Origin of the sequence: Microbacterium sp. MYb62, from assembly GCF_002979475.1 — a bacterium.
Classification (GTDB): domain Bacteria; phylum Actinomycetota; class Actinomycetes; order Actinomycetales; family Microbacteriaceae; genus Microbacterium.
This window is the reverse complement of the sequence record NZ_PCOY01000010.1, coordinates 1-55,748: the sequence shown is the minus strand read 5'-3', so window position 1 is coordinate 55,748 and position 55,748 is coordinate 1. Positions and strand designations below refer to the sequence as shown.

General features: G+C 68.7%; 56 protein-coding genes (1 of these 56 running past the window's edge). 35 read left to right on the top strand and 21 right to left on the bottom strand.

Annotated features, from left to right (window positions below; genetic code table 11):
* Both CQ042_RS11810 and CQ042_RS11805 read right to left on the bottom strand, forming a co-directional pair.
* On the bottom strand, positions 1–2,527 hold the 5' portion of the coding sequence (locus CQ042_RS11810) for a right-handed parallel beta-helix repeat-containing protein (protein WP_105670674.1). It extends 632 nt beyond the left edge of the window; the window shows 2,527 of its 3,159 coding nt (coding positions 1–2,527); the start codon lies at positions 2,525–2,527; the stop codon falls past the left edge of the window.
* 112 nt (positions 2,528–2,639) lie between these two features.
* Positions 2,640–2,891 carry a hypothetical protein gene (locus tag CQ042_RS11805; RefSeq protein WP_105670673.1) on the bottom strand — a complete coding sequence of 84 codons (252 nt, stop codon included), beginning with the start codon at positions 2,889–2,891 and terminating at the stop codon, positions 2,640–2,642.
* 92 nt (positions 2,892–2,983) lie between these two features.
* Here CQ042_RS11805 and CQ042_RS20485 point away from each other — a divergent pair, with 92 nt between their 5' ends.
* From CQ042_RS20485 to CQ042_RS11785, 4 genes are all read left to right on the top strand, one after another.
* The gene (locus CQ042_RS20485) at positions 2,984–3,577 is read left to right on the top strand and encodes a TetR/AcrR family transcriptional regulator (protein WP_181157549.1); all 594 of its coding nucleotides are present in this window, start codon (positions 2,984–2,986) and stop codon (positions 3,575–3,577) included.
* Positions 3,578–3,661: 84 nt separating this feature from the next.
* Positions 3,662–4,828, top strand: coding sequence for a sensor histidine kinase (locus CQ042_RS11795; protein WP_181157548.1), 1,167 nt, complete (start codon positions 3,662–3,664; stop codon positions 4,826–4,828).
* A complete protein-coding gene (locus CQ042_RS11790; RefSeq protein WP_105670671.1) occupies positions 4,825–5,481 on the top strand; it encodes a response regulator transcription factor in 657 nt (218 codons plus the stop codon). Before CQ042_RS11795 ends, CQ042_RS11790 begins: the two co-directional genes overlap by 4 nt.
* A 95-nt stretch (positions 5,482–5,576) precedes the next feature.
* On the top strand, positions 5,577–6,677 hold the full coding sequence (locus CQ042_RS11785; protein ID WP_105670670.1) for a hypothetical protein: 1,101 nt from the start codon (positions 5,577–5,579) through the stop codon (positions 6,675–6,677).
* A 25-nt stretch (positions 6,678–6,702) separates the two neighbouring features.
* Here the strand turns inward: CQ042_RS11785 and CQ042_RS11780 are convergent, their stop codons facing one another.
* The 4 genes from CQ042_RS11780 to CQ042_RS11765 form a co-directional block, all read right to left on the bottom strand.
* Positions 6,703–7,074: a hypothetical protein gene (locus CQ042_RS11780; protein WP_105670669.1), complete on the bottom strand. Its 372-nt coding sequence runs from the start codon at positions 7,072–7,074 to the stop codon at positions 6,703–6,705.
* 102 nt (positions 7,075–7,176) lie between these two features.
* Positions 7,177–8,610: a thioester domain-containing protein gene (locus CQ042_RS11775; RefSeq protein WP_146115387.1), complete on the bottom strand. Its 1,434-nt coding sequence runs from the start codon at positions 8,608–8,610 to the stop codon at positions 7,177–7,179.
* A gap of 184 nt (positions 8,611–8,794) precedes the next feature.
* On the bottom strand, positions 8,795–10,294 hold the full coding sequence (locus CQ042_RS11770) for an arylsulfatase (RefSeq protein WP_105670667.1): 1,500 nt from the start codon (positions 10,292–10,294) through the stop codon (positions 8,795–8,797).
* Positions 10,295–10,380: 86 nt separating this feature from the next.
* Positions 10,381–11,274, bottom strand: a complete 894-nt coding sequence (locus CQ042_RS11765) for a formylglycine-generating enzyme family protein (RefSeq protein WP_105670666.1) — start codon at positions 11,272–11,274, stop codon at positions 10,381–10,383.
* A 79-nt stretch (positions 11,275–11,353) separates the two neighbouring features.
* On the opposite strand from CQ042_RS11765, the gene CQ042_RS11760 reads away from it, so the two are divergent.
* From CQ042_RS11760 to CQ042_RS11740, 5 genes are all read left to right on the top strand, one after another.
* The gene (locus CQ042_RS11760) at positions 11,354–11,659 is read left to right on the top strand and encodes an NIPSNAP family protein (RefSeq protein WP_105670732.1); all 306 of its coding nucleotides are present in this window, start codon (positions 11,354–11,356) and stop codon (positions 11,657–11,659) included.
* Between the two features lie 202 nt (positions 11,660–11,861).
* Entirely contained in the window at positions 11,862–13,277 is a 1,416-nt protein-coding gene (locus CQ042_RS11755) for an MFS transporter (protein WP_105670665.1), read from the top strand.
* 43 nt (positions 13,278–13,320) lie between these two features.
* The gene (locus CQ042_RS11750) at positions 13,321–13,851 is read left to right on the top strand and encodes a universal stress protein (RefSeq protein WP_105670664.1); all 531 of its coding nucleotides are present in this window, start codon (positions 13,321–13,323) and stop codon (positions 13,849–13,851) included.
* Positions 13,852–13,927: 76 nt separating this feature from the next.
* A complete protein-coding gene (locus tag CQ042_RS11745) occupies positions 13,928–15,073 on the top strand; it encodes an FAD-dependent oxidoreductase (RefSeq protein ID WP_105670663.1) in 1,146 nt (381 codons plus the stop codon).
* 246 nt (positions 15,074–15,319) lie between these two features.
* Positions 15,320–15,718, top strand: a complete 399-nt coding sequence (locus CQ042_RS11740) for a VOC family protein (protein WP_105670731.1) — start codon at positions 15,320–15,322, stop codon at positions 15,716–15,718.
* A gap of 27 nt (positions 15,719–15,745) precedes the next feature.
* Here the strand turns inward: CQ042_RS11740 and CQ042_RS11735 are convergent, their stop codons facing one another.
* Complete coding sequence (locus CQ042_RS11735; RefSeq protein WP_105670662.1) at positions 15,746–16,246, bottom strand: MarR family winged helix-turn-helix transcriptional regulator; 501 nt, start codon at positions 16,244–16,246, stop codon at positions 15,746–15,748.
* 97 nt (positions 16,247–16,343) lie between these two features.
* On the opposite strand from CQ042_RS11735, the gene CQ042_RS11730 reads away from it, so the two are divergent.
* The 7 genes from CQ042_RS11730 (at position 16,344) to CQ042_RS11700 (ending at position 26,010) form a co-directional block, all read left to right on the top strand.
* Positions 16,344–17,444 (top strand): LLM class flavin-dependent oxidoreductase, encoded by a 1,101-nt coding sequence (locus CQ042_RS11730; protein ID WP_105670730.1) that lies wholly within the window; start codon positions 16,344–16,346, stop codon positions 17,442–17,444.
* 11 nt (positions 17,445–17,455) lie between these two features.
* Positions 17,456–18,109, top strand: a complete 654-nt coding sequence (locus tag CQ042_RS11725) for an NADPH-dependent F420 reductase (RefSeq protein WP_105670661.1) — start codon at positions 17,456–17,458, stop codon at positions 18,107–18,109.
* Between the two features lie 94 nt (positions 18,110–18,203).
* Positions 18,204–18,758 carry a hypothetical protein gene (locus CQ042_RS11720; RefSeq protein ID WP_105670660.1) on the top strand — a complete coding sequence of 185 codons (555 nt, stop codon included), beginning with the start codon at positions 18,204–18,206 and terminating at the stop codon, positions 18,756–18,758.
* A 68-nt stretch (positions 18,759–18,826) separates the two neighbouring features.
* Entirely contained in the window at positions 18,827–21,721 is a 2,895-nt protein-coding gene (locus CQ042_RS11715) for a YhgE/Pip family protein (RefSeq protein ID WP_105670659.1), read from the top strand.
* Positions 21,718–23,898: a YhgE/Pip domain-containing protein gene (locus CQ042_RS11710; RefSeq protein WP_105670658.1), complete on the top strand. Its 2,181-nt coding sequence runs from the start codon at positions 21,718–21,720 to the stop codon at positions 23,896–23,898. The genes CQ042_RS11715 and CQ042_RS11710 overlap by 4 nt, the downstream gene beginning before the upstream one ends.
* A gap of 29 nt (positions 23,899–23,927) precedes the next feature.
* Positions 23,928–24,545, top strand: coding sequence for a TetR/AcrR family transcriptional regulator (locus tag CQ042_RS11705; protein WP_105670657.1), 618 nt, complete (start codon positions 23,928–23,930; stop codon positions 24,543–24,545).
* A 64-nt stretch (positions 24,546–24,609) separates the two neighbouring features.
* Positions 24,610–26,010, top strand: a complete 1,401-nt coding sequence (locus tag CQ042_RS11700) for a threonine/serine exporter ThrE family protein (RefSeq protein WP_105670656.1) — start codon at positions 24,610–24,612, stop codon at positions 26,008–26,010.
* Between the two features lie 46 nt (positions 26,011–26,056).
* Here CQ042_RS11700 and CQ042_RS11695 read toward each other — a convergent pair whose 3' ends face one another.
* Complete coding sequence (locus CQ042_RS11695; protein WP_105670655.1) at positions 26,057–26,353, bottom strand: hypothetical protein; 297 nt, start codon at positions 26,351–26,353, stop codon at positions 26,057–26,059.
* Positions 26,354–26,478: 125 nt separating this feature from the next.
* Between CQ042_RS11695 and CQ042_RS11690 the strand changes: the two genes are divergently transcribed.
* On the top strand, positions 26,479–27,726 hold the full coding sequence (locus tag CQ042_RS11690) for an LCP family protein (protein ID WP_105670654.1): 1,248 nt from the start codon (positions 26,479–26,481) through the stop codon (positions 27,724–27,726).
* 142 nt (positions 27,727–27,868) lie between these two features.
* On the opposite strand, the gene CQ042_RS11685 is transcribed toward CQ042_RS11690, so the two are convergent.
* The gene (locus tag CQ042_RS11685) at positions 27,869–28,300 is read right to left on the bottom strand and encodes a MarR family winged helix-turn-helix transcriptional regulator (protein ID WP_105670653.1); all 432 of its coding nucleotides are present in this window, start codon (positions 28,298–28,300) and stop codon (positions 27,869–27,871) included.
* 48 nt (positions 28,301–28,348) lie between these two features.
* Between CQ042_RS11685 and CQ042_RS11680 the strand changes: the two genes are divergently transcribed.
* A complete protein-coding gene (locus CQ042_RS11680) occupies positions 28,349–29,212 on the top strand; it encodes an NAD(P)H-binding protein (RefSeq protein ID WP_105670652.1) in 864 nt (287 codons plus the stop codon).
* 19 nt (positions 29,213–29,231) lie between these two features.
* Positions 29,232–29,738, top strand: coding sequence for a GNAT family N-acetyltransferase (locus tag CQ042_RS11675; protein WP_105670651.1), 507 nt, complete (start codon positions 29,232–29,234; stop codon positions 29,736–29,738).
* Positions 29,739–29,771: 33 nt separating this feature from the next.
* Here the strand turns inward: CQ042_RS11675 and CQ042_RS11670 are convergent, their stop codons facing one another.
* Positions 29,772–32,294 carry a transglycosylase domain-containing protein gene (locus CQ042_RS11670; RefSeq protein WP_146115386.1) on the bottom strand — a complete coding sequence of 841 codons (2,523 nt, stop codon included), beginning with the start codon at positions 32,292–32,294 and terminating at the stop codon, positions 29,772–29,774.
* Positions 32,295–32,392: 98 nt separating this feature from the next.
* Between CQ042_RS11670 and CQ042_RS11665 the strand changes: the two genes are divergently transcribed.
* Complete coding sequence (locus tag CQ042_RS11665) at positions 32,393–33,340, top strand: LysR substrate-binding domain-containing protein (RefSeq protein WP_105670649.1); 948 nt, start codon at positions 32,393–32,395, stop codon at positions 33,338–33,340.
* Positions 33,341–33,385: 45 nt separating this feature from the next.
* Here the strand turns inward: CQ042_RS11665 and CQ042_RS11660 are convergent, their stop codons facing one another.
* Together CQ042_RS11660 and CQ042_RS11655 are read right to left on the bottom strand one after the other, a co-directional pair.
* Positions 33,386–34,222, bottom strand: a complete 837-nt coding sequence (locus tag CQ042_RS11660; RefSeq protein ID WP_105670648.1) for a cytochrome c biogenesis CcdA family protein — start codon at positions 34,220–34,222, stop codon at positions 33,386–33,388.
* Positions 34,223–34,969, bottom strand: coding sequence for a DsbA family protein (locus CQ042_RS11655; protein ID WP_105670729.1), 747 nt, complete (start codon positions 34,967–34,969; stop codon positions 34,223–34,225).
* A gap of 88 nt (positions 34,970–35,057) precedes the next feature.
* Here CQ042_RS11655 and CQ042_RS11650 point away from each other — a divergent pair, with 88 nt between their 5' ends.
* Together CQ042_RS11650 and CQ042_RS11645 are read left to right on the top strand one after the other, a co-directional pair.
* On the top strand, positions 35,058–35,438 hold the full coding sequence (locus tag CQ042_RS11650; RefSeq protein WP_105670647.1) for a BlaI/MecI/CopY family transcriptional regulator: 381 nt from the start codon (positions 35,058–35,060) through the stop codon (positions 35,436–35,438).
* Positions 35,435–36,430, top strand: a complete 996-nt coding sequence (locus tag CQ042_RS11645) for a M56 family metallopeptidase (protein WP_105670646.1) — start codon at positions 35,435–35,437, stop codon at positions 36,428–36,430. Before CQ042_RS11650 ends, CQ042_RS11645 begins: the two co-directional genes overlap by 4 nt.
* 77 nt (positions 36,431–36,507) lie before the next feature.
* On the opposite strand, the gene CQ042_RS11640 is transcribed toward CQ042_RS11645, so the two are convergent.
* The gene (locus CQ042_RS11640) at positions 36,508–36,966 is read right to left on the bottom strand and encodes a MerR family transcriptional regulator (RefSeq protein WP_105670728.1); all 459 of its coding nucleotides are present in this window, start codon (positions 36,964–36,966) and stop codon (positions 36,508–36,510) included.
* Positions 36,967–37,029: 63 nt separating this feature from the next.
* Here CQ042_RS11640 and CQ042_RS11635 point away from each other — a divergent pair, with 63 nt between their 5' ends.
* Entirely contained in the window at positions 37,030–37,941 is a 912-nt protein-coding gene (locus tag CQ042_RS11635) for an NAD(P)-dependent oxidoreductase (protein WP_105670645.1), read from the top strand.
* A 72-nt stretch (positions 37,942–38,013) separates the two neighbouring features.
* Here CQ042_RS11635 and CQ042_RS11630 read toward each other — a convergent pair whose 3' ends face one another.
* Positions 38,014–38,916, bottom strand: a complete 903-nt coding sequence (locus CQ042_RS11630; protein WP_105670644.1) for an N-acetyltransferase — start codon at positions 38,914–38,916, stop codon at positions 38,014–38,016.
* 130 nt (positions 38,917–39,046) lie between these two features.
* Between CQ042_RS11630 and CQ042_RS11625 the strand changes: the two genes are divergently transcribed.
* Entirely contained in the window at positions 39,047–40,306 is a 1,260-nt protein-coding gene (locus CQ042_RS11625; RefSeq protein ID WP_181157547.1) for an MFS transporter, read from the top strand.
* A gap of 55 nt (positions 40,307–40,361) precedes the next feature.
* On the opposite strand, the gene CQ042_RS11620 is transcribed toward CQ042_RS11625, so the two are convergent.
* Together CQ042_RS11620 and CQ042_RS11615 are read right to left on the bottom strand one after the other, a co-directional pair.
* Positions 40,362–41,327: a hypothetical protein gene (locus CQ042_RS11620; RefSeq protein WP_105670642.1), complete on the bottom strand. Its 966-nt coding sequence runs from the start codon at positions 41,325–41,327 to the stop codon at positions 40,362–40,364.
* Positions 41,328–41,370: 43 nt separating this feature from the next.
* Positions 41,371–41,934: a hypothetical protein gene (locus tag CQ042_RS11615; protein ID WP_105670641.1), complete on the bottom strand. Its 564-nt coding sequence runs from the start codon at positions 41,932–41,934 to the stop codon at positions 41,371–41,373.
* A gap of 257 nt (positions 41,935–42,191) precedes the next feature.
* Here CQ042_RS11615 and CQ042_RS11605 point away from each other — a divergent pair, with 257 nt between their 5' ends.
* From CQ042_RS11605 to CQ042_RS11595, 3 genes are read left to right on the top strand one after another with little or no spacing between them, the layout of a single operon-like run.
* Positions 42,192–42,821 (top strand): ABC transporter ATP-binding protein, encoded by a 630-nt coding sequence (locus tag CQ042_RS11605; RefSeq protein ID WP_105670639.1) that lies wholly within the window; start codon positions 42,192–42,194, stop codon positions 42,819–42,821.
* Positions 42,818–44,320: a hypothetical protein gene (locus tag CQ042_RS11600; protein WP_105670638.1), complete on the top strand. Its 1,503-nt coding sequence runs from the start codon at positions 42,818–42,820 to the stop codon at positions 44,318–44,320. The genes CQ042_RS11605 and CQ042_RS11600 overlap by 4 nt, the downstream gene beginning before the upstream one ends.
* 52 nt (positions 44,321–44,372) lie before the next feature.
* Complete coding sequence (locus CQ042_RS11595; RefSeq protein ID WP_105670637.1) at positions 44,373–45,392, top strand: alpha/beta fold hydrolase; 1,020 nt, start codon at positions 44,373–44,375, stop codon at positions 45,390–45,392.
* Between the two features lie 60 nt (positions 45,393–45,452).
* Here the strand turns inward: CQ042_RS11595 and CQ042_RS11590 are convergent, their stop codons facing one another.
* The gene (locus CQ042_RS11590; RefSeq protein WP_105670636.1) at positions 45,453–46,382 is read right to left on the bottom strand and encodes an aminoglycoside phosphotransferase family protein; all 930 of its coding nucleotides are present in this window, start codon (positions 46,380–46,382) and stop codon (positions 45,453–45,455) included.
* 68 nt (positions 46,383–46,450) lie between these two features.
* A complete protein-coding gene (locus CQ042_RS11585; protein ID WP_105670635.1) occupies positions 46,451–47,041 on the bottom strand; it encodes a dihydrofolate reductase family protein in 591 nt (196 codons plus the stop codon).
* Positions 47,042–47,153: 112 nt separating this feature from the next.
* On the opposite strand from CQ042_RS11585, the gene CQ042_RS11580 reads away from it, so the two are divergent.
* On the top strand, positions 47,154–47,534 hold the full coding sequence (locus CQ042_RS11580; RefSeq protein ID WP_105670634.1) for a hypothetical protein: 381 nt from the start codon (positions 47,154–47,156) through the stop codon (positions 47,532–47,534).
* A 171-nt stretch (positions 47,535–47,705) separates the two neighbouring features.
* Positions 47,706–48,236, top strand: a complete 531-nt coding sequence (locus CQ042_RS20480) for a hypothetical protein (RefSeq protein ID WP_181157546.1) — start codon at positions 47,706–47,708, stop codon at positions 48,234–48,236.
* Between the two features lie 6 nt (positions 48,237–48,242).
* On the opposite strand, the gene CQ042_RS11570 is transcribed toward CQ042_RS20480, so the two are convergent.
* Positions 48,243–48,656, bottom strand: a complete 414-nt coding sequence (locus CQ042_RS11570) for a hypothetical protein (RefSeq protein WP_105670633.1) — start codon at positions 48,654–48,656, stop codon at positions 48,243–48,245.
* Between the two features lie 68 nt (positions 48,657–48,724).
* Positions 48,725–49,981 (bottom strand): MFS transporter, encoded by a 1,257-nt coding sequence (locus CQ042_RS11565; RefSeq protein WP_219844849.1) that lies wholly within the window; start codon positions 49,979–49,981, stop codon positions 48,725–48,727.
* Positions 49,982–50,121: 140 nt separating this feature from the next.
* On the opposite strand from CQ042_RS11565, the gene CQ042_RS11560 reads away from it, so the two are divergent.
* From CQ042_RS11560 to CQ042_RS11540, 4 genes are all read left to right on the top strand, one after another.
* The gene (locus CQ042_RS11560) at positions 50,122–50,700 is read left to right on the top strand and encodes a TetR/AcrR family transcriptional regulator (RefSeq protein ID WP_105670632.1); all 579 of its coding nucleotides are present in this window, start codon (positions 50,122–50,124) and stop codon (positions 50,698–50,700) included.
* Between the two features lie 299 nt (positions 50,701–50,999).
* Entirely contained in the window at positions 51,000–52,118 is a 1,119-nt protein-coding gene (locus CQ042_RS11555; protein WP_105670631.1) for a hypothetical protein, read from the top strand.
* A gap of 19 nt (positions 52,119–52,137) precedes the next feature.
* Positions 52,138–52,887, top strand: coding sequence for a helix-turn-helix domain-containing protein (locus tag CQ042_RS11550; protein WP_105670630.1), 750 nt, complete (start codon positions 52,138–52,140; stop codon positions 52,885–52,887).
* 372 nt (positions 52,888–53,259) lie between these two features.
* Entirely contained in the window at positions 53,260–53,799 is a 540-nt protein-coding gene (locus CQ042_RS11540; RefSeq protein WP_105670628.1) for an SRPBCC domain-containing protein, read from the top strand.
* An 85-nt stretch (positions 53,800–53,884) separates the two neighbouring features.
* On the opposite strand, the gene CQ042_RS11535 is transcribed toward CQ042_RS11540, so the two are convergent.
* Positions 53,885–54,646, bottom strand: coding sequence for a hypothetical protein (locus tag CQ042_RS11535; protein WP_105670627.1), 762 nt, complete (start codon positions 54,644–54,646; stop codon positions 53,885–53,887).
* A gap of 154 nt (positions 54,647–54,800) precedes the next feature.
* Here CQ042_RS11535 and CQ042_RS11530 point away from each other — a divergent pair, with 154 nt between their 5' ends.
* Together CQ042_RS11530 and CQ042_RS11525 are read left to right on the top strand one after the other, a co-directional pair.
* Positions 54,801–55,280, top strand: coding sequence for a MarR family winged helix-turn-helix transcriptional regulator (locus CQ042_RS11530; protein ID WP_105670626.1), 480 nt, complete (start codon positions 54,801–54,803; stop codon positions 55,278–55,280).
* Positions 55,281–55,396: 116 nt separating this feature from the next.
* The gene (locus tag CQ042_RS11525; RefSeq protein ID WP_105670625.1) at positions 55,397–55,717 is read left to right on the top strand and encodes a multidrug efflux SMR transporter; all 321 of its coding nucleotides are present in this window, start codon (positions 55,397–55,399) and stop codon (positions 55,715–55,717) included.
* Positions 55,718–55,748: the final 31 nt, after the last annotated feature.

The window sequence follows — 55,748 nt, the reverse complement described above, 5'->3', positions numbered from 1 at the left end:
CAGGCGCCGCGGTCAGCTCCTCGACGGCCGCGCCTCCGCCGTCATAGAAGAGTGTGCCGTCGAGGTATCCGGTGGCCAGGCACGCGGACCCCCAGTCGTTGGGTTCGCCGTGATCTCGGGCATCCACGGCGACCGGTCCGTCGCCGGGAAGCGAACGCGCCGCCGCAGCGTCTTGCCCGACGACCGCGTTGGGGAAGGTCCGCACGGCGACGGAGTCCGGGTCGAAGGTGTTGCCGGTGACCAATACCGGGTCTCGCAGCGTCCGCCGCTCCGCTTCCGGATCAGTGGGATCCGCCGTGCCGACCACGATCGAAGTGCCCGTCCCGGTGAAGACGTTGCCCTGCACGCGAATGTCGGACGACGAGAAGGAACCGGGGGCCGCGCCGTCTTCCCAGAGGGGCGCGACCAGCACGCCGACGCCATCCGCGAGGTGATCGATGTCGTTGTCGGCGACGAGGAGGTCGTGAGCGCCACCCGCGACCACGACGTCCGCCTGACCGCTCACGGTGTTCCGCACGACCTGGGTGGCGGTCGTGCCCTGAAGCACGTGAATCCCGGCTCCGTTGTCGGTCATGACGTTGTCGTGGATGACGATGTCGTGGCTGATGCCGTTCGCGGGCGTCGTCACGACGAATGCGCCGACAGCAGCGTTGCCGGTGAACGTGGAGGAGCCGACATCCAGGTCTGAGACGCTGCGCCCATACAACGCCCGCTCCGCGACGTTGGCGACGACGGCGTTCGCGACTGACGCCCCGGCGGTCGCCGAGTAGAAGAAGCCGTAGGATCCGGCGTCGATCGACGCACGATCGACGTTCACGTCCTGCGAGCCGTAAGCCCGCAGGATCGCGGCACCCGTGACCGAGGTCGGTCCGGTGCGACCGTGGACGACGATGTCCTCCGCCTGCACGCCGACGGACTGGTGGATGACCAGAGCAGCGCCGGTCAGTCCGCCTTCCACATCGGAGATGGTGGCGTTCGTCACCCCGAGCAGGTAGATGCCGCTCGACGCGTCGGGCGCGCCATCGACCGTGACGCCCGAGATCGAGATGTCCGTGCGATCGGACTCGGCGGTGAACGACGACTGCGACCCGATCGCGTACAGGAATCCTGTCGCTGTCAGACCGGTGACGGTCACACGGCCGGCGTTGACGATGTTGATCCCGGTCCCGGCAACGCCCCAGGTGCCGGCGTCGAGCACAGCGTCCATGACGGAGGCTCCCTGCGTCGAGCCGAGGGTGATCGCTCCGAACGCGGTGATCGTCGGTGCGATGATCTCGGGGCCCTCCCCGACGTTGTCCACATGCGTCGTGATGCCGTACATCATGCCGATGATGGTCGGGGACTCGACTCGGACACCCGTCGCCCGCAGGAGGAGGATGCCCGTCGACAGAGTGGCACCCGCGCCCGCGATGTCGGCACGCACGACGTTCGCCCCGGTGGTGGCACCGAGCGCGATGCCCTCGCGTCCGGACCCCGTGATCGTCGCATCCGTGATCGTCGCTCCGGCCGAAGCGTTGGTGGTGGACGTACCGATACCGCGGGCGAAGCCGTCCACGGTCACGAGCTCCACCTCGGCCGCGCTCGAGTTCGCGAGGTCGATACCTGTCCCGGTGCCCTCCGTGCCGGTGACCTCGACGCCGGACACCCGCGGAGAGGATGTCGTTCCCAGATACAGCCCCGATACCGCCGACGAGAACGTCCCCCCGGTGACGACGATCCCGCCGGCGGTCGAGGCAGCCGTCACGGCCATGCCTGTCGCGACGCCGCGGATGTCGGCCTCGGTGACCGTCGCCGACGCCGTGGTCAGGTTGATGCCGTAGGACGAGACGACGCCGCCGCCGTCCATCGTGAACCCGTCGATGACGACTCCGGTCAGACCGGCCGCCACCTGAATGCCCGTCGGCCTGGCGACCGCGTTCGGATTCCGCACGGTCACGTCCCGGAGTACGACGGCGGCGCCCGTGACCGAGATGGTGGCCCCGGTGGAGGCGATGCCGATGGTGACGCCGTCGGCCAGTTGCAGTCCTCCCGCACTGACGGTGAACCGCGTGTAGAGCGTCGAGGCGGCGCTGGTATCGAGCGTCACATTGCGAGAGATCGCAAGCGCTCCCGTGAACGCGTAGTCATTGGGGACGAACGAGACGGTGCCCCCTTCCGGCGCGGTGGTGATCGCTGCCTGGAGGGTGAGCAGCGCGGTGTCGTCCGGCCGCTGCGCGGGGGTTCCCACCCACGCCATCCGGACGGTGTTGGCGTTCGGGATGAGGCCGGGCGCGGGCGGAGGCGGGAATTCCACGACGGATTCGTCCGGAACGGGTGGCGGCTCGTCGAGGCCGTCCGGGACGGGTGCACCGTCCGGAGGCTCCGGATCGCCGGTCGAGGAATCGTTCGGCGCGAGCAGCGCCGGAACCGGACCTCCGGAGGTCGGCACCGCCTCGGCCGCAGCAGGGCTGAGACCGACTCCGGCCGCGGTGAGGACGAGGGCGAAGAGCACCACGCCGAATCCGCGCGCGCCGGGATTGCGCTCCATCTGGCCCCCTCGTTCCGCACCGGGCCCGGCTATCCACCGGTGAGTGTTGAGCGTAGCCCTCGCCCCGCCGTCCGACCAGCCCCTTGTGCGAGGGTCGTCACGAGCCTCGGCATCAGCCGTTCCGGTGGGCCCTCCTCACGATCGCGGCGTAGAGCTGCAGCAATCTCGGCACGATCACGTACACCGCCAGCGGGATGATCACGACCGTCAATGCGAGCGCGCGCAGAACGGGATGCCACCCCTCGGCGAAGGATCCGAGGAGGACCAGACCGAGGGTGACGAGCGGGAAGATGGCCAGCCATGTCAGCGCGGCACGGACATGGATGGAGGGCACGGGCGTGGTGCCCGGCGGTCGAGAGGACATACAAACTCCAAACGGTTGGTTGGCTTTTTTGGAACCCTAGTCGCCGCAGATCAATACTGCAACCAACCAGTTGGTTTGTTAGGGTAGGCCCCATGGCATGGGACACGCAGCGCACACGCCGGCTCCTCCTCGAGGCGGCGACCGCGGAGTTCAGCGAGCGGGGACTGGCCGGAGGGCGGGTGGATCGCATCGCCGACGACGCCGGCATCAACAAGCAGCGGATCTACAAGTACTTCGGCAGCAAGGCCGAACTCTTCGACGAGGTCGTCGCGGGCGAGATGATCCGCGTCATGGCCCTGATCCCGATCGTCGGCACCGGCAGGGAGGCCGTGCTCTCCTACGCCCAGCGGATGGTGGAGCATCACCGCGATGACCAGACGCTCGCCCGTCTGCTCTTCTGGGAGAGCCTCGAGAACCGACCGCCGACGAACTCCACGGAACGCCTCGATCTCAGCCGCGAGAAGGTCGAGGCGCTGGCTGAGGCGGTGCCGGGTCTGCGCACGGAGGAGGCGGCGGAACTCGTCTTCTTCATCGTCGCCCTCGCCTGCAGCACGCCGATCCTCGGCCACGTCGATCGTCAGCTCGTCGGGGCGCAGGTCGACCACGGGCGCCGCCGGGATCTGATGACCGCGGCCGTCGCCGCCGTCCTCGATGCGCTCGTGGTCGACATCACTCGCACCGCGTGACGCCCCGCGCGCTCCGCCTTCCGCGACGCGCATCACCCGGACGGGTGACGCGCCGCCCCGAGCCTGCGTGAGAGCATGAGGGCGATGTGGTCCGAGACCTCGGCGACGAGCCCCGGTCGGCACGCGTGGTTGCGTGTCGACCTCATCGTCGCGCTCATCGCACTCGTGGTCCTGCTGCCCTCGAGCATCGCCCTGCTCACCGAGCCCGCCACCCGCCCCGACCCGCCGCTGCTCGCGACCGTGATCGGCCTCTGCCTGATCCTGCATGTCGCGACCTTCGTCGCGATCCGCCGCCCGGTCCTCGCCGCCGTGATCGCGAATGCGGCGATGTTCGTCCTCGTCCTGGTCTCCACCTTCGGCGCCGCATCCACTTCGTTCCTCCCCTCGTCCGTGGCCTACCTCCTCGTGATCGCCCAGGTCGCCGCGCAGTCGAGCAGAACCTTCCGCATCCTGGCGCTCGCAGCCGGAATCTTCGGAGCAGCCCTCATCGCGTTCGCCGAGCCGCAGTTCGACGACTTGCGACTCGGGGCATTCGCGGGTCTCAGCGGGGCGATCGCGGCCGCCTGGGCGATGGGGCTGGTCCTCCGCGTCCGACGCGATCAGGCGGAGGAGAGGACGAACACGCGCGTCGCACAGGCGATCTCCGACGAGCGGGCACGGATCAACCGGGATCTGCATGACGTCGTCGCCCATGCCATGACCGTGATGATCGCGCAGGCCGAGGTCGCCCGCGCCGTGCGAGAGGACGACCCGCACCGCAGCGACGCCGCCCTCACCATCGTCGTTGACACCGGGCGTACGGCGCTTCGGGGCATGCGCTCGGTCGTCGCCGACGATGCCCCGCTCGAGCCGCTGCCGACCGTCGACTCTCTCGGCGCCCTCGTGGAGAGCGTGCGCACTCCCTCGGTGCAGGCGCGGCTCGAGGAGTCGGGGGCGCGCGGCGACCTCCGTGCGGATGCCGCGCTGGCCCTGCATCATGCCGTGCGCGAGGCGCTCACCAACGCCGTCCGCCACACCGCGCCTCCCGTCGACATCGAGGTCCGTCTCGAATGGCAGCAGGGTGCCGTGCACGCGACTGTCCGCGATGACGGCGGCTCGGGCACCGTCCTGACCGACCTGGGCAGCGGCATCGGCCTGATCGGCATCGCGGAGCGGGTGCGGCTGGCCGGCGGTGTGCTCACCACGGAGCGGCGAGCGCCCCGGGGCTGGACCCTTCGTGTCGAACTGCCTGTGGAGAGGAGTCCTGCATGAGCCTGCGCGTGCTCATCGTCGATGACCAGGAGCTGCTGCGCTCCGCCATCGCGCTGATGCTCGACCGCGATCCGCGCATCGCGGAGGTGATCACTGTCGCCTCCGGTGAGGAAGCCGTCGCTCACGTGCGCGCACATGCCGTCGACGTGGTGCTGATGGACATCCGCATGCCGGGAATGGACGGGATCGCCGCGACCCGCGAGGTCCTGCGCATCCGCCCCACCGTACGGGTCCTGATCCTCACGACCTTCGATCTCGACGAGTACGTGTACGCGGCGATCCGAGAGGGCGCGAGCGGTTTCCTCACGAAGGACGCCACCCCGACGGACCTCGCGGATGCCGCCGCTGCGGTCGCGGCCGGCGAGTCGGTCATGTCCCCGCGCGCCACCACGGCGCTGATCGGCTTCGTCCGCGACGGCGCGCCCGCGGTGGACTCCGCCGCCGCGCTCTCGCAGCTCAGTCCGCGCGAGCAGGAGGTGGCCCGCGCCCTGGCGACGGGCGCGTCGAACGAGGACATCGCACGGAAGCTGTTCCTTTCCGCGAACACCGTGAAGACCCACGTCAAGGCCGTTCTCGCGAAACTCGGCGTCCCCGATCGGGTGCACGTCGTCATCTGGGCGTATGAGAACGGCGTGCTGCGCCCGCGAGCCTGATCCCGGCGGATACCCGTGCGAACTAGCCCACATGGGTGAGGGGAATGCCTCGTGCGGGAGAGGCCCGCCGTCACGGTCGTTTCTAGCGTGGAAGCATGTCCGCTCTCACCCGCACCTTCGTCCTTCTCGCCACCGCCGCCGGCGCCTTGACCGTCGCCATCGCCAGCCTGGTGATGATGCTGATCCCCACCATCGACGCGCCGCCTTCGAGTCTGATCGGCCACCTCGGCGCCGGCGTCGAGTTCGCCCTCTCCCTCACCGGAGCGCTGGCAGCCCTCCTCGTCACGGTGTTCGCGCTGATCGCGCAACTTCCCGCGCGCCGCGCCAGCGCGACCGGGTTCTCCCGGGCGGCTGCTCTCGTCTCGGCACTCCTGCTCGCGGTCTCGACGCCCGGCGGCATCATCCCCGCCGCCGGCTACACGTTCGCGATGACCGTCATCGTGGGAAGCACGGTCCTCGTCGTCTTGATCGCGCTCCGGCGCCCCTGGCTCGGCATCCTCCTCGCCGCCGTCGTCATCGGCGTCGTCGTGTACGCGGGGGTGAGCCTGGAATCCGCGCCCGTGGTGCCCCAGGTCATCGGCACGCTCGGGACGATGCTCCCGCACGTGGGGCTCGCCCTCGCCCACGTCGTCGCCGCCGCCGGTCTGCTCATCTGGACGATCGGCGAATCCAGCGGCGCACGAGGGGGTTTCGCGCGGGCCGTGCTCCGGCACCGCCGCGCGCTCACGATCGTCGCGGCCGCCTGCGCGCTCCCTTATGTGTTCACCCGGGCCACCTGGCTGACCCCGTGGCCGCTCTTCGGTGGAAGCGCCGAGCTGTTCGCCCAGGAGCCGGCCACCCGCGTCGTCGGCCTCGCACTCGGCGCGGGGATGCTGGCGGGCGGCGTGCTCACGATGGGCCTGATCCTGCCGTGGGGCGAGCGGTTCCCGCGGCTCTTCGCCGGCGTCGGCGGACGTCCGGTGCCTCCCGGCCTCGCGATCATCCCCGCAAGCGTCGTGAGCGTCCTGTTCACGGCCGCCGGGATCCAGTTCGCGCTCGAGGGTGCCGGGTCGATCGACGACACCCTGTACCTGCTCCTGATGTTCCCGTTCTGGCTCTGGGGGCCGCTCCTCGCGATCGCTACGTGGGGCTACGCGATGAACCGGATGGCGACTCTCACCGCCCCGGCGCTCGCTCTGTCCGAGAGCCGCCGCTGAGATGCGATATCAGCCGGGCCGCCGCTCAGCCGCAGAACGCCGCGGTCGAATCCTTGAGCTGCTCGATCGCCTCGATGGTCTCCGGCGACTGCAGATCGGCCATGCCGCCGATCTGCTCGGCGCCGGAGCGGATGAGGTCGCCCAGCTGCCCGTCGACATCGGCCGCGAGTCCATCGAGGGACGCGACGAGATCGGCGCGGGCCGCCTCCGCCTGCTCCACCGAGAGGTCGCCCTGATCCAGGAGGGCCTGGTACTGCCCGTACGCCTCGTCGATCGTCGCGCAAGTCGCCGGCACGTCGACGCCGAGGGCATCACCGGCCATCTGCGTCACCTGCGAGCACCCCGCAACGAGCAGACCCGCAGCGAGGACGAGGGGCAGGGCGATGATTCGGCGCATGGCTCGAGGGTAGCGGGGCGGGCTGAGGGCGGCCTGGTGATGGTGGTTGCGCGGTGGTCGGCGCTCCGGGTCCGCGAACCCGAAGCGCCGACCTCCGAGATCTCACCGGGGGATACGACCCGCGCTCGCCCGGCGGAGACGGATCAGCAGGCCCGTCGCCAGCAGGGCGAACCCGGCGAAGCCGAGAGCGCCGACCGCGGGGTCGAGGCCGGAGGCCGCAAGACCCGAGCCCTCCGCCGGGACGACCGGTTCGACCGGCTCGACAGGAACGGGTTCATACGCGTTCGTCACTGTCACCGCCACGGGCGCAGGCGCTTCCGCGTCGATGGTCACGGTCGCCGGCTCGATCGTCTGCGTGGTGAGTGTGACGGCCGCGTTCGCCCCGTTGGCCGGCTCGGAAACGGTGCACGACGCCCCGTCCGGGATTCCGGTGAAGACGATCGGGTCGGGCACCGTGACCCCCGCGGGAAGGACGGCGGTGTTCGGGATGCCTGGCGGCAGCCCCGGCGTGCAGTCGATCTGGATCGTGATGTCGCCCTGCAGTCCTGCACCACTCCCGGTGATCGTCTTCGTCACGCTGAGGGCCCCCGCGGCGTAGGGGGTCACGCGGACGCCGGCGCGGACCGGCAGCGTGGCGGTCTGGGCCAGGACGAGCTTCTGCGCTTCATCCAGGTCGGAGGATTCCGGGTCGTAGAGGTAGACCGTGCCCTGCGTCAGCGATGCCACGCCGGTGATGCGGAATCCGTTGATCGGCAGGTCGGGCCCAGTCCATCGGGCCCACAGCTGTGTGCCCGGCGGGATCGGATCGGCGTCCGTCACGGGCTGGGTGGCAGCCGCATCGAAGAACACCTCGACGCCGAGGGCGATGTCGAGGGTGCCGGTGACGTTGCCGGTCACCGTGAACGGCCCGACCACCTCGCCGGAGACGGGCACCTCCGCGGTGGCGGGATCGATGGCGAGCGTCGGCAGCGTGGGCTCGGGGAGTCCCCCGCTGTCGAGCGCATCCTGGACGACGAGCGCGGTCGCATTCCGGACGACCGGATCGGTGCCGGTCGCGAGCACGAATCCGTCGCTGAAATACCAGATGGCGGTCTGCACGGCGGCAACCTGCTGCGCCGGTGTGAGCGCCGAGATCGGATTCGTGGTGTCGAAGGGGAAGTAGTTCGTGAGGATGTAGTTGATGTAGGTGAGATGGGGCACGTTCGATTCGTCCCATTCCCCGATGGCATAGCCCGCGCCGACCCCCGTCTCCGTGCTGAAGTCGATGCAGTAGGCCGTGCCGGTCGCCCCCGTCGTCGGGTCGGAGATCGTGATCAGCTGCGGGCTGACGGCTTCGACCGAAGCACCCGTCGCCGGATACGGAGCCGGAGTCGGTCCCAGCGTGGTGAGCTCACCGGTCACGTTGGACGCATATTGGGACCCGGTGATCGTCACCTCCGTGATGAACCCGGCTTGGGGGGTCACCGGCTCCGGCGTGTAGATCGCGGCGGCCGGTAGCGCACCGACCAGGATCAGCGCCGAAGAGACGGCGGCCACCAGAAGTCCTCGCACCGCGAATGCGTGGTTGCGTTCCTGCTCTACTCGCATGTCGACTCCGCTCTCAGTTCCAGATCTGAGTACAGCGCCCCCGCACATCATGATCCTCGGTCCGCTCTCGCGCAAGACCCTAAATCGCGGAGCCCGCCGCCGCGCGGGGCGGCGGACTCGGAGTGGAGCAGAGTCAGGAGCTGCCGGTCGTCGAATCCAACTTCGCCATGACCTGATTGATCGTGAACGACGCCGACTCCTGCCGCGCGGGGAACTCCACGAGGCTCTGCAGCATGCGAGCGACATACGCCTGCGCCGGCACGAACAGGAAGACGTGATCGAGCACCCAGTCCCAGTACGTGTTCGAGGTGATGTCGGCCCGCTCGTACGGGTCGGTACGGAGGTTGAACAGCTTCGGGAATCGCAGCTCGATGTAGGGCTCCTGCCAGACCAGCAGCGTGCCGACGGCGCGCTGCTCGAGGAACACGACCTTCCAGTTCTCGAAGCGCAGCGCCGTGAGGTCGCCGTCATCCGAGACGTAGAAGAAGTGCCGCCGCGGGCTGTGTTCGACGGCGCCGGTGATGTAGTCGAGCTGGTTGTGCCCGTCGAGATGCACTGTGAAGTCGGTGCCGTGCAGTTGCGTCCCCGTCTTCAGGCGCTCGGCCACGTCGTCGTCTCCGGCGGCCGCCAGCAGCGTCACGAACCAGTCGTTGTGGCTGACGATGCCGTTGAGCGTCGTCCCCGCCGGGATGTGGCCCGGCCAGCGGACCATCGCCGGCACGCGGTAGGCGCCCTCCCAGTTGGAGTTCTTCTCGTTGCGGAACGGCGTCATGCCGGCATCCGGCCAGCTGTTCATGTGCGGGCCGTTGTCGGTGGAATACATGACGATGGTGTTCTCGGCGAGCCCGAGCTCGTCGAGCAGATCGAGCAGGCTTCCCACCACGTCGTCGTGGTCGAGCATCGTGTCGTGGTACTCCGACTGCCAGCGTCCGGCGCGCCCCTTGCTCTCCTCCTTGGTGTGGGTGCGGAAGTGCATGTGCGTCGAGTTGAACCAGACGAAGAACGGGGTGTCGTCGGCGGCCTGCGTGCGGATGAAGTCCGCGGCCGCGTCGCGGAACTCCTCGTCGACCGTCTCCATCCTCTTCTTCGTCAGCGGACCGGTGTCTTCGATGCGCTGGGTGCCGTCCTCGTTCGCCCAGGAGTGGAGCACGCCCCGCGGGCGGAACTTCTCACTGAACCCGGGGTACTCCTCGTCCGTCGGATAGTCAGGATGCTCCGGCTCCTCCTCCGCGTTGAGGTGGTAGAGGTTGCCGAAGAACTCGTCGAAGCCGTGCGCGGTGGGCAGATGCTCGTCGCGGTCGCCGAGGTGGTTCTTCCCGAACTGGCCGGTGGCGTAGCCGTGGTGCTTGAGCGCGTCGGCGATCGTGGGGTCCTCGGGCTGCAGCCCCAGCTTCGCACCCGGCATCCCCACCTTGGTCAGTCCGGTGCGGTACGGGTTCTGCCCGGTGATGAAGGCCGCGCGTCCGGCGGTGCAGCTCTGCTCGCCGTAGTAGTCGGTGAACTTCACGCCCTCATCGGCGATCCGATCGATGTTCGGCGTCCGATAGCCCATGAGACCGTCGGAGTAGGTGCTCAGGTTGCTGATGCCGATGTCATCGCCCCAGATGATGAGGATGTTGGGCTTGTCTGCCATGGGTGGCTCCTTGCGTCAACCGGTGAGATGGGGCGAATGCCCTCGGTCGAAGCCAAACAGTTCCCTGCGCAGAAGCCCAGGGAGCCTCACTCGGAGCGGGTGAGGCGGAACCCGATGTGCGACATGCCGGTGTCCTCGGCCTGCGGCGAGCGCGCGGCCGGACGGAAGCGCAGGCAGTAGTCCGGTGAGCACAGGTGCGACCCGCCCTTGAGGACGCGACGCGGGATGTCGGGGAACCCCTCCTGCGCGCTGGCAGCGGCCAGGAGGTTGGTCCGTTTGCCGGCGTCGACGGGAGTGTCGGAGAGGCGGATGTGCCGCGGGGTGTAGAAGTCGGTCGTCCACTCCCACACGTTCGCGATCATGTCGTAGAGGCCGTAGCCGTTCGGAGGGTACGAGCCGACCGGAGCCGTCCCGCCCACGCCCTGGTTGTCGTACGGGAAGCGCCCCAACCACGAGTTCGCCTGGGCGACGCCTCCGGGGTACGCCTCGTCGCCCCAGGCGAAGGGGGCACCGTCCGCTCCCCCGCGCGCGGCGTACTCGTGCTCGGCTTCGGTGGGCAGCCGCATCCCCGCCCAGTCGGCATACGCGACCGCATCCTCGAAGGCGACGTGCACGACCGGATGCTGCAGCCGATCGTCGATCGACGAGTCGGGCCCGAACGGCCGTCGCCAGAAGGCCCCGGGCTGCCAGCGCCACCAGTTGCGCCAGTCGCCCAGATTCGTCGGCCCGGCCGTCGGGGTGAACACCATCGCGCCGGGCACCAGGTCCGCAGGGTCCGCTCCCGGGAACCCCGCGGGGTCGAGCTCGCGCTCGGCGACCGTCACGTACCCCGTCGCGTCGACGAACTCCGCATACTGCTCGTTGGTCACCTGATAGCGGTCGATGAAGAACGGCGCGACCTCGCGCTGGTGGGCCGGGCGCTCATCCGGATAGAAGTCGTCCGAACCCATCAGGAACGTGCCGCCGGGGATGTGGACCATGTCGCGCGAGTTCGTCACGAGACTCAGCGTAGTGTCCGGGTCTCCGCCGCAGCCGGGTCGTTCTGCGAAGATCATCCGCATGATCACCATTCACCTGCGCTACGAGATCGACCCGGACAAGCTGGAGGAGTTCACCGAATACGGGCGACGGTGGATACGACTGGTGGCGAAGCACGGCGGCACCCATCACGGCTACTTTCTGCCGAGCGAGGGCGACAGCGACGAAGCCTTCGCGCTGTTCACGTTCCCCTCCCTCGCCGAGTACGAGACCTACCGCACGGCCTCGCGCACCGACCCGGAGTGCGTCGACGCGTTCGAGTTCGCACGTACGACGCAGTGCATCCGCCGCTACGAGCGCCGCTTCCTCAGCCCACTCTTCGAATAGGCGGCGCCGCCCCACGGCGGGTCCGGTCGCCAGGACCCCGCCGCCTACCGACGTCCGACGCAGCCGAACCCTCTGCGCCCGGCGACCGCTCCCCGCGGTCACCGGGCGCTTTTCGTCGTGTCGTCACGGTTCGGTACCTATACCCCCTAGGGGTATATAGTGGACCCGTCCGGACACCCCGGCTGACCTTCAGGAGAATCACATGTCCACCCGTCCCACACCACGAGCGAAGCGCTGGCTCGGCTTGGCGCTGATCGCCACCGCGCAGTTCGTCGTCATCATGGACACCTCGATCATCGGTGTCGCCCTCCCCGACATCCAGCGCGAACTCGGATTCACGCCCGAGTCGCTTTCCTGGGTCTTCAATGCCTACGTGGTCGCCTTCGGCGGCCTGCTCCTCCTCGGCGGCCGACTCTCCGACATCTTCGGCGCGCGCAAGATCTTCGTCCTGGGCTGGCTGGTCCTGATCGTCGGATCCGTGCTCGCCGGAGCCGCGACGAACATCGGAATGGAGATCACCGGTCGCGCGATCCAGGGCGCCGGATCCGCGATGATCGCCCCCGCAGCGCTCACCCTGCTCATGATGCTGTTCGGCGGCACGTCCGACCTTCCGAAGGCCTTCGCCGTCTACGGCGCCGCCGCACCGATCGGCGGCACGGCGGGCGTCTTCCTCGGCGGAGTGCTGACCGAGTACGTGAGCTGGCCGTGGGTGTTCTACATCACCGTCCCGATCGCCGTGATCGTCCTCGCCTTCACCGCCTCCGCCCTTCCCCGCACCATGAGGAAGGCGGCCGGCTCGATCGACATCTGGGGTGCGCTCACGGTCACGGTGGGACTCGCCGCCGTGGTGTACGCGGTGGTCAACGCGCCGGAAGTCGGCTGGCTCACCTGGTCGACACTCGTCCTGCTCGCCGCCGGCATCGCGCTGCTGGTGATCTTCTTCGTCATCCAGGCGCACAGTCGGGACCCGCTCCTGCGACTGGGCCTGCTGCGCGCGCCCCTCCTCGCCGCCGCGAACAGCGCGCAGCTGCTCCTCGGTGCGGCATGGGTGTCGATGTGGTTCTTCCTCAACCTGTACCTGCAGCAGGTGCTCGGAGCGAGCGCCTTCGCCGCCGGCGCAGCCCTCCTTCCCATGACGGGACTCGTCGTGATCGTGATGATCGCCCTCGCTCCCCGACTTCAGGAGCGCTTCGGCGCGAAGTCGATGATCGTCAGCGGCCTGCTCCTGCTCGCCGGCGGCCTGTTCTGGCTGTCGTTCGTCCGCCCCGACGGCGTCTACGCGGTGGATGTCCTTCCGGCCTCCCTGCTGGCGGCACTCGGGATGTCCCTCGCGTTCGTCCCCTCGCTGGGCACCGCGATCAACGCGGCGCCGGCTGCGGAGACGGGCGTGGCTTCGGGACTCGTGAGCACGAGCTACCAGATCGGTTCGGCACTCGGGCTCGCGGTCCTCACCGCGATCGTCTACGGCATCTCGGGCGTCGAGCCCTCGGGCGCCGAGCTCACACAGGGCTACTCCGCCGCCTTCGTCGGCGCGGCGATCCTCGCCCTCGTGGGGGCGGTCGTCACGTCCATCTGGATGGTCAAGCCCCGAGTGTCGACGCTCTCGTCGGCAGCCTGACCGCCAGACGCACCCCGCACGAATCCTCTGAAAGGAACATCGCATGTCTCGTCTGAAACTGCTCATCGCCTACGACGGTTCACCCAACGCCAGGGCCGCGGTCGCCACGGCCGCCGAGCTCTTCCCGGGAGCGGAGGCGACACTCCTCTATGCACGCCAGTACATGGAAGGCTTCGCCGCGCACCTCGAAGGCCACCCTGCGCTCGAGAAGCTCGGCGAACTCGACGCGGCGACCCTCGACGCGTCCGAGCTCATCGCCGTGCAGGGCGCTGAACTGGCACGGAGCCTCGGCCTGGACGCCGACCCGCGCGTCTCCTCCACGATGGCCACGGCCTCCGAGGTCATCGTGGAGGCGGCGGAGGAGCTCGAGAGCGATCTGATCGTGCTCGGCTCGCGCGGTCGCCGTGGCCTGGCGGCCACTCTGCTGGGGAGCACCTCCGCAGAGGTGCTGCACCATGCGACGCGTCCGACGCTCGTCATCCCGTCCGACGAGATCGCCCTGGCCCGCCGCCGGGTCCGGGCCTCGGCGGAGTCGGAATCCCGAGAGGACACGACGCCGGCCGCGGCCGGCTGACCTCTCGCTGCGCACGAGCACTCTGGGGCTCGGGTTCCCGCGAACCCGAGCCCCGCCCCATACGAAGGAGGATCCGATGACCACCCACCGCACACTCATCCTCGGCGCCGGCGCCGCCGGGACCGCGGCAGCCCGCGCACTCGCGGAGCACCACGACCTCGACGTGACGCTCGTGGGACGAGGCAGCGAAGAGCCGTACTCCCGCATGCTGATCAAAGGCGTGGCCGTCGGGTCCAGCGCACCGGGTGTCACACGGCTCCCCCTGCCGTCGGTGCGGTTCGTCAGCGACACCGCCGTCTCGATCGACGCGGATGTGCGCATGCTCGGACTGCGGTCCGGTCTCACCGAGACGTACGACTCCCTCATCATCGCCACCGGGAGCGCACCCCGGCAGCTCGCCAGTTCCGTCGCGGGCGCCGCGGAAGCGCGCACGACCGGCACCCTCACGACCTTGCACTCCCTGCGCGACGCCCTGCACATCCGGCGGATCCTGGAGCGGGGTCCGAGGAACGTGCTCCTCTACGGCGGAGGCATCATCGCGGCGGAGACCGCCTCCCTCCTCGCGGATGCCGGGCACGGCGTCACCCTCATCGCCCGCAGTTCCTTTCCCGGCGAGAGCGTCTTCGGCGCCCGACTCGCCCGGAGCATCGCCGAACTCCATCGCGACCGGGTGGACACGCTCTTCGGTGCGACGCTCGCAGCGGTCAGCCACGATGAGCGGACGGTGACCGCGCACCTCGACGACGGCTCGTCGCTCACCGGCGACCTGCTCATCGTCGCCCTCGGAACCGTCCCCCTCTCCCCCGCACCGTGGAACGGCGGCATCCTCGTCGATGACCGTCAGCGGACCACCGTCGACGGGGTGTGGGCCGCCGGCGGCGCGACCGTGCATGACGACGCGCGGGGGATGTGGCGCATCGACCACTGGGAAGACAGCACCGCGCAGGGCACGCATGCGGCCCAGCATCTGCTGCACGTTCTCGACCGGGGACACGACCCCGGTCCGTACCTTCCCCGCAGCGCGTTCCTGGCGATGATCCACGGTCATGTCGTCTCCGGCGTCGGACTCACGGCCCCCGGGACCACCCGCATCGAACCCGGCGAGGAATTCGTGCAGGTGCACGAGCACGCCGACGGAACCCCGGTCGGCGCCAGCGGTCTCGATGCCGTGCTGAGCGTCCATCGATGGCGCGAGCGGCTGCACGGCGTATCGACCGTGTGAGACGGCCCGTCGACGCCCGGGCGGCGAACAGGCCGTCATCGCCGATCGCCCCTGCCCGCGAGCGGGCGGCCTCTCGTCGGAGCGTCCGCCGAGGCGCCAGGCCTGTACCTGGCGATCGCCCATCCGGGAGTGATCCTGTCCGCGGAGATCGGACGACGGGTCGCCGCCGACCACGCCTCCGCAGGAGGGCGCCGAGCGCATCCCTCCCTCCTGGCGCGGCTCGCGACCTCCGGATACGGTTGGCGCATGCCACTGAGTGACTTCCCCCTGCGCGCATCGGTCGCCGTGTCCGACATCGACCGCGCCGTGGCCTTCTACGAAGGTGCGCTCGGACTCCCTGTCGTCCGCTCGGGCCCGAGCGCGAAGATCGCCGGGGGCAGCCGCGTCTATCGCTCCGGCGGCGATGACGCGCTGAACGTGTACCAATCGACGACCGCGGGCACATCTCAAGCGACCGTCGCGACCTGGTACGTCGACGACCTGGATCAGATCGTCGCCCAGCTCACGGACGACGGCGTCGAGTTCCTCCGCTACGAAGGCCTGATCCATGACGACCTCGGCGTCACGGCGAGGGCAGGCGGGGGCAGGATCGCGTGGTTCCAGGATCCGGACGGCAACATCTTCGCCCTGGAGAGCGACCGCTGACAGCCCGCGCGTCGCAGAGGCGCGCCGTTACCGCTGCGGACCTCGATCGGACTCGCCTCCGGCGTCTAGCCCGAGGTGCCGCCGCATCGCCGCACTGATGTCATCCACCTGTGCGAGCTGCTCCGGGGAGAGGGCATCGACGAACTGGGAGCGGATCGCCCGCAGGTGCGGGACGTTCGCGGCGCGGAAGGCCTCAGCCCCGGCCTCGGTGCGGAGCACCTCCACCCCCTGCACGCCGTCAGCGCACGGGACGCGCCGGACGAGACCGCGCTTCTCCATCCGCCCGAGATGGTGAGACAGTCGGCTGCGCTCCCAGCCGATCAGCGCGGCCAGCTCCGACGAGCGCGCCGTGTTCCGCTCCACCTCGCTCAGGGCGAGAAGCACCTGATAGTCCCCGGAAGACAGTGACGACTCGCTCTGCAGCTGTCCGGCGAGCCGCGCACGCAGCACCTCGGAGGTCTCGATGAAGTTCCGCCAGATGCGCAGCTCTTCGGGCGTGGGCGTGCTGCGGCGTCGTCCTTCGGCCATCACCCCTCCCGGGAATTGATACGTCAATCATACGGTTGCATGCAGTTGATACGTCAATCCGGAAGGGCCGGGGACGTCGAGAAGGGTCGTGGTGGCGATGACGGAACTCGAGTTCGGGCTGAACTCCTTCGGCGAGGTGGCGACCGACGACGGACGCCCGCTGTCGGATGGCGAGACGCTGCGACTGCTCATCGAGGAGGCGCAGCTGGCAGAGTCCGTCGGCCTCGATGTGTTCAGCATCGGCGAGCACTACCGCGAGGGACACATGGACTCGGCGACCCCCGTCGTCCTGGCGGCGGCGGCACAGGCCACGTCGACGATCGGTCTCGGCACATCGGTGACCGTGCTGTCGACCCAGGACCCGGTGCGCCTCTATCAGGAGTTCGCGACCGTCGACGGGCTCTCGAACGGGCGCGCCCAGCTCATCCTCGGGCGGGCATCGGCGATCGAGTCGTTCCCGCTCTTCGGCTACGACATCGCCGAGTACGAGCAGATCTTCGAGGAGAAGCTCGACCTCTTCCTGCGCCTGATGCGAGAGGATCGCGTCACCTGGACCGGTACCTACCGCAGTCCCCTGGAGAATGTGCGGCTGACTCCGCGCATGCCGGAAGGCGGCATCCCGGCATGGATCGGCATCGGCGGCAGCCCCGACTCCGTCATCCGCGCCGCCGAGCACGGGCTGCCCCTCATGATGGCGATCATCGGCGGACGCCCCGAGCGCTTCGCCGGGCACGCCCGCCTGTACCTGCGCGCGCTGGAGCAGTTCGGGCGGCCGGAGCTCCCGATCGGACAGCACTCCCTCGGCCTGATCGCCGACACCGACGACGAGGCGAAGAACGTGCACTGGAAGCACTGGGAGCCGGTCGTGACCCAGATGAGCAAGGAGCGCGGCTTCTACGCGCCCACGCTCGAGCGCTACCGGGAGGAGGTCGACACCGGAGCGCTGTACGTCGGCTCACCCGAGACCGTCGCGCGCAAGCTCGCCGCCGCCGTACGCAGCAATCACCTGTCCCGGTTCGACCTGAAGTACGACATCATGCATCTGCCGAAGGACGTGCGTGCCCGCAGCATCCGCCTCTTCGGGGAGAAGGTCGCCCCGCGCGTGCGCGAGCTGCTCGCCGAGGATCCGGGAGAAGGCGCTTTCGCCGATCCCGGACTGGCACGCATCACCAAGGACGGCAAGGCCGTCCACGCCTGAGGGAGAACGTCATGAACGACAGCATCACGACCGTCGGAATCCTCGGGGCGGGCAAGGTCGGCACGACCATCGCGCGACTCGCTCTCGCCGCGGGCTACCGGGTGCTCATCGCGAGTTCGGGTGCGCCGGAGCGGATCGCGCTCACCATCGACGTCTTCGCACCGGGGGCCATCGCGGTGACGGCTGAGGATGCGGCCGCCGAGGCGGACGCCGTCATCCTCGCCCTTCCGCTGGGCAAGTACCGCACGCTTCCGGTGACGCAACTGCACGGGACCCTGGTGCTCGACGCGATGAACTACTGGTGGGAGACCGACGGGATCCGCGACGACCTGAGCGACCCGCGCACTTCGACCAGCGAGCTGGTGCAGGAGTTCCTTCCCGGATCGCGGGTCGTGAAGGCACTGAACCACATGGGTTATCACGACCTCGAAGATGAGGCCAGACCGGCCGGAGAGCCCGGTCGCAAGGCCATCGCGATCGCGGGAGACGACCCTGCCGACCTCACCCTCGTCTCGGACATGATCGACAGGCTCGGCTTCGACGCCGTCGTCATCGACACCCTGGCGGAGGGCGCCGTGCTCCAGCCCGGAAACCCGGCGTTCGGCGCCGACGTCACGGCCGACGAGTTGCGAGAGCTGATCGGAGACCGAGTGGCATCGGCGTGACCGGACTCCGGATCGCCGACGTCACCCCCCGTCCGACCGGGAGCGACGAGTCGGGCTAGGATCCCAGAAGCCGGCGACGCCCAGGGAGGCACCGATGCCCACCACCCCCCGACTCCGCACCAGCGCGCTCATCCTGGCCGGGATGCTGGCCTGCGCCGGATGCTCGACGGCGATCCCGCGTCCCCCGGAGGCCGTCGGCGACGGTTTCCCCGGCACCTGCCTGCCGTCGGAGGTCTCCTGGCCCTCGGACTTCCTCGAAGCCCTGCCCGGAGAGTCCGAAGCGACAGGTGGCACCATCGTGGGTCTGCGCCTCGAGTGGGTCGACTCCGACTTCGCCTGGCGGCTGCGCAGCGCCGACACCCGCGAGGACAAGTTCGGCGAGCGGGTCGACGACCCGAGCTTCGGCCGGGAGTCGCTGGTCGACGTCCGCACGCTGGAGGTCATCGCGACGGGCGAGACCGAGCTCACCGAGGCGGAGCAGCAGATGAACGGCGACAGCGCCTACAGCGCGGCCCAGCTCTCGGGCGAGACGTACCCGAGCCCGCTCATCGTCGAGATGGCCCGGGTCATGGAGGACGGCTCGCCCGTGTGGCGGCTCACCCTGTGCGACACCGCCACCAACGAGCTGACCGTCACGACCCTGAACTGATGCGCGTCAATCTGCGATCACTCAGCTAACTTGCACGCTGGTGTGCACGTACTGTGTAAACTCGTCCTGTGAAACAGAGCTGGCGGGTCTACAAGCGCGACGTCAAGAGACTCTCCCGCGTCCCCAAAGCCTGGATCATCATCATCGGGGTGCTCATCACCCCGGCCCTGTACGCGTGGTTCAACATCAACGCGTTCTGGGACCCCTACGCCAACACCGCGAACATCCGCGTGGCGGTGGTGAACCTCGACGACGGCGCCACCTCCGACCTCACCGGTCACATCGACATCGGCGAGCAGGTGACGGAGCAGCTCGAGGACAACGACCAGCTCGGCTGGACCTTCATGGGCGAGGACGAGGCCCAGGAGGCGGTCAAGAAGGGCGACGTCTACGCCGCCATCGTCATCCCCGCGCCGTTCAGCGAAGACCTGCTCAGCATCACCAGCGGCGACTTCACCCAACCGGCGCTGGAGTACTACGTCAATGAGAAGGCCGGAGCGATCGCGCCGAAGATCACCGACGTCGGTGCCTCCGAGCTCGACAAGCAGGTCACGAGCGCCTTCAAGGAGCAGGTGGCCCTCGCCGCGACGAACGCCCTCAAAGACGTCGGCGACTCCACCGAGCTTCGGCTGCTGAACGCCAGGGACAACACCCTCAACGCCTTCGACCAGGCGACGGAGACCCTCTCGTCGGCGCGCGAGAACCTCGCCGAGACACAGGACGGGCTCACCGCCTCCCGCGGCACGCTCTCATCCGCACGGAGCATGCTGGGCGACGTCGACAAGACGCTCGGCGATGTGCAGAAGTCGCTCGTCCAGACGCAGTCGATCATCGCCGAGACCCAGAAGGAGGTGATCGCCTTCACCGACAGCGCCACCACCGCGTTCCTCCAGGGCACGACCCTGCTCGCCGATGCCTCCTCGAAGGCGAACGTCTCGATCACCCGTCTCACGCAGAGCCTCGAACAGGCGGGCACGCGCATCGACGCCGGGATCGACGACGTCTCGAACGTGCTCGAGGCGAACGAAGCGGCGGTCACCCGGCTGCAGACGCTCCTCGACAACACCGACCTCAGCGACGAGACGAAGCAGCGCCTGACCGAGGTCATCGCCTCGCTGCAGCAGCGCAACGCCACCGACCAGCAGCTGCTCGCGGACCTGAAGGACCTCAAGGCCGGCACCTCCGACACCGTGAAAGCCGTGCAGGCGACAGCCGATGCGGTCGATCAGGCGATGCAGGACACCCGGGATGCCTCGTCGGCCATGCGCGACATCCTCACCGGCACCGTCCCCGCGCTGAACAGCGCGATGTCGCAGCTGTCGGCGAGCGTCGGATCGCTCTCGGCGGCGCTGGATGCGCAGAAGGGCGTGCTCGCCCAGGCCGACCAGCTGCTGGCCGGGTTGGACTCGCAGCTCGTGGCCACCTCGTCGGCACTGGCGAGCTTCGACAACGACCTCGCCGGCATCGAGCAGGGACTGCAGACTTCGCGCACCGACGTCGTCGCGCTCAAGGCCGCATCCGAGTGGGGTCTGCTCGGCACCCTGACCGATCTGGAGCCCGAGCAGATCGCCCAGTTCATCTCCTCCCCCGTCGAGGTCGACGAGCACCTGGTGTTCCCGGTCGACACCTACGGGTCGGCGATGGCCGCGCTCTTCACGAACCTCTCGCTGTGGATCGGCGCCTTCGTGCTCATGGTGATCTTCCGCGTCGAGGTCGACACCGAGGGCGTCGAGGGCGTCACGGTGCGCGAGGCGTACTTCGGCCGTTTCTTCCTCTTCGCGACGCTCGCCGTCGGCCAGGCACTGATCGTCTGCATCGGAAACCTCATCATCGGCGTGCAGACCGTCAGCGCGGCGGCCTTCGTCGGCACGGGTGTACTCATCGCCCTCGCGTACGTGAGCATCATCTACGCCCTCTGCGTCGCGTTCGGGCACGTCGGCCGCGGCCTGTGCATCCTGCTCGTGATCATGCAGATCCCCGGCGCGTCCGGGCTGTACCCGATCGAGCTGATGCCGGGATTCTTCCGTGCGATCTATCCGCTCCTCCCGTTCTCGTACGGCATCGACGCGACGCGCGAGACGATCGGTGGCTTCTACGACGGCCACTACTGGCGCTTCCTGGGCGCTCTCGCCGTGTTCGTCGCTCTCGCGTTCCTCATCGGGCTCGTGCTGCGCCGCCGTCTCGCGAACTTCACGCTGCTCTTCAACCGGCAGGTCCTCGCCACCGACCTCCTCATCGGCGAGAAGGTGCAGGTCGTGGGCAGCGGATACCGGCTCACCGACGTGATCCGAGCGCTCTCGAACCGCGGAGAGTACCGCGAAGACCTCGCTCGCCGCGCCGAGCCGTTCACCCGCCGGTACCCGGCACTGCTGAAGGCGACCGTGCTCACCGGGGTCGCGGGGCTCGTCGTGCTCGGGGTCATCACCTGGGCCCTTCCCGGATCGAAGGCGCTGCTCCTGGGACTGTGGACGCTCTGGATCCTGCTCGTCATCGGATTCCTCGTGGCCATCGAGTACATCAAGCACAGCTTCGAGAACGGCGAGGAGGTCGCGGCTCTCGACGACGCCGAGCTGCGTGAGCTCGCCCTCGCCGGACCCGCCGGCCATGCAGCGGTCCTGCCGACCACGACGCACGAACCGCTCGGCACGACCCCCTCCGCACCGGTCGCCTCGACCGAAGCCGACGTGACGGATGCGCCGGCCGAGCGGGACGAACCGGCCGCCGGCGTCGAGGCCGACGCCCTGCTCACCGAGTGGTTCGCTTCCGAGCCGCCGCCGGAGCCGGAGCCCGAACCGGATGCCGAGCTCATGCAGCCGGAGACCACCACGGCGGCGGACGCCCCTGAGTCCTCCTCCGATGCACCTCACGCCCCGGAGGACGGCGAGCGGACGGAAGAAGACGATCACCCGGACGAAGACGAACGGGCGGACACGGAACGAGCAGAAGGGGAGGATCGCGAGTGAAGGACATCCTGCACCTGACGCTCCGCGACGTGCGTCACGCCACCCAGAATGTGATGGCGTGCATCGTGCTCTTCGGGCTCGTCGTCATCCCGTCGCTGTTCACCTGGTTCAACGTGATCGCCAGCTGGGATCCGTTCGCGAACACGAAGGACCTCAAGATCGCCGTCGCGAGCACCGATGCGGGGTACGAGAGCGACCTCGTGCCGATCCGCGTGAACGTGGGCGAGCAGGTCCTCTCCCAGCTGCGTGGGAACGACCAGCTCGACTGGGTCATCACTGATGAGCACGACGCGATCGACGGGACGAAGTCGGGCGAGTACTACGCCGCCATCGTGCTCCCGGAGACGTTCAGCGCCGACATGCTGACGTTCTACGCCGACGGCGGCGACCGCACGCACATCGCGCTCTACACGAACGAGAAGAAGAACGCGCTGGCTCCGAAGATCACCGGACAGGGGGCGGAAGGGGTGTCGTCCGCGATCAGCGACACGTTCGCCCAGACGCTCGGCGACGTCGCTCTCGGCCTCGTCTCGTCGATGTCCGACTATCTCACCGACGAGGACACGCAGGCAGCGCTCACCCGCGTCGAGGCGCGCCTCGGAAGCGTGGGCGCTCAGCTGCGATCCGGCGCGCACACGGCCGACACTTTCACGGCTCTGCTCGAGGCGAGCCGTCCCCTGCTCGACAGCGCCTCGGCCCTGGTCGGCGAGGCCGGTGACGCGTTCACGGACACCTCGGGCGCACTCGGCAGCGGGGTGGACGCGGCGAGCGCCCTGAAGTCGACGCTGCAGACGGCGGCGCAGTCCCTGTCGGACGCACTCGCGTCGACGTCGAGCAGCTACGACGCCGTCGGGCAGCGCATCGACGAGCTGTACGCCGGGGCCGACGCGCTCAGCGGTAGCCAGGTGCAGGCGATCACCACACTCGCAGAGCGCGTGCAGCAACAGATCGATCAGTACGCCGCGGTCGAGAACACACTGGTGACCGAGGTCGGACCGAACCTTCCGGAATCCGCGCAGCCCGACTTCGACGCCGTGATCAGCCGGCTCGACGAGGCGATCGCGCGGCAGCAGGCCCTGCAGGAGCGCCTCCAGAAGGCGGCCACCGAGATCACGGCCGGCAACGAGTCCGCACAGAGCTCCCACCAGGAGATCACGGCCGCGATCGCCGACGCGAAGAAGGCCATCGCTGATGCTCGGAGCACCTACGACAACGGGCTGAAGGCGCAGCTGAACTCCCTCTCGTCGACGCTCACGCAGATCGGCTCCGATGTGTCGGGGATCCGCTCCGACCTGTCCGGCATCACGTCGGGACTGTCCGGCGCATCCGATTCCGTGCTGTCGACGCTGTCTCGTGCGCAGGAAGCCACGACGCAGTTGTCGGCATCGCTGAACGCGATGGCCGACCGATTCGACGCCGTCCAGCAGTCGATGGCGAAGGCCGCGGACACGGGTGATCTCAGCGAGCTGATCGGCGCCGACCCCGGTGTGCTCGCCACCTCGCTCGCCGAACCCGTGCGCCTCGACCGCACCGCCGTCTTCCCCGTGGCCGGGTTCGGCGCGGCCATGGCGCCGCTCTACATGATCCTCGCCCTGTGGGTGGGCGCGCTGCTGATGACCGTGACGATCCGCGTCGACGTGAACGCCGAGACGCTCCCCGACCGCCCCGAGCTCACTCCGACGCAGAAGTACCTCGGCCGCTACGGCATCTTCGGTCTGGTCGGTCTCGCGCAAAGCACGCTGCTCACCCTCGGACTGATCCTGTTCGTGCAGATCGAACCCGCGCATCCGCTGCTGCTGATCGTGGCCGGGTGGGCGATCTCGACCGTGTTCACGCTCATCGTGTACACGGCGGTGGTCGCATTCGGCAACGCGGGCAAGGCCCTCTCGGTGCTGCTCCTGGTGATCCAGATCTCGGGTTCAGGCGGCGCCTACCCGTTGCAGCTGCTCCCCGACTGGTTCCAGAGCATCAGCCCCTTCCTTCCCGCGACCTACGCCGTGAACATGGTGCGATCGGCGATCGCCGGCATCTATCAGGCCGACTTCTGGTGGGCGCTAGGGGCACTCGCACTGTTCATCATCCCCGCGCTGCTGCTCGGCCTCGTGCTGCGGCGCCCCCTGATGACGTACAACCGCAAACTGGTCGACGCCCTCGCGTCGACCAAGCTGATGTCCTGATCCCCGCGAGTCCGCGAAAGGACCCCGAAGTGACCGCACCGAACCCGCCGCGTCGACGAGATGCGCTGGCCAACCGCGAGGCCCTGCTGCGCGCGGCGCAGTCGGTGCTCGCCACCAACCCCACGGCGTCGCTCGACGTGATCGCCCAGGCCGCCGGTCTCACGCGTCGCTCCGTGTACGGCCACTTCGCCGACCGCGACAGCCTGCTGCGCGAGGTGATCGCCGTCGGTGCCCAGCGGTTCAACGCGATCGCCGAGGCAACCGACGAATCCGATCCCCGGGTCACGCTGGCGCGGATGGCGACGCGGCTGTGGCGTGAGGCATCCGCCGTGCGCGCCTCGGCCAACATCGCCCTCGACGACGCCCATCTGGCCGACACCGTGCTCGCCCTCGCGCCCCTGCGTCGCCGCATCCGCGATCTGACGCGAGTCGGCGTGGGCTCGGGGGCGTTCCGCGGAGACATGCCGGCCGAGCTTCTCGCCTTCCTCATCGAGGAGACCGCCCGAGCCACGCTGCGCGAGCTGCGGCTCACCACGACCGACGCCGATTCGACCGTCGTGCGCGTCGTGCTGAGCATCGTGGGCCTGTCCTGGACGGAGCAGGCCGAGCTCATCGGCGCGCACCCCGAGATCTTCGCGCAGGACTGAGGCGGCGGCGGCGGGCCGAGGCGGCCTCCGGCGGTCATCCCCTCCGTCCGGGAGAATGGACGATATGTCCGCGAGATCCCGCCGGCCGCTGCTCTCCTCCGTACGCCGTCTGCTGCACACCGATCCCTCGGCTGTCGCGCACACCGAGGCCATGCCGATCATCGATGAGCGCACCGTCCCCCGGGTGCTCGACCTGGCGACGCGCATCGGAGAGTCGATGTTCGCCGTGGGTGCCTCCGCGCACGAGGTCACGCTCGCGATCACCCGCGTGTGCGACGCGTACGGGATGCGAGGCGTGCAGGTCGACGTCACCTACAACTCCATCACGGTGTCGTTCCACGTGAGCGGAGAGGTCTGGCCCGAGACGCTGGTGCGCGTCGTGCGTGTCACCGCCCCCGATCACGCGAAGCTGCAGCGCGTGCAGGCTCTGGTCGCCGACATCGACGGCGGGCTCGACCTCGAATCCGCACGCACCACGTTCCGCGCCATCCGGCGGGTGCCGTTCCGCTATCAGCAGCCTGTCGTCATCGTCGCGCGCGCGCTGCTCGCGGTCGGCGTCAGCATCATGCTCGGCGCCTCCCCGATTATCGTCGGTCTCACGTTCGTCGCGGCCCTGTGTGCGGCATTGACGCAGGCCGGCCTCGCCCGGCTCCGTGTGCCGCTGTTCTTCAGCCAGATCGCCGGCGGCTTCGTGACGACCGTCGTGGCGGTGGTGGTCTCTGCTCTCGGCGCGGCCGGGATCGAGCTGTTCGTCGGCATCCGGCCATCCATCATCGTGGCGTCGGCCATCGTGCTGATGCTCGCCGGCCTCACGGTCGTGGGGGCGGCGCAGGACGCGATCGACGGCTTCGCACTCACGGCCGGCGGGCGCATCCTCGATCTCACGATGCAGACCCTCGGGGTCGTGATCGGCATCCTCGTCGGACTCGAACTGGGAGGCGTCCTCGGGTTCACGATGGACCTCCCCGACGACCCGGCCCCCTTCGGTCCGCTCCTGAACCAGTTCGTCGGCGCGATCATCATCGCGGTCGCCGTGGCGGTGTTCAACGGCGCGGGCATCCGGATCATCCTCGTGAGCGCGATGCTCAGCGCCCTGACGATCGCGGGATACTCCGCCGCGGTCGCCGTGAATCTCCACCCCGCCGCGGCGAGCGCGCTCGGCGCTCTGCTGGCGAGCTTCGTCGGGATGCTGATCGCACGCAACCTGCACGTGCCGTCCGTCGCGGTGACGACGGCAGCGATCGTCCCGCTGGTCCCCGGCGTGGCGGTGTTCCAGGGACTGCTCGAAGTGGTGCACGCCACCGGGACGCCCACCGGGATGCTGGTCGCCGGCGGATCCCTCATCGACGCCGCGGTGATCGGCATCGGACTCGCCTCCGGCGCCTCTCTCGGTCTGTACCTCGGCACCCCGCTCAGGGCCACTCTCGCGAGCGTCGCGAAGACCCGCGCCCGGGTCCGCCGCTGACGCGAAGGCCCCACCCTCGGCGCAGACGACTCGACTCGTCTCGTCGCTATCCGAGTTGATCGAGGACGAGCTCTCCGCGCGCGTTCAGGTTCTCCATCATGCGCTCGATCCTCTTCGGATCGATGATCGGCATCGTCGAGTCGTCGAACGCGAGGACCAACGGGATGCTCGGGTGCATCCAGATGGTGAGGCGGCCGGAAGGGTTCTTCTCGTCCGGCAGCCAGGTCATCATGAAGCTCTCGTGACGGCGCAGCTTCGTGCCGATCACGATCTTCAGGTGCGCCAGGGTCGAGTCGTCGACCTCGATCGGAGGACGAGAGCTGTTGTACTCGAGTGTTCCCATGGACTGCAGACTACTCGTCCCCGTCTTCTCGGAGCGACCGTCCGGGGAGTCCTGGTAGCGTGCTGAGACCGCCTCGTCACATCTCGTGTCACTGGGGCGCACGTGGCACGACGCGGGAGAATCACATGCGGGGAACGGCGAGAAGGCAGACGGTCGCGCGCCATGGGCAGCTGAAGTCGCCGGGACCGCTCGGGCAGCTCGTGAAGCTGATCGCCATCGCGATGGCCGTCGTGCTCGTGAGCGGGATGGGTGTCGCCGCGTACGTCTACACCGACCTCACCAGCACCGTCGCCGCGAACTCGGTCGACCTGGAAGGCCAGGAAGCGCTTCCGCCGAGCATCGGCGAGTACAAGCACGGGTTCAATCTCGTGCTCACGGGCGTCGACACGTGCGAGGAGGCCTATAAGGACCTCTTCCCCGGGCGGTGCGACGGCCCCGATGCCGAGGGCACCCTCAATGACGTGAACCTGCTGGTGCATGTGTCGGAGGAGCCGCGCCGGGTCACCGTCGTGTCGTTCCCGCGCGACATGATGGTCCCGATCCCCGAGTGCACGGACGAAGACGGCCGGACCCACTCCGCCATGAGCAAGCAGCCCCTGAACGTGGCCTACAGCGACGCCGGCCTGAACTGTGTCGTGAAGACGATCTCGACGCTCACCGGACAGGAGGTCGGGTTCGCGGCGACTGTCACCTTCGGCGGTGTGATCGAGATCACCAATGCGATCGGCGGCGTCGACGTCTGCCTGGCGACGCCCATCCGCGACAAGCACACAGGACTCAACCTCCCCGCCGGGACCCACACGATCTCCGGCCTCACCGCCCTGCAGTTCCTGCGCACCCGCTACGGCGTCGGCGACGGGAGCGACCTGGGTCGCATCGGCAATCAGCAGCAATACATGTCGAACCTCGCCAAGAAGCTCATCAGCGGGGAGACGCTGGGCAACGTGCCGGTCGTGCTGAAGCTCGCGACCACCGCGATCGACAACCTCGAGACCAGCACCTCCCTCACCGACCCGATGCTCATCGTGCAGATCGCCCTCGCCGTGAAGTCCGTCGACTTCTCGGACATCGTGTTCCTGCAATACCCGACGGTGACGGATCCGGACAACCCCAACAAGGTCGTCCCGGACAAGCAGACGGCGGCGGAGATGTGGGATGCGATCGAGGCGAACGCACAGCTGCAGGTCACCCACGAGAACTCGAGCACCGAAGGCGTGATCCTGACGGACCCCGGACCCGCGACCGGGACCGAGACCGCGCCGGACGCCACTGCGGACCCCGCCGCGACCCCGGAGAACGTCGTGGCGCTACCGGACTCCATCAAGGGCAACTCCGCCGCGCAGACCACCTGCTCGAACGGCAAGCAGCGGTAGCCCCGTCGGCGTTCCGGACGACGAGCGCTCGCTCGAACGGCGTCCCGATGGCCTCATCATCGGATCGTGTGGTCCGAGGGTAGAAGGAGATGCGGTCAGATGCTGTCCTGAAGAACGCGCTCCGAACGTGGGGTTCCTCGCGTCACACGTCGGAACCGAGCGCCTTCCGGAGCAACCGGGTCAGCTCCTCGCGCTCGCCCGGGTCCAGCCTCGCGACGGCGTGGCGGGCGAACTCGAAGTCGCGGGTGAAGGCGACGTTCATCTCGTCGCCCGCCCGCGTGCGCCGCACCCGACGCGCGCGTCCGTCAGCCGGATCCGGCTCACGCTCGACGAGACCGCGGGATTCGAGCCGGGAGACGAGCTGGGTGATGTTCGAGGCATCGCATCCGACATCCTCGGCCAGCTGCCTCATGCCGACCGGCTCGTGAAGCCGCACGAGGATGCACGCCTGCGCGGCGCTGAAGCCCTGAATCTCGGCTGCCTGTTCGAACGCACGGTCGTAGCCGTCGACCATGTCGAACAGCACGCGTTCGGCGTCGGTCTCCGCCTCGACCGGTCCTGATGGGGCTGACATGAGAAAAGAATACTTGATCAACTCAACGAGATTGTGCATACTGCTTGAGTGACTCAACTAAATTCGGAAACCATCCTCATCACCGGAGCGCGCGGGAAGACCGGGAGGCTGCTCCTCGACAGGCTCCTCGATCAGGGCGTTCGCGAAGTGCGAGCCGGCACATCCCGCCCGGCCGACGCGGATCTGCCTGGCACGACCGTGGCCTTCGACTGGTCTGACGCCTCGACGTGGCAGCCTGCACTCGAAGGCACCACCGCGGTCTACATCGTGCGTCCGGATCGGGAAGACGCGCCCGAGCTGATCGCGGAGTTCGTGGCTCTCGCCGGGCAGGCGCATGTGGTCCTGCTGAGCGAGCAGGGGACAGAGCTGCTCGCGGACGACGATTGGGCGCCGCGCGTGGAGCACGCCGTCCGCTCGACCACCGAGAACTGGACGATCCTGCGGCCGTCGTGGTTCGACCAGGTGCTCACGGATGAGCGCTTCTACCTCGACCCGATCCGCAGCGAGGCGACCCTCCCCCTCTCGTCCCGCGGAGGGGCGATCGCGTTCATCGATGCCGCCGACATCGCTGCCGTCGCGGCCACGGCGCTCGGGCAGGCGGCGGCGAACCACCAGCGAGTCCTCACCATCACGGGGCCCGAAGCTCTGACGATCGCTCAGGTCGCCCGGATCCTCACCGATGAGCTGGGACGCCCGGTCACCGCCGCCGACCCCGATCCGCTCGAGGGCGTCACGGGCGCTTTCGAACGCTACATCTACGCGCAGCTGACCGAACGCGTCGCCAACGGCGACTACGCCGTCGTGACCGACACCGTGCGCGAGACGACAGGAGTGGCACCTCGTCCTCTGGCGTCGTTCGTGCGTGAGAATCGCGCAGACCTGAACGGGGAGATCCCGAGCGCGAGGACCTGACCCGGGGGATACTGAACTCGTGTTCGAACTGGTGCGACCTCAGATGGATCTCTACGCGGAGTGGCTGGAAGCGCATCGCGAATGGGGTCCGGGAACGCATGAGGACGGCTTCGCGATCGGCCAGGACTCCGACGTCGACACCGAGCAGGGATTCCGCGCATGGGTCGATCGGCTGCACCGCGACCCGGGCGAGCTGTGGTGGGTGGTCGAGGACGGACGAGTCCTCGGCGGGGCGACCTTTCGAAGCCTCGACGATGAGCGGCTGCCGCGCCTGGGTCACGTCAGCTACGGAATCCGCCCCTCGGCCCGCGGGCGCGGTGCGGCCTCCTGGGCGCTGGGAGAGTTGCTGGCCCACGCAGCCGGACGCGGCGTCGACCCGGTCCTCGCCGTCTGCCGCGATGACAACGTCGGCTCGATCGCGACGCTGGAGCACTTCGATGCGACCCTGCAGGAGACCAAGGACGACGACGGCGTGCGCGTCAGGCACTACGCGCTCTCCACGGCGCGCTTTCGCCCCCTCCACTGACGCCGCCACGGTGCCACCGCCCACCCCGTCCTCCTAGTCGTCGCCCTCTTCGCCCGGGCGAAGGATCACGGCGCCCCCTCGCTCCAGGAGCCCGCCCGAGGGCTCCTGGGACGAGACCGTGTCGTCGCCATCCTCTGATCCGGGGACGGCGCCGTCGAGGCGCACCGTGAACCCCAGCGCTTCGAGTCGCGCGGTCGCCTCCTCGACGGGCATCCCGACGACGTCGGGGACCTCTGCGTCGGAGCGCTGCGTCAGGCGGGCGTCGGCTTCAGCGAAGCGATCGCCGCCGAACAGGCTGTTGGCGGCGCGCTGCACATCGCGCGCCAGAGCATATCGGCGCTCCCCGAACCGTCGGGTCATGTCGCCGAGCCCGGTCGCGTTCCCGACCCATGCTCCGGTCGCGACCTTGGTGCTGGACTCGATCATCCACGTCTGCTGCACCTCGTGCGATCCGGTCTTCCCCAAGATCGGGGTGCCGTCCCGGGGGTTCGCCCGCGACCCCGTGCCGCCGTTCATCACGTCCTGCAGCACGGAGGCGGCGGTGGCCGCCACGCCGGCGTCCAGCACGCGCGTGCAGGCACCGGGCGGCGGAACGATCTCCTCGCCGCTGGAGTCGACCACGCGTTCGATCGCCGTCGTCGGGCAGTACATCCCCCCGCCGGCGACGGTCGCATACGCGTTGGCCATCGCGAGCGGAGACACGTTCGCGGAGCCGAGCACCGAGAAGAGCGTGTTCATGGTCAGGTCGCCGCCCGCGGAGTCCTGCACCCCGAGCCTGCTCGCCACCTTCGAGATGTCGCAGAGGTCGAGCTGCTCCGCCATCGCGAGGTATCCCGAGTTCAACGACCGCGAGGTGAACTCCGCGGGTGTCCCGACATAGCCGGGCTGGTTGCCCCAGTTCCTGATGACCGCGTTGCCGTGGTTCACCCAGTCCCCGTCACAGGAGTTCTTCACCCGCGGAATGGCGCGGACCCGCCCGTCGACCCTCTCGTTGATGGAGTGTCCGGCCTCGAGCCAGGCCAGCAACGTGAAGAGCTTGAACGTGGATCCGGCGTTGAAGCCCGCCGCACCGCCCCGCGTCGGATCGCCCGCATAGACGAGCGCGGAGTAGCTGGGGTCTCCCGCGTGCGACGCGTCCTCGGTGAAGTTCGTGTTCTGCGCGACGGCCAGCACGCGACCGGTGCCGACTTCGACGCTGACGGCGGCTCCGCCGAGATCGAGCCCGTCGGCGGAGGCGGGCACATGCCGTTTCATGGCCTCGGTGGCCGAGCTCTGCAGCGAGGAGTCGAGCGTGGTGTGGATCTGCAGCCCACCCTGCCGCAGCCGCGTCTCGCGTGCGACCGCCGTATCCCCGAATCGAGGATCGCTGCGGATGCTCGCGATGACGTACTGGCAGAAATATGCGGCATCCCCCGTGCTCGCGCACCCGCTGGTCGGAGGCGTCACCACCGGGCTCACCGGGGCGATGACAGCCTCCGTGTACTGCTCGTCGGCGATCTTCCTGTCCTCGTGCATGCGGCTCAACACGTAGAGCTGTCGCCCCTTCGTCTCGCTGTAGCCGTCGGCGGCGTGGACGTACTGCTCCTCGGTGATCGCGCCGTCGCCGCGCAGCGTGTCGAGTGCAGCCAGCGTGCCTGCCGAGACGTCGTCGACCGATCCGTCGGGCGCTCCGTTCACGCGCTCCCCCGCCGCCGTGGCGATCGACCCTTCCGGGCGGTCGATCCGGTAGCTGTTCGGGTTCTGGACGACTCCGGCGAGAACCGCCGCCTGCCCCACCGAGACTGCGGATGCGGACGTGTCGAAGTAGTACCGCGCGGCCGCCTCGATGCCGTAGACCGTTCCCCCGAAGTTCGCGATGTTGAGGTAGCGCTCCAGGATCTCGACCTTCGAGTAGCGCTTCTCGAGCGCGATCGCGTAGCGCATCTCCTGCAGCTTCCGGATGTATCCATCGCTTCCCTCGGCGGAGGTCACCTTGCTCCAGCACTCCTGGAGAGTCTCGGAGCCGCCCTCCGTCTTCTCCGGTGAGGTCGCCTCGAGCTCGCAGCGCTGCACGAGGACGTTCTTGACATACTGCTGCGTGATCGACGATCCGCCCTGGGTCTGCCCTCCCTTGACGTTTCCCAGGACCGCCCGCGTCGTTCCGATCAGATCGATCCCGCCGTGGGTGAAGTATCGCGGGTCCTCGCTGGAGAGGATCGCGTCGATCATCGTCGGCGAGATCTGCTCGTACGTCACCGGTATCCGGTTCTGTTCGTAGAACCGGGTGAGGACCCTCTCCTCGCCGCTCTCGGCATCGCGGGCGTACACGGTCGTCGGAAGCATCGACTGCTCGATCGTGAGGTGCTCGGGCAGCTCCTCGAACAGGTCGAGCGCCACGCTCCCCGCCTGCCCCGCGAAGACGAGACCGGGGACGAACGGCAGCACGACCAGGATCCCCGCGACCATGCTCATCGCGATCAGACCCGCCAGGCCGCGGATCACGGCACCGGCCGAAGGACGTGAGACGTCGTGCGTCGTCGAAATCGCGCGGGGGAGATCAGAAAAGCTGTGAGACACGCTTCCAGCTTCCGTTGCAGCGTTAGATAAGTACAGCGAAGAGAATTCACCTAAACTGGTTAGGCACACTAACCAATACCGCCGGTCGAGGAGTCCCTGTGCTCAATGTGAACCGTCTCCGGATCCTGAGGGAACTCTCTCGACGCGGTACTCTCGCGGAAGTCGCGCGAGCACTCAACTACACCCCGTCCGCCGTGTCCCAGCAGCTCAGCGCCCTGGAACGCGAAGTGGGGATGACCCTTCTGGAACCTTCGGGGCGTCGCGTTCGGCTCACCGGGCCGGCGATGCTGCTCGCCGAACGGGCCGACCTGATTCTCGAGCAGATGGAACTCGCCGAGGCCGACCTGCAGAACCTCGCCGGCACGACGAGCGGCCTCGTCCGGGTCGGCTCCTTCCAGAGCGCACTCATCGAGCTCGCGCCGGCGGCGCTCACGCTCCTGTCACAGCGCCACCCGCACCTGGTCGTGGAGCTCTGCCATCGCGAGGTCGATGAAGCACGAGACGGCCTCCTCGCCCACGACTTCGACATCGTCCTGGGGGAAGAGTTCCCCGGTGGCGAGCAGCCGCCGACCGCGGGGGTCCACCGCCAGGACTTCCATTCCGAACCCCTGCATCTCGCGCTGCCCGATTCGGAGCGTGTCGGCGACCGTGCCGGCTCCACCACCCTGAGCGACCTCCGGCACTGCGGCTGGGCGCTCGATCTGCAGCAGTCGCGCATGGGAGCGTGGGCGAGGCAGAAGTGCCGCGAAGCGGGTTTCGAACCTCGCGTGGTCTGCGAGTCGCCGGACCCCCTGTTGATGCTGCAGCTCGTCCGCTCCGGACACGCCGCGGCCTTCATCCCGGCGCTCATCACGCAGGCCCGATTCGGAGGTGTGGAGGTCGTCGCTCTCGCCTCCGAGCCCCACCGGACGCTGTACACCGAAGTACGCGCCGGTCGACAGGAAGGTGCGGCCATCGCCGCCGTTCAGAAGGCCTTCGCCGATGCCGTCGCCGCCCACGCCAGCGCGGTGCCGACCGCCGTGCTCGCTTCCGCCGCGCTCCCCTGAGCCGCACCCGCACGCGTCGAGCGAACCGGCACCGCCCTGTGCGCCTCACTCCCGCGTGAGCGCCCTGCGACGACGGAACGCCCAGATCGTCAACGCGAGGATCGCGAAGGCGAGGATCGCGACGATGTCGACGATCGGATCGGCGAGCAGCGCGCCGCGCTCCTGGACCCAGGCCTGCACGTCCGTGGGAATGAGGGAGGGCATGCTGACGAGGCCGTTCGTGAGCCAGAACAGGATGCCGACGGCGACCACGAGCACTCCGGTGATGACCGATGTGGTGTGGAACTCCCGGCCGAGGACCGTGAAGGAACGCCCACGCAGCAGATGCCGCCCGCGCAGGCTCATCCTCTGCCAGACGGCGGCGATGACGACGAGGGGCACGACCATTCCGGCGCCGTAGACCGCGAGCAGCGCGCCGGCGCTCCACGGATTCCCCTGTGCCAGTGCGAGCGTGAGAATCGCGCCCAGGATGGGGCCGGCGCAGAACCCGGCGACACCACCGACCGCGCCCAGGAGGAGCGTGCGCACGAAGCCGGTCCTCGCAGACGCGCTCTGCTGCACGCGCGCTGCTCCGGGCAGCCAGCGGGACAGGTCGAACCCGATTCCGAGGATCTGCAGGACGCCGAGGCCCACGAGGACGACGGAGGTGATGGCGATGATGAGGCCACGTTCGGAGACGAGGAGTGCGCCGAGCGCGCCGATGCCGAGTCCGAACGGAACGAGGGTCAGCACCAGCCCCAGGTAGAAGACCGCGCCGTGCACCAGCAGCTGCCGCTTCGTTCCGACGGTCGAGGCGAAGAAGGCAGGGAGCAGGAGCGCACTGCAGGGACTCAGCAGCGCCAGCAGCCCGCCGAGGAAGGCCGTGAGCAGTCCGACCTCCATCTACTTCTCCGCCTCGCGCAGCGCCGCCTCGACGGCGTCGATGAAGACCGAGGTCGGCTGCGCTCCGACGAGCGGGCGCCCCGCGAGGAGGAAGGACGGCGTCCCCGTCACACCGAGATCACGTCCTTCCTGGGCGATCCTGGCGACCAGTTCCTGCACAGCCGGGGAGTCCATGTCCGCGGCGAACCGGTCGGGATCCAGTCCCAGCTCAGCGGCGATGTCGACGAGCGATTCCGTGGTGAGCTGCGCCTCCGTGAGGTGCTCCCCGCCCGGGTACAGAGCGTCGTGGAACTCCCAGTACTTCCCCTGGAGTCCGGCGGCATGCGCCGCCGAGGAGGCGCGTTCCGACGAAGGGCCGTACATGTTGATGTCGCGCCACTCGATGCGCAGATCGCCGGCTTCGGCGTACTTCATCATCTCCGGCAGAGTGCTGTGGGTCCATTTCGCGCAGAAGGCACACTGGTAGTCCGAGTACACGACGAGCGCGACGGGCGCATCCACCGGCCCTGCGGCTTGGACGTCCGCCGGGTCCCGGTACTCGAGCTGCGTGAGATCCGGCACGTCGGATGGCACCACCGTGATGCCGTCGACGGAGTCGGTGTCGGTGTCGGCTGCGGGGTCTTCCGGACGCAGCTGCAGGATCACCAGCACGATCAGCAGCCCGGCGATCACCAGGATGCCGATCGGGACGAGCCATCCTCGAATCCCCTGCACCGTCCGCCCGTTGCCGCGTGATTCCCTGCTCATGCCCGACCTCTCGATGCTCTCGACTCCCACTCGACTATCTTCCATAGTCGACTATGCCGAGTAGTAACCTATCAGGCATAGTAGAGACATGACTTCGGACGACGAGCCCTGCGGACCGCTGCGGCTCGGACCTCTGGAACAGCAGGTGATGGACGCTCTGTGGGATGAAGGACCGCTCAGCATCCGCGAGGTCATCACGCACCTCGGAGCGAAACACGCGTACACCACGATCGCCACGGTCCTGGGGAATCTCGAGCGCAAGCAGGTCGTCCTGCCGCAGCGCGAGGGTCGGGCGGTGAAGTATGCGGCGCGCTGCACCAGGGAGCGGCACGCGGCCCGCCTGATGGAAGAGGCATTGGCCACCAGCCACGACCGGGCCGCCACGATGCTGCACTTCGTCGACGCCATCGCCGACGGCGACCTCGAACGCCTGCGCGAGTATCTCGCACGACACGAGGGCCGCCCATGACGGCCCTGCTCTCTCCACTGCTGCTCGCCGCAGCGCTCGTGGCGACCGCGCTGGGCGGACCGATGCTGCTGCGGGGCGCTGCTCCCGCGTTGATGCGCACCCCGCGGACGGCGGTCGCACTCCTCCTGAGCGCCGCCGGTCTCTGGCTGATGGCGACGGCCGCGCTGAGCCTCCTGCTCGCCTGGCTGCTCACCGGTCCTGCGATCCTGCCCGCTCCCGTCGCCGGCGCCTGCCAGCGGTGCCTCGACGCCGCCACGCCCTTCCCCGCCGGCGACCTGATCGACACCATGATCCCGGTGGCACTCCTGCTTCTCCTTCCCGCTGCCGGCCTGCTGGCACTCGTCGGGCTCGGCATCGCGCGCGGCGTGCGACGCCGCATCCGGAATCGAGCCGTCGCACGCGGGATCGCGGATCGTTCACGGCGTGCGTGGGTCCAGGGACATCAGGTGCTCCTGACGCGGGATCCGCATCCCACCGCCCTCTCCCTCCCCCGCAGCCTGGGCGGAATCGTGATCTCCGAGTCCCTGATCGACGCACTGACACCCCCGGAGCTCGCCGCCGTGCTCGCCCACGAAAGAGAGCACGTGCACGGGCGGCACCACCTCGTGCTGGCGATCCTCGACGCCCTGGTCGCTCCGCTGCGCGGGGTTCCGTTCCTCGCGGCGATCGTCGACGCCGTGCCGCACTACCTCGAGATCGCGGCGGACGATGCCGCCCGCCGGCGCACAGGGACTCCCGCCCTCGCGAGCGCGCTGCTGAAGCTGGGAGAGCCACCAGCGAGTTCGACGGCCGTACCGGGCGGGGTCGCCGGAGCGCTCCACGCCGCGGGCCCCGACCGCATCGGACATCTGGTCGCACCGACGAAGATCGGCGCCGCCGCCGCGCCCGCATCCCTCCTCGGCGCGGCCGGCATCACCCTCGCCGTCTTCACCGCGGCGATCCATCTTCCCTACCTGAGCGTCATCCTCGACGGCTGCCATCTCGCGTACTGAACCTTGTCCCGGGCCGCGGTGAAGCGCGCGGGGAGTCGCCTCATCGGAGACGACGATCCGGAGATCCGCACCGCCGGCTATCGGGACACGGCCCCCTCGAGGGATGCGAGAGGCGGGCGGTCGGCGGCGAACGGGGTCGCGGCGCACTCGTCATCTTCGAAGACGTGCGCCTCGACCACCTGTTCCGGCGGGGCCGCCGCTTCGATCGCATCCAGCACCGAACGGGCCGCCATCAGATCAGCGATCGATTCGTCGATCCGTGCCCGTTCACGCTCGATGTCGGGCAGCAGTCCCGCGCACCCGGGCGCCAGGCTCTGCCCCTCGCCGACCATGCAGGGCAGGAGCGCGGCGATGGTGCGGGTGTTGAGACCGGCAGCCAGCATCCGCCGGATGTTGCGCACAGTCCGCACATCCTCTTCGCTGTACTCGCGGTATCCGCTGGGACGTCGAGAGGGCTGGAGCAGCCCCTGCTCCTCGTAGTAGCGAAGGAGACGCACGCTGACGCCTGTCTGCGCGGAGAGGCTTCCGATACGCATGTGCTGACCGCCGTTCACAGAGGAGTTGACTCTCACATCGATGTGAGACTCTAACGTACGGGTATGACCTCACCACACGCACCTGGACAGGAGGCTGGTCGCGTCAGCCTCATCGGACTCGGCCCGATGGGGATCGCCCTGGCCGAAGCACTCCTGGGGAATGGACACCACCTCACCGTCTGGAACCGCACGCCCGAGAAGGCCGACGACCTGGTCGCCCGAGGAGCGCGACGCGCGCGTAGTGCGACCGAGGCCGTCGCGGTCAGTCCGACCACGATCGTCTGCCTCGACAACTACGAGACGCTGCAGCGGGTGTTCGCCCCGTCGGACGGATCGACCGCGGGCGGCACGGTGATCAACCTCACGTCCGGCACACCGAACGAGGCGCGCGCCGCTTCCGCCTGGTTCGCCGATCGGGGGATCGACTATCTCGACGGAGCCGTCATGGTCCCGCCTCCCGCCGTGGGAACCCCCGGGGCGGTCCTCCTGTACAGCGGCGCGCGCGATGTCTTCGACCGGCATGCCGGAGCCCTGGCGAGCCTCGGCGAACCGCGCTATCTGGGCGACGACGTCGGGCTCGCAGTGCTCTACAACACCGCGCTGCTGGAGATGATGTATGCCACTATGAACGGCTGGCTGCACGCCGCGGCCCTCCTCGACTCGGCGAACGTCTCCGCGCAGGAGTTCTCGGAACTCGCGCTCGGATGGTTCATGCCGGCCGTGGTCGACTACGCGTCTCTCGCGGAACAGGCGCCCGAACTCGACGCCGCCGAGTACCCCGGCGCCCTGGGCACCTTGGCGATGAATCTCAACGCGCTCGAACACATCGCCCGCACGAGCGAAGAACAGGGCGTGCACACCGACCAGCCGCGGGTGATGAAGCAGATCGCCGAACAGGCGGTCGCGGCGGGGTACGGCACCCAGAACTACCTCGCCGTCTACGAGCTGTTCAAGGCCGCACGGACACGATCCTGATCCCCCGAACCGGATCACCGCCACCTCGCCGGACGCACGGCCCCCGGCGACGAGCGCCGGGGGCCGTGACGCCTAGAGCTGACGTCGCCAGCCTCGGGTGGTCGAGGTCACCTCTCGGAATCCGAGTCCGAACAGCTGCTCGCACTCGTCGGCATCGGCGGGGTCGACCGCCACGATGAGTCGCGCCACGTCGCTCGACGTGAGCCACTCGTGAAGGTCGCCGAAGAGTCGCACGAGCACGTCGGCGTCGTCCGCCTCCCAGTCGGAGAGCTCCGCGAAGCGAGGTCCAGCCGAGTGACGTTCAGCACGGTTCACGGTCAGATCGACTTCGACGTATCCCGCGGTCTCCCCATCCCGGGTCGCGATGAAGCGGATGCCGTGAGCGCCGAGCTCGCGCGTCGACGCGACGTCGGACGCGGCCGGAGGATCCGCGATGGACGCGAGCCCGGAGGTCGTCGCCAGGAGCACGACCTCCGTCGGTCCATCGTGCGAGAAGCCGGCCCCTTCCAGGGACCGTCGCACATGCGGCCACGATGCCGGGATCCCGTACACACCGGGGAACGGGAGCTGTCCGTCGGCGTATGCCGTCGTCACCGCCCACGCGCGCAGCTGCGCCAGGCACGCGCGCATCAGGGTCTCGGCGGCGGGATCTCCACCGTCATCCCCCGGCACCGACAGCGCCCACTGGATCAGCCCGGCTCCTCGATAGTCGTCGCTCACGCGCGGATGCTCGGCGAAGCGCTGCAGGTGGGCCGCGGCGACGATGCGCTCACCCTGTTCCACGACGATCGTGGCGCGCTCCACCACCCAGGGATCGACGATGTACTCGTCGGGCTGGCGCTCGAGGCTGCTCAGCACGGCATTCACCGAGACACGTGCGCCCGGAATCACCGAGGAGAGATGGGCATTCACCAGGTCGGTGAGCTGGTCGCGGTCGTCGCGTCGGAAGAGTCGGGCGCGGGGTACGGTATTCATGATCGGCCTCCAGAGAGATCAACAGGGAAGGCCGCCACCGGATGCGGTACGCACTCACCGTACAGGCGTTCGGCTCGGTGAGCAAAGCCCGCGGGTTCTCACCCCCGACGACTCAGAATCGGTAGTGCACATGACGGACAACCTCCGCGACTTCGGCCGGGCGGGGCTCTTCTGGCTTGCCCTGGCCAACTTCTCCATGGGCATCGACGGCTACGTGCTGGCGGGCCTCCTCCCCCAGATCGCCTCCGATCTGGAGGTGAGCTCGGCCGCGGCGGGCCAGCTCGTCGCGGTCTTCGCACTGACGGGAGCATTCGCCGGGCCCGTGTTGAGCGCGTTCACGGGTCGCTGGGAGCGCAAGGCGACGATCTCCCTCGCGTTGCTCGTCTTCATCCTCGGGAATCTCCTGGTGGCTCTGGCCCCCGACTACTCGTGGGCCATCGCAGGCCGAGTGGTCTCCGCCCTCGGAGGCGCCCTGCTGAACGCCGTCGTGAGTGCCTATGTGATCGCCCGCACACCCGTCGAGCACCGAGGTCGCGCGCTCTCCTTCGTGCTCGGCGGCTGGCTGGCCGCCACGGCGCTCGGCGTACCGCTGGGCCTCGTCATCGGGCAGGCGGACTGGCGGGCGCCGATGTTCCTGGTCGCCGGAGTGGGTCTCATCGCGCTCATCGGGATCATGATCAAGGTGCCCCGTCTGACGCTGCCGGCCCTTCCGCTGCGCGAGAGCGTGCGCCCCCTGGGGCAGCCGCGGGTGCTGGCGGCCCTCGTGATCCCGATCGGCATCATGTGCGCGAGCTACCTCTGCTTCACATACGCCGCGTTCATCCTCGAGCCCCGGATCGGTGCCGGGCTGCCGATCATCCTGGCCATGTTCGGTTACGGCCTCATCAGCCTGCTGGGCAACGTCGTCTCCGGTCGCAGCATCGACCGGCTCTCCCCCGTGCGGGTTCTGGCCATCATCATCGCCTCCCTGATCGTGGTCGCGGTGATCGGGACCGTCGGGATGACGCTGCCGGGGGCCGTGGGCATCGCCGTCGCGATCGTCTGGTTCTTCGGCTGCGCATTCTTCAACGGCGGGATGGGGGTGCCGCTGCAGGCACGCCTGGCGGCCATGTCGTCGGGTTCTCTGACGATCCTGCTCGCCCTCAACGCGAGCGCGATCACGCTGGGAAGCGCGTTCGGCGGAATGCTGGGTGGGGCCATGCTCGCCACCGGGTTCTCGCCCGAAGCGCTCATCCCCTCGGCGGGAGCGATACTCGTCGTCACCGGGGTCATCCTCTTCGGGACCACCCGCACGCGCGCGAATCGCGCCACGGAGGAGTTCGACCCCGCCGATGCGAGTTCCGATCAGGTGGCGGGAGACCGAAGCCTCGGAGGCCCGGCGTCGCCGTGAGCGCGGGCGACGGTGCGCGCCGTCGCCCGCGCACGCCCCGATCATTCGACGGCGTTCACACGCCTCTGCCGAAGCCGCTCCGCTCCAGACGGAGCCGCAGCTCGCCGTACGTGGGCGCCAGACGCCGAAGGGCCTCCGCGCCGTCATCGAACCGTCCGGTCACGACGGCATGCTGGAGCCTGCCCACCAGGCGCGCCTGTGCGAGCATGACGTCCGCCGCGTCGTCGAGCCCGATCCGGAGCATGCACCCGGCGGCATCCGAGAGGCGGCGAGCCCCGACCCGGATGGCGAACTGCACGAGATGCTCACGAACCTCCTCGTCGGGCCCTCGCTCGAGCAGGGCGGCGAGCGCGAACGCGGCATCCGCATTGGCCAGGCCGTCTTCGACGGGAGGATCGACGTGGAGCCATCGGCGCGACGCGCGGATCGAGCGCGCGATGCTCTCCGCCTCGCTCGGCCTCGCCCGTCGCACGAATTCCGCGCGCATCGAGAAGGGATGGCCGTAGTCCATCCCCCTCGCCTCCCAGGCCTCGAGGAAGTCCGGTAGCGCGATGTGCGAGAACGGGTGTCCCTCCGGGTCATGCGCGATCACGCCCTCATCGTCCACGGCGAGCGCGATCAGATAGTGATCGGCTCCGACGGGCTGCGTCGTGCCGGGGAGGTGGCGGAGGAACCCCATGTCGACCGGCCCCACGAGCACGGGTCCGTCGACGAGGTGCGAGCGAAGACGAGCGATGGCCTCCGCCGGCGCACCACCGTGCGTGAGCATGGCCGACCACCCGAGATGCGACAACGCTGCGTCCAGTCCGAGCTCCGGCGTCCAGCCGTATGGGTCGAAGTACGGCAGACCGTCGACGAGCTGCATGCCGAACGCGCTCCCCGTCGCCGTCTCCACGATCGCGGCGCTCGGCGCCTCTGCGCCGAGCATCATCGCCAGCGAATTCGAGTAGCAGTAGGGGCCGGAGCCGTAGTACGCCGTGCGAAGGTTCCGGGCAGGTCGTGGCAAGGCTTCTGTGAACATGCGTCGATGATGACAGTTTGGGCTCGATTTCGCTGGTGCCGTCTCAGAGCACGGGAAGGAGCTCGTCCCGGATCCAGCTGCGCAGGGACGTGGGCGTCGTCGTGACGACGGAGCGCGGCTGCTCCGGAATGAACCCGTCCCGCAGCCCCGTCGACATCTCGAGCACGGCCTCGGCCATGGCCGGCGGCATCCCGGCCGCGCGGTACTGCGCCGCCATCTCCTCGTCGGAGATGCGCTCGACGCGCAGGTCGCTTCCCGTCTCATCGGCGAGGATCGCAGCCACCTGCGCCCAGGTGAGGTCGGCCGGCCCGTGGACGGCCTGCACGCGGCGCCCACTCCACTCGGAGTTCAGCAGTGTCATCGCGGCCACCTCGGCGATGTCGCGTGGGGCGACCCAGCTCATGGGGTGGTCGCTGGGGAGGACAGTTCGCAAGAGGCCGGCCGCGATCGACTCGGCCTCGAAGAGCAGGTTCGTGAAGAAGAACCCGCAGCGCAGGTGCGTGACCGCGATTCCGAGCCGATCGAGCGCGACCTCGGTCGCGGCCAGTCCATCGATCTCACCGGCACCGTGTCGCTTCTCTGCGCCGACGCTGCTCTGGAAGACCACCCGCAGATTCGCGTGGGATTCTGCCGCCGCTCGAATCGCTTCCGTGGCTCGCGCATAGTCGGCGAGCGGATCGTCCGATTCCGCAGGCGGATCGACCCAGTAGACGGCGTCGACGCCGGCGAGGGCGGCGGAGACGATGGTGTCCCCACCCTAGGAACGGGCACCGACATCTCCGACGGGCGGCTCGCGAGCGACTTCGGCGCCTCCTCGGAGTCGACTCGCCTCCTCGTCCGTGGCGACCTGCGAGGATGATTCGCATGATCGAGGTGGATGAGGTCACGGTGTCGGCGGGCGAGGTGACGCTTCTGCGTCCGGTGACGGTGACGGCGCCGCGGGGTGAGGCTCTGGTGATCCGCGGCAGGAACGGCGCCGGCAAGTCGACCCTGCTCCGTGTGCTCGCCGGCACGCGGAAGCCGTCGAGCGGGACGGTTCGGATCGCCGGAGAAGCGGTGGCTCCGCGTGACCGGGGTTTCCGGCGCCGCGTCGCCACGATGATCGGCCTGCCTCCGATGGCGCCGGACCTGACGGTGTCCGATCACGTCCTGCTGGTCGCGACGACCTGGCTGGACGATCCGGATGCGGCGACCGCGCTCGCCCGTCTCGTCCTTGCCGAATTGGGTTTGACCGCCTTCGGGCAGCGGTTCCCGCACGAGCTGTCGTCGGGGCAGACGCAGCTGTTCGGCATCGCCCTGGTGCTCGCTCGGCCGTTCGACGTGCTGATCCTCGATGAGCCGGAGCAGCGGCTGGATCCGGAGCATGTCGAGTCTGTGATCCGGGTGCTGCGCGCGCGGCGCGACGAGGGTGCGGCCGTCGTCGTCGCCACGCACAGCCCGGTCCTCGCGGACGGGCTCGCCGACCGCACGCTCTGGTTGGATGCCGCGGCATGACCCGTCGTGCATCCGCGGCGATCCGGATCTGGCGTGCCAGGAACACCCGCACTGGCGGCGATCGGGGCTATACGGTCTACATGGTCCTGATGGTCGCGCTGGTGGCCGTGGCCCCGGTCGCACGAGCTGCGTGGCTGACGGTGACGAGCACGGAGGGCATCTCGCTCCTCTCCTCGTCGGCCGCGACGGAGATCACCGTCCTCGTCGTCGCGGGCCTGTGGGCGGGTGCGCTGCTGCTGGGTCGCGACCGCGGTCCGGCCCTGCATCCCCCGTTCCTGACACATGCTCTCGCCACGAGCGAACTGGCCGGATCCGACGCGTTCCGGGGCCCGATGCTGCGCGCCGGTGCTCTCGTGACCGCGGGGACCTCAGCGATCGCCGCGCTGATCGGTGCCGGCCTGGCATCCAGCGGCACGGTGGACCCCCTCGCCGCGGTCGCCTTCGTCGCCGTCGGCGCACTCGTCGGCGTGATCACCACCGTCGCCTGGCTCGCCGGCCAGGTGTTCCCCCGCGCTGCGGTGGCTCTCGCTTTCGGCGTCTTCGTGTCGGGGGTGATCACCGCTGCCGTCCCCGCGCTGACGGCGTTCACTCCCTGGGGATGGGTCGGACTCGCCTATCCCGGCAGCGGATCGCCGCACGCACATGCCGCGCTGATCGCGTTGATCGCGTTGAGCGCGATGCTCGTGATCTCGACGCCGCTGCTGATGAACCGGCTCGACCTCGCGGAGCTGATGGCCCAGGCCGCGCGGTGGGACTCGGCGACCACCCATGCGACGGGTATGGATTTCGGCGCTGCCGCGACCATCTACCAGCGGCGACCTCACTTCGGTCGCCGGTTCCGCGCCGTCCGCCCGCTCCGACGACAGGCCGTGATGTTCCTGGTCCGCGATGCGATCGGGGCGGTCCGCACACCGGGCCGCCTCGTCATCGGTGTCCTCGCTCTCGCCACGGCAGGCGCACTGACCGCACTCGCCTTCTCCCCGGCCTCGCCGGGCTGGGCGATGGGAGCGGCGGCCGGAGTGATCCTGTTCGCCGGGCTCGGCCCCCTCACCGACGGCATCCGGCACGCCGCGAGCATCGCGTCCGATGTCCCGCTCTACGGGGTCGGCGACGAACAGCTGCTCGCCAGACACGCGTCCTTCCCGCTGGCCGTCCTGATCATCGTGCTGCTCGCGGCGTCCGTCGTGTGCGCGGTCACGGCGGGGCTCGCGGTGGCCGGGCCGATCACGGGTTCGCTCGCACTCGGGCTGCTCGCCCTCGTCGCCCGAATCAGCGACGCGGTGAAGGGTCCGCTTCCGCCCGCGCTGCTCACCCCGACCCCGACGCCGATGGGCGACCTCGGCGCCGCCGTGCGACTGGCCTGGTCCTTCGACGGCCTGCTTCTCGCCGCATTCGCCGGCGCCGCCGCAGCACTCGTCTTCGAGTCTCCCCTCCTGCTCCTCGGCGCCGCCGTCGTCCTCGTCGGCATCGGCCTCAACCGCTGGCGACACCGCGCGTAGTCCGGAACGATGGCGGCGGCGAGGAGTCGACTCCGGTTCTAAGCTGACCGACATGAGCGAAGAGACCGGCCGAACCGTCATCGCGGATCTGTGCCGCATTCCCAACCCCGACGCCATCGATCGCACGGAATTCGTCACGCTCGGCGGTGTCGAACAGTTCGTCTCGATCCGCAGCCGGAGCACGGCGAACCCGGTGCTGATCGTCTGCCATGGTGGACCGGCGCTTCCTTCTCTGCCGTCGTCGTGGATCTGGCAACGAGGAGTGGAGGAGTACTTCACGGTCGTCAACTACGACCAGCGCGCCAGTGGCAGATCGGCGGCGAGCGCAACCGAAGGAATGGATCTGAGCCTCGACAGGTATGTCGATGACCTCATGGAGCTGATCATCTGGCTCCAGCACGAGCTCGGCGTGGAGAAGGTCGGCGTTCTCGGCCACAGCTGGGGAACGATCATCGGTCTCACGGCGGCGGAGCGACGCCCTGACCTCCTGTGGGGCTACATCGGGGTCGGCCAGGTGATCTCCGGCGCGGAAAATGAGCGGGAGAGCTTCGGGTTCGCGCTTCGGAGCGCCGTCGCCGATCGGAACGACGCCGCCGTCGCGGAGCTCCGGGCGCTCGGCGAGTACCCGGGCACGCAGCCGCTGACCACGGAGCGGATCGTGACCTGCCGGAAATGGGCGCAGCATTACGGAGCGCTATCGGCATATAGATCCGACTCCGTGTACTTCCTGGAGTCGCAAGAGCTCTCGCCCTACTACACGGAGGAAGACCTGAGGCTGATCGGCGTCGGACAGCAGGCGACGATGCCACAGGTCCTGCCCCAGCTGCTGTCCTTCGATGCGCGCGAGCGGGTCGCGTTCGACGTGCCCCTGCTGCAGTTCCTCGGACGCCACGACTGGACGACCCCGACGCCCCCGGTCGAGCGCTGGCTCGAGCGAGTGGCTGCGCCGTCGAAGGATGTCGTCTGGTTCGAGAACTCGGCGCACCTGTGCATGCTCGAAGAGCCGGGCAAGTTCGTCATCAGTCTCGTGACTCTGGCGCTGCCGCACGCCGTCGCCCGCGCGACGCGATAGCGCAGCCACCGCTCGGCACCCCGACCGGAACGGTGTCGGCGGTGAGGAGTCGACTCCGCTTCAGCCGACGGCGACGAACGACGCGAGAGCATCGTCCACCGTCTTCGCGGACGCGGCGATGGCGGTGTACCCGTCCTCGACATCCCACAACGTGTTCTGCAGCAGACGAGCGCGCGTCCACACGGCTGCGCGGTCACGGTCGAGGTCGAGCATCTCGGTGAGGATCTCGAATCGTCGACGCACGATACGTGGTGCGTCGGCATCGGCGGGATCGACGCTCCACCCGCTGTCCAGGGCAGGCCAGAGGTCGAACCCGGGATCACCGACGAGAGGCTCCGGATCGATCGCCAACCAGGGCTCACGGTCGGCGGCGAGGACGTTCCCGTAGTGCAGATCCCAGTGCAGGAGACGATCCCCGGGTTCGGCCCCCACCTCGTCGACCGTGCGAACCCATCGATCGAGTCGAGCCCGGTCGGCACTGTCGAGAATCCGCATCGCCTCGGGCGCATCGTCGATCATCCCCGCGACGATCGTCCCGAGACGCGGAAGCCCGTCGGGGGCGGGCACACCGTGCAGGCGCGCCAGGAGTCCCCCGATCACACGAACGGCATCGTCGTCGTCCTCGACGACGTCGAGACTGCGATCAGCATGGAGGCGCTCGATCAGCATCCCTCCCCGGTCGGCGTCACTGTCCAGGAGCCGAACCACCCCACGGCCGTCCCATCGGGTGAGACCGAGGATCGCGGCCCTGGTCTCGGCGCGCGGCACCTGCAACTTCAGCGCGGCAGGCGTCCCATCGGCGCGATGCACCGGCACGACGATGCCCGCCTCCCCCGATCGCACCTCGCCTTCCGGCCGAAGACCCCAGGTGCGAAGAAGGTCGTGAGCGACCGACGGCACCGTGCTCAGCCATTCACGGGTCGCGTCATCGCCGGCGTCGAAACCTCGGAGGACGGCAGCGGGGATGGTGAACTGTTCATCTCGGCCCATACTCGACAGTTCACCACAACGACCGGAGGAGACGGACCACCGTCCCCTCCGGTCTCAGACCTCAGGCCTCAGACCTCGCGCTCGCGGGTGTAGGTGAGGATGACGACACCACCCGGCGAGACCACGCTCTCGCTGAGCACGAATGAGGCCGCTCTGCTCTCCTGATCGAACATCCGCTTCCCCGCTCCGAGCACCAAGGGGAAGATCAGGATGCGGTACTCGTCGACGAGGTCTTGCGCCGCGAGGCCCCTGACCAGCGTCCCGGCGCCGAAGACGACGAGATCGCCGTCGGTGCGCGCCGCAAGGTCGACGACAGCATAGGGAAGGCCTCCGTCGATCGCGTGGGAGTTCTGCCACGGAGACTCGAGGGGTGACGATGTGACCACGTATTTCGGCATCCGATTCATCGCGGCGATGGCGGGGACGGAGTCGTCGGCCCCGGCCCACGCGTCACGGAGGATCTCGTAGGAGCGGCGCCCCAACAGCATCCCCGCCGCCCGAACCGTCGCATCCTGCATGAAGCCGTCGACGACGTGATCGCTGCGGGGCGGCACCCAGCCCCCGTGCGCGAAGCCGTCATCCCTGTCCTCGTCGGACGAGAGCGGCGACTGGATCACCCCGTCGATGCTGCTGAAGTTCACGACGACGATGCGTCCCATCTCAGACCTCCGTAAATCAGTGCGGTACACGTTGATGCAACTTTAGGGTTGCATCAACGTGTGTGCAACCCTACAGTTGCTCTCGACCGAAAGATCCCACGAAGGAGCACCCATGACCGTTCCACGCCCCGCCTTCTCCGGCGGTCGCAACATCGCCCTGAAGGTCCCGCCGCATCGCTACGAAGCGACGATCGGCTTCTACCGCGATGTCCTGCAGCTTCCCGCCATCTCCGGACCGGAGGGCGATGCCGTCGGATTCGAGTTCGGTTCCTGCAATCTGTGGATCGACCGCCGTCCGGAGCTGTCCCAGGCGGAGATCTGGCTGGAGGTCGTGACCTCCGACACCGAAGCCGCTGCCGCGCTCCTGGCGGAAGCCGGAATCCCTCGTCGCGACGAGATCGAGGATCTCGGCAACGGATTCGACGGATACTGGGTTTCGTCGCCCGCCGACCTCATCCATCTCGTCGACTCCACAGAGCAGTCCTGGGCCTGATCGTCGTCGCGGCCGGAGTCACACGGGGCCGCCGCGCTGCACGAACAGTCGCTGCGCGGATAGCCTGATGCCATGAGCATGCGGGACCGGCAGCGAACCTGGACATTCGCGGGCGCAGGACTCGTCTTGTGCGGGGTGGCCGGAATGGCGCAGAGGAGCCTCGGGGGAACCATGGGCTCCGATACCATCCGCATCGTGATCGACCTGATCTTCGCGGCATCGATACTGCTGTTCGCGTTCGGCCTGTCGCGTGACGCGAGCGTCGTCGGACGGAAGCCGCTCGGAGTGACGGCCATGACGGTCGTCGCACTCTGGCCCCTCGCCGAGTTCGCCGCCACACGACTGTTCGCCCTCGGGCCGCTGACCGACGAGACCGTCTGGAGAGTCCACGGCTATCTCGCTCTGATCGTCCCTGCGGCCGCGGGCCTCGTCGCCGCCGTCCAGATCGCCCGCAGCGACGAGGTTCCTCAGCCGTGGCGGTGGGCTCCGATGTGGGTTCTCGGCGGGTACCTGGTCACCTGGGCGATACCGCAGATCATCTTCGTCACCGAGCGCCCCGAGAGCATCCAGGCCTTCGCCGATCTGTTCCAGCTGCTCGGAGCACTGGCCGCGCTCGCGGGAACGCTCGGCCTGGGCATCGTCGCGCTCGTGCTCGCCGCGAGGCAGAGACCGGAGAGCGTCGAGGTCTACCGCTCTCCCTGAGCTTTCTCAGGCGCAGGAGAGGTCGGAGTACACCTCGATGACCCGCTCGATATCCGGATAGCCGGCATCGTCGAGCGCGGCCCGCACATCCTCGCGCACAGCTTCCAGGTATGCGGATCCCCGGAGACGGTTCTCCGACAGCGAGTCGAGGTCGGGATCATCATCGAGAAGGCGGTACCACTCCGACCACTGAGACTCGCTGACCGTCGCCTCCTCGAGCGCTTCCGCAGCCACGCGGCCGGCTTCGGCGGGCGGGTCATCGACGGCAGGGCCGAGCCACCAGCTGATCTCGCAGGTGCCGTCCGTCACGGGCACCACTTCGGAACGATCGGGACCGGTCACCGGAGGCAGCGCCCCGCATCCGGTCACGACGGCCAGCCCGGCCAGGAGGGAAGCACCGAACAGTGCACGTCTACGCATGCGGCGATCCTAGATGGCCCTTCCGAACGAGCACTGATGGTCGAGACCGCCTCGTCGAGCGGGGGCGTTCACGAGCCACTCGCCTCTTCCCGGGCGACTTCGGCCTCGGGATCGACCGATGCTCCGCTCCCGGCCGCGCCCCGACGAGCGGAGATCCGCCCGGCGGCGAACGAGGCGAGCAGCGCGCCGGCGGAGATCACCGCGGCGATCCACAGAACGCTCGCGGGGCCGACCACCTCGATCGCGATCGCCCCGACGGCCCCCGAGGCAGCGATGGCGAGGTAGAGAACGGACTGATTGAGCGAGAGCAGGATGGCGGCGCGGGCCGGGTCGACGGCCAGCACACGGTGCTGCTGGGGAGCGGTGATGGCGAAGGCACTCGCCCCATAGACGGCGCTGACGACGAGCGACCAGAACAGATCTTCCCGAACCACCGCCATCGCTGCGAGGCTCAGGGTGAGGACGATGAGCGCGCCGGCCACGACGACGCCGCCGCCGTGCCGGTCGACGAGGCGTCCGCCGAGAAGATTGCCGATCACTCCGGATACGCCGAAGGTCAGCATCACGAGCGACAGTCGCACCCCGTCGCCGCCGGTCGCGGGTTCGAAGACGGTGCCGACGTACGTATAGGGGATGTAGACCGCGGTGAAGGCCACGAGAGTCGTCGCGAGAAGCGCTCGCACCTTCGGTTGCGCGAGCGGCCCGACGATGCCGATCACCGCACCAAGGGCGTTTCGTGAGCCGATGTCGGAGGCGGAACCTCCGAGCGTCCGAGGAACGAGGGTGGCGATGCCGACGAAGCCGATGGCGGCGACCGCGCCGGCGAGCCACATCGTCGAGCGCCATCCGAGCTCTGCTCCGATCGCCGTCCCTGCCGGCGCGCCGACGGCGACCGCGATCGTGAAGCCGCTCACCACCGTGGCTATCGCGCGGCCACGCCGCCCCTCCGGAACCATCGCCGCCGCGGCCACGGCGGCGTTCGGCACGAAAACCCCCGTGCCGACGGCTGCAGCGACCTGCGCGAGCAGCACCAGAGCGAAATCGGGTGCGGCCGCCGTCCCTGCGGTGCCGACGATGTAGAGCGCAATCGCGGCCGACAGGACGCGGCGCCGGGGCCATCTCGTCGTCAGAACCGTAGCCACGGGCCCGGCGACCGCGCAGGTCGCCGCGAATATCGTCACCACCTGTCCGGCTTCGCCCGCGCTCAACGCGAACTCCTCCGCGACCTCAGGGATCAATCCTGCGAGGACGAATTCCCCCGTCCCGACCGCGAACACGCCGAGCGCCAGCATCCACACGACCGGTGTTCTCGTCTCTCGATGCATGCGGTTCCTTCTCCCCGTCCGTGGCGGCATCGCCGATGATCTCAGATGGCACCGATCGGTACCGTCTGAACGCTACCAGCGACAGCGCGCAGAGGGAACCATCCGGTACCATCTGGGCCGCGCCGCCGTAGACTGAGGGCATGGCCGTTCGTGCTCGCGAGAGACTTCTGCGCACCGCGCGAGAACTGTTCTACGCAGAAGGAGTCCGCGCGGTCGGTGTCGAGCGCCTCCTGCAGACCTCCGGCGTCGGGCGCGCCTCGTTCTATCGGCATTTCGCGAGCAAGGCCGAGCTGGTCACCGCGATGCTCAGCGAGTACGACATCGAGTATCGCGAGCGGCTTCAGGCACGGGTCGAGGAACTCGGCGGTGCCCCTCTGGCCGTGTTCGATGCGGCCGCCGAGGATGCCGAGCACAATCGGTACCGCGGCTGCGCCTTCTTGAACGTCCTCGCCGAGTCCACCGAGCCCGAGCAGCAGATCCGCCGCGCCGTCGTCGATCACAAGCAGGCGATGACGGACTACCTCGCCGACCTGCTCGAGAGCAGCAACCCGTCCGAGGCAGGAGCGCTCGCGGCGCAATGGCTGCTGCTCCTCGACGGCGCATCATCGGCCGCTCGCTATCGCCGGGACACCACGTCCTACACCGAGGCGAGGCAGCTCGCCGAAGCCACCCTGAGACGGACATCGACGACGACCGAGACCGGCCTGACCGGCCCATGATCGGCATCCGGCGTCAACACGGCGGGCTCGTCCGAGTTCCCGTTCCGCCACTGCGGCGGGCACGGTCGGCTCGACCGACGCGTCGGCGTCGCGGGCCAGGACGTTGTTGACGCCAGTCCCTGGAGACCCGCTGCCCCTGTATTCTGACGTCGTGCACAGGCAGCAGCGATTTTCGAACCCCCGGCCGGGATATGGCCGCGGGGTCTTCGACATGCGCTCCTAGCGCATCAGGTCTCCGCAGGCACGGCCGGGGGAAGTTCTCACCCTTCGCCATCTGCCATCGTTTCGGAGACCTTCTCATGTCGCACGCCGACCATCTGACTTCCGCCCAGCTCTGCCGCGCACTGAACCTGCGCGACCTCACCGACCCCGCTCAGGGCGCGCACGCCATCCAGACACTCCTCGGATCGGTGGTGGCCTCGTTGCAGTCCGAGTGGGGCGCCACGGTCCGCCAGGTGCGCAACTCGCCGATCGTCCCCGTACGCGAGAACTACGATCGCCTCGGCTACGGCGGCGGAGACGTCACGCGTGATCGTCGCTACACCCGCTACATCAGCCCGACCGTGATGTTGCGCAGTCACACCAGCGCCGAGCTCCCGCACGCGCTCGGCGACTACACCGCGGGAGGCGACGTCGATGAGCTGATCGTCGCGCCCGGCCTCGTCTACCGGCGTGACGCCGTCGACCGCAGCCACGTCGGCGAGCCTCACCAGGTCGATCTGTGGCGCATCCGCAGCACTCCCGAGACGGACGACGACGACATGCTCGCGATGATCGCACTCCTGGTTCAGGCAGTGCTGCCCGGCGCCGAGTGGAAGACGACGGATGCCGCACACCCGTACACCGTCGGCGGGCGACAGATCGATGTGCTCCACGAGGGCCGATGGCTCGAGCTCGCCGAGTGCGGGCGCATTCATCCCGACGTGCTCCGCGGATCGGGCCTCGACCCCGAGCGGTGGTCCGGACTCGCGCTCGGTATGGGACTCGAACGTGCCCTGATGCTGCGCAAGGGCATCCCCGATATCCGGTATCTCCGGGCGGAAGACCCGCGCATCGCGACGCAGATGCTCACCCTGGAACCGTGGCAGCACGTCTCCCCGCTCCCCGCAGTGCGACGCGACATCTCCGTCGTGCTGGCCGCTCACGAGGACGAGGAGACGCTCGGCGACCGCATCCGCACCGCCCTGGGAGACGACGCCGACGTGATCGAATCCGTCGACGTCCTCGGCCGCACCTCCCACGAGGAGCTTCCCGAGGCCGCACGATCGCGCCTGGGCACGCAGCACGGCCAGGTCAACCTCCTGCTCCGGATCGTTCTGCGCCCCATCGATCGCACGCTCACCTCGGTCCAGGCCAACACGATCCGCAACGCGATCTATCAGGCCGTGCACGAGGGGCCCGTGCGAGAACTGATCTGAGCCGGGAGGAGAGACCGTCATGACATCACGCCTGCACGCCAACGCGCCACTCTCACCCGAGGAACGCCGCCGTCTGGTCGAACGCTGCCGAACCCGTCCGATCGCGCACGTGGCCGAGGAGATGGGCGTCTCCCGCGCGACCGCCTCGAAATGGGTGAGCAGATACGAGCGGTTCGGAGACCTCGGCCTGCGAGATCGCTCACCCGCTCCGTTCCGACAGCCGTCGGCGACGCCTGGACGGCTCGTGGAGAAGATCCAGTCGATGCGCCGGAAGCACGGGTGGTCGGCGTCCCGCATCGCCCTCGAGCTCGACCGCGAGGGAACACCCGTGAGCCGTCGCACCGTCAGCCGCCTGCTCGCCCAGCTCGGACTGCACGCACCGGACGACATCGACCCTCGCGGCGCGACGACACAGGAGCGTGAACGCCTCACCGCCACGAGACCCGGGCACATCGTGCAGATCGATGCGAGAAGGGTGGGCAGCGCGAACGCCGACGAGATCTTCCTGCACTCGGCCGTGGACCGCTACTCCGAGATCGCCTACGCCGAAACCCTGCCCGACGATGCGGTCGCGACCGTCATCGCTTTCCTCCGCCGGGCGAAGGCGTCGTTCGCCGCCCAGGGCATCCCCCGCATCGAGAGGGTCGTGACCCCGGACGGCGCCTGCTATCGGACCGCCGCTTTCCGCGAGGCGCTCGGCACGAGCCCCCACCCGCCGTCCGCGTGGGAGGCACCGCCCACGCGCGCCGGCCACGGAGTCCAGAGGTGAGCGGATCGCGGGGCCCCTCATGCGGCTGATCGAACTCCTCGACGCCGCAGGCGCGTCCCGCTCGATGTGGGTGAACGTCGATCATGTGATCAGCGTCACGCCGATGCATCGCGACGCCCCACCGATGGTCATCGCCGAGGCGGAGGTGAGACTCGACGGAGCACCCTCGCTTCGAGTGGCGCTGGGCGAGCACACCTCCGCTCGAGACGCAGAAGAGGCGTTCCGGTCATTCCTCGAATACCTTCAGCAACACGGAGGAGTGACCTCCCCAGCCTCCCCGCAATTCACTCTGCGCGGGAGGTCGAGCGGGCCGATCTCTGTTCCTCACCGATAGCAACCTTCCGACGAGAACCGGAAGAAGGACTCTGCGACATGGCAGAAACAAGCGGCGGAGCAGGCAGCGCCCTCTCACATTCCGAGCTCAGCAACCCGGTCAGACACGCGGAGTTCACCATCAGCCGGCGCCTCGCGACATCACGGGCGACGGTGTTCTCCGCTTTCGAGAGCGACGAGATCCGCCGACGCTGGATACGGCTGCCCGGGCGGGAAGCAACGTACCGACACGATTTCCGCGTCGGTGGTGGTGAGGATGCACGAAGCACATTCCTCCTGCCGGACGGCACCGTCGAACAGATCCGCAACAGATCGCACTATCTGGAGATCGTTCCGAGCCGTCGGATCGTCTTCGCCTACGAGGCACTCGTCGATGCTGCCCCACGCTGGATCTCTCTCGTCACCGTGACCTTCCTCGACAACGATCTGTCGGGATGCGATCTGGTCTGGACGGAGCAGGTCGCTTTCCTCACGCAGAGCGGCGATGGCAGCGCAGATCTCCCCCACCTCCGAACCGGCACGGCGTTACGGCTCAATGGCCTGCCCGTCGCCCTGGGCGTCGAAGGATCGGTGCGGTGACACACGCGCGATTCGTCCGGTCCGTCACGTGATCGGGCGCGTCATGTGATCAGGTCGGGCTCGATGTCGACGGCCGGACGGCCAGTCAGTCGGCGGTCTCCCGATCGGGGATCGCCAGCTTCTTCTCCACCCACTCGAGGGCGCTCACATGTTCGCCGCCCAGGTGGGTGTACACCAGGAAGGTCAGGACGGCGATCGCATCCTTCTCGTCCTGCGTGAAGACTCCGGACTCATCCGGCACGAAACCGTCTTCCCGTTCGCGGCGGAGTTCGCGGTTGAGCCCGACGACGAGGTCGACGAGGCTCCCTGCACGCCAGTGCTTCGCGGACGCGGCGCCGTCGTACTTCCCGGCGGCTTCCCCGCCGTCGAGTGACAGGTAGATGAACTGCGCATCGGAGGCCAGGCTGAGCTGCGGGAAGTCCCTGTCCCACCACTTCCAGCCGTAGTACGCATCGATCTGCCAGACGGCCTCGGGCTTGACGCCCTGGGCGTTGACCTTCCCACCCTCGACCCCGTACGAGGGGTCGGCCACGGCGTCGTGAACCGCCTTCGCCCGCTCGTCTCCTTCGCGCGTGGGGGCCTTCTGAACCGTGATCAGGGCGGTCGCCTGCGCGGCTGCGAACAGCTTCGTCTCGATGACGACCTGGATCTCGGAGCCGCCCTCCTCGAGGAGCACGACATCCGGACTGAACCCGTCGATCGGCAGGTAGTCCAGAACCTTCTCCCCGATGTGCTGCGGAACCCCGAGCAGCTGGGCCGCGTGGCGGGTGAGCTTGGGCCTGAACGGAAGGAACAGCCCCCGCAGCGAACGGTTGACGAGGTTCTCATGGGACACGGCCATGGCCATCGGGGGCTCCTTCTTCGGGGCAGTGCCGGCGGAGTCGGCGCCGGGCCGTGGGTGTCAGTCACCCCCACGGTAGCGGGCACCGGCGACGTTCCTCCGCACGCCAAGCTCCGAAGAAGGGTTGACGCGCGCACGATCACACCCTTAAAGTAACTGCATGCACAGTCAGGTATCTCAGATCGATCGATCCGAAGCAGCGACGGTCGCGCACTCGTGGTCACGGGTGGCCCTTCTCGCCTCCACGATCGAATCGAGCCTCGACAAGTGGCTCGGCGACACCTACCGGGTGGGCCTCACGGAGTACCGGGCACTGGGCTTCCTGATCCACGCCGCAGACAAGGAGCTACGCGTCAACGACCTCGCGCAGCAGGTGGGGCTGAACCCCAGCTCCATCACCCGACTCGTCCACCGCCTCGAGGCCAAGGGGTTGGTCCGACGGGATCTCTGCGCCGACGACGGACGCGGGGTCTATGCGGTGATCGAGGAATCCGGCGAAGCGCTTCTGCGCGAGATCACCCCCACCTACGAACTGCGCCTGCACGCACTGCTCACCGAGCTCGGTGCACATTTCCCCCATCTCGCGAAGGACGCGACCAGCGCCGCGCTCACGCAGGTGCAGGCACTGATCGACTCCTGAACCGCCGCCTCGGCGCGGCCCCCCTCACGCCTTCTGTCCAAATACCTGCATGTACAGGCAACTACTATTTCGTACCATGTCCGTCGGCATCACTCGCCGACACGAAAGGAACCGTCATGAGCTGGCTCTATCTCGGCATCGCCGTCATCTTCGAGGTCGCCGTCGGCCTCGCCGCGGGCAAGGCCAAGGGCTTCACCCGCCTGTGGTGGACGATCGCCACCCTCGTCAGCGGCGCCATCGCCACCTTCTTCCTCAGCCTGGCCCTCCTCACCTTCGACGTCGGTGTCGGATACGCCATCTGGACCTCGGTCGCCGGCGTCGGAATCGTCATCGTCGGAGCCCTGTTCTTCTCCCAGCGCCTCACCGGCAAGAAGCTCGTCGGCATCGCGGCCATCATCGCGGGCGTCATCGGGCTCAACCTCGCCGGCAGCATCTGACCCCCTCCCCCACCCCCTTCGAAAGGACCAT

What these genes read in the sequence shown, in the direction of transcription:
- CQ042_RS11805 (WP_105670673.1), bottom strand. Translation starts at nt 2,891, where the DNA reads ATGTCCTCTCGACCGCCGGGCACCACGCCCGTGCCCTCCATCCATGTC.
- CQ042_RS20485 (WP_181157549.1), top strand. Translation starts at nt 2,984, where the DNA reads ATGGCATGGGACACGCAGCGCACACGCCGGCTCCTCCTCGAGGCGGCG.
- CQ042_RS11795 (WP_181157548.1), top strand. Translation starts at nt 3,662, where the DNA reads ATGTGGTCCGAGACCTCGGCGACGAGCCCCGGTCGGCACGCGTGGTTG.
- CQ042_RS11790 (WP_105670671.1), top strand. Translation starts at nt 4,825, where the DNA reads ATGAGCCTGCGCGTGCTCATCGTCGATGACCAGGAGCTGCTGCGCTCC.
- CQ042_RS11785 (WP_105670670.1), top strand. Translation starts at nt 5,577, where the DNA reads ATGTCCGCTCTCACCCGCACCTTCGTCCTTCTCGCCACCGCCGCCGGC.
- CQ042_RS11780 (WP_105670669.1), bottom strand. Translation starts at nt 7,074, where the DNA reads ATGCGCCGAATCATCGCCCTGCCCCTCGTCCTCGCTGCGGGTCTGCTC.
- CQ042_RS11770 (WP_105670667.1), bottom strand. Translation starts at nt 10,294, where the DNA reads ATGGCAGACAAGCCCAACATCCTCATCATCTGGGGCGATGACATCGGC.
- CQ042_RS11765 (WP_105670666.1), bottom strand. Translation starts at nt 11,274, where the DNA reads ATGGTCCACATCCCCGGCGGCACGTTCCTGATGGGTTCGGACGACTTC.
- CQ042_RS11760 (WP_105670732.1), top strand. Translation starts at nt 11,354, where the DNA reads ATGATCACCATTCACCTGCGCTACGAGATCGACCCGGACAAGCTGGAG.
- CQ042_RS11755 (WP_105670665.1), top strand. Translation starts at nt 11,862, where the DNA reads ATGTCCACCCGTCCCACACCACGAGCGAAGCGCTGGCTCGGCTTGGCG.
- CQ042_RS11750 (WP_105670664.1), top strand. Translation starts at nt 13,321, where the DNA reads ATGTCTCGTCTGAAACTGCTCATCGCCTACGACGGTTCACCCAACGCC.
- CQ042_RS11745 (WP_105670663.1), top strand. Translation starts at nt 13,928, where the DNA reads ATGACCACCCACCGCACACTCATCCTCGGCGCCGGCGCCGCCGGGACC.
- CQ042_RS11740 (WP_105670731.1), top strand. Translation starts at nt 15,320, where the DNA reads ATGCCACTGAGTGACTTCCCCCTGCGCGCATCGGTCGCCGTGTCCGAC.
- CQ042_RS11735 (WP_105670662.1), bottom strand. Translation starts at nt 16,246, where the DNA reads ATGGCCGAAGGACGACGCCGCAGCACGCCCACGCCCGAAGAGCTGCGC.
- CQ042_RS11730 (WP_105670730.1), top strand. Translation starts at nt 16,344, where the DNA reads ATGACGGAACTCGAGTTCGGGCTGAACTCCTTCGGCGAGGTGGCGACC.
- CQ042_RS11725 (WP_105670661.1), top strand. Translation starts at nt 17,456, where the DNA reads ATGAACGACAGCATCACGACCGTCGGAATCCTCGGGGCGGGCAAGGTC.
- CQ042_RS11720 (WP_105670660.1), top strand. Translation starts at nt 18,204, where the DNA reads ATGCCCACCACCCCCCGACTCCGCACCAGCGCGCTCATCCTGGCCGGG.
- CQ042_RS11700 (WP_105670656.1), top strand. Translation starts at nt 24,610, where the DNA reads ATGTCCGCGAGATCCCGCCGGCCGCTGCTCTCCTCCGTACGCCGTCTG.
- CQ042_RS11695 (WP_105670655.1), bottom strand. Translation starts at nt 26,353, where the DNA reads ATGGGAACACTCGAGTACAACAGCTCTCGTCCTCCGATCGAGGTCGAC.
- CQ042_RS11690 (WP_105670654.1), top strand. Translation starts at nt 26,479, where the DNA reads ATGCGGGGAACGGCGAGAAGGCAGACGGTCGCGCGCCATGGGCAGCTG.
- CQ042_RS11685 (WP_105670653.1), bottom strand. Translation starts at nt 28,300, where the DNA reads ATGTCAGCCCCATCAGGACCGGTCGAGGCGGAGACCGACGCCGAACGC.
- CQ042_RS11660 (WP_105670648.1), bottom strand. Translation starts at nt 34,222, where the DNA reads ATGGAGGTCGGACTGCTCACGGCCTTCCTCGGCGGGCTGCTGGCGCTG.
- CQ042_RS11655 (WP_105670729.1), bottom strand. Translation starts at nt 34,969, where the DNA reads ATGAGCAGGGAATCACGCGGCAACGGGCGGACGGTGCAGGGGATTCGA.
- CQ042_RS11650 (WP_105670647.1), top strand. Translation starts at nt 35,058, where the DNA reads ATGACTTCGGACGACGAGCCCTGCGGACCGCTGCGGCTCGGACCTCTG.
- CQ042_RS11645 (WP_105670646.1), top strand. Translation starts at nt 35,435, where the DNA reads ATGACGGCCCTGCTCTCTCCACTGCTGCTCGCCGCAGCGCTCGTGGCG.
- CQ042_RS11640 (WP_105670728.1), bottom strand. Translation starts at nt 36,966, where the DNA reads ATGCGTATCGGAAGCCTCTCCGCGCAGACAGGCGTCAGCGTGCGTCTC.
- CQ042_RS11635 (WP_105670645.1), top strand. Translation starts at nt 37,030, where the DNA reads ATGACCTCACCACACGCACCTGGACAGGAGGCTGGTCGCGTCAGCCTC.
- CQ042_RS11630 (WP_105670644.1), bottom strand. Translation starts at nt 38,916, where the DNA reads ATGAATACCGTACCCCGCGCCCGACTCTTCCGACGCGACGACCGCGAC.
- CQ042_RS11625 (WP_181157547.1), top strand. Translation starts at nt 39,047, where the DNA reads ATGACGGACAACCTCCGCGACTTCGGCCGGGCGGGGCTCTTCTGGCTT.
- CQ042_RS11620 (WP_105670642.1), bottom strand. Translation starts at nt 41,327, where the DNA reads ATGTTCACAGAAGCCTTGCCACGACCTGCCCGGAACCTTCGCACGGCG.
- CQ042_RS11605 (WP_105670639.1), top strand. Translation starts at nt 42,192, where the DNA reads ATGATCGAGGTGGATGAGGTCACGGTGTCGGCGGGCGAGGTGACGCTT.
- CQ042_RS11600 (WP_105670638.1), top strand. Translation starts at nt 42,818, where the DNA reads ATGACCCGTCGTGCATCCGCGGCGATCCGGATCTGGCGTGCCAGGAAC.
- CQ042_RS11595 (WP_105670637.1), top strand. Translation starts at nt 44,373, where the DNA reads ATGAGCGAAGAGACCGGCCGAACCGTCATCGCGGATCTGTGCCGCATT.
- CQ042_RS11590 (WP_105670636.1), bottom strand. Translation starts at nt 46,382, where the DNA reads ATGGGCCGAGATGAACAGTTCACCATCCCCGCTGCCGTCCTCCGAGGT.
- CQ042_RS11585 (WP_105670635.1), bottom strand. Translation starts at nt 47,041, where the DNA reads ATGGGACGCATCGTCGTCGTGAACTTCAGCAGCATCGACGGGGTGATC.
- CQ042_RS11580 (WP_105670634.1), top strand. Translation starts at nt 47,154, where the DNA reads ATGACCGTTCCACGCCCCGCCTTCTCCGGCGGTCGCAACATCGCCCTG.
- CQ042_RS20480 (WP_181157546.1), top strand. Translation starts at nt 47,706, where the DNA reads ATGGGCTCCGATACCATCCGCATCGTGATCGACCTGATCTTCGCGGCA.
- CQ042_RS11570 (WP_105670633.1), bottom strand. Translation starts at nt 48,656, where the DNA reads ATGCGTAGACGTGCACTGTTCGGTGCTTCCCTCCTGGCCGGGCTGGCC.
- CQ042_RS11565 (WP_219844849.1), bottom strand. Translation starts at nt 49,981, where the DNA reads ATGCATCGAGAGACGAGAACACCGGTCGTGTGGATGCTGGCGCTCGGC.
- CQ042_RS11560 (WP_105670632.1), top strand. Translation starts at nt 50,122, where the DNA reads ATGGCCGTTCGTGCTCGCGAGAGACTTCTGCGCACCGCGCGAGAACTG.
- CQ042_RS11555 (WP_105670631.1), top strand. Translation starts at nt 51,000, where the DNA reads ATGTCGCACGCCGACCATCTGACTTCCGCCCAGCTCTGCCGCGCACTG.
- CQ042_RS11550 (WP_105670630.1), top strand. Translation starts at nt 52,138, where the DNA reads ATGACATCACGCCTGCACGCCAACGCGCCACTCTCACCCGAGGAACGC.
- CQ042_RS11540 (WP_105670628.1), top strand. Translation starts at nt 53,260, where the DNA reads ATGGCAGAAACAAGCGGCGGAGCAGGCAGCGCCCTCTCACATTCCGAG.
- CQ042_RS11535 (WP_105670627.1), bottom strand. Translation starts at nt 54,646, where the DNA reads ATGGCCATGGCCGTGTCCCATGAGAACCTCGTCAACCGTTCGCTGCGG.
- CQ042_RS11530 (WP_105670626.1), top strand. Translation starts at nt 54,801, where the DNA reads ATGCACAGTCAGGTATCTCAGATCGATCGATCCGAAGCAGCGACGGTC.
- CQ042_RS11525 (WP_105670625.1), top strand. Translation starts at nt 55,397, where the DNA reads ATGAGCTGGCTCTATCTCGGCATCGCCGTCATCTTCGAGGTCGCCGTC.